The organism is Clostridium kluyveri (assembly GCF_001902295.1).
GTDB classification, from domain to species: domain Bacteria; phylum Bacillota; class Clostridia; order Clostridiales; family Clostridiaceae; genus Clostridium_B; species Clostridium_B kluyveri_B.
Map to the genome: position 1 here is coordinate 3,056,591 of NZ_CP018335.1, position 57,671 is coordinate 3,114,261.

At 35.8% G+C, this 57,671-nt stretch carries 65 protein-coding genes (2 of these 65 running past the window's edge); 9 read left to right on the top strand and 56 right to left on the bottom strand.

The window, feature by feature from the left end:
- The 8 genes from BS101_RS22875 to BS101_RS14745 form a co-directional block, all read right to left on the bottom strand.
- Positions 1–109, bottom strand: partial view of a hypothetical protein gene (locus BS101_RS22875; RefSeq protein WP_156876060.1) — the 5' portion only. It extends 59 nt beyond the left edge of the window; 109 of the gene's 168 nt are visible here — the first part of the coding sequence; it begins with the start codon at positions 107–109; its stop codon lies off the left edge, out of view.
- A gap of 18 nt (positions 110–127) precedes the next feature.
- Positions 128–397, bottom strand: a complete 270-nt coding sequence (locus tag BS101_RS14715; protein WP_073539503.1) for a hypothetical protein — start codon at positions 395–397, stop codon at positions 128–130.
- A gap of 505 nt (positions 398–902) precedes the next feature.
- Positions 903–1,319 carry a hypothetical protein gene (locus BS101_RS14720; protein WP_073539504.1) on the bottom strand — a complete coding sequence of 139 codons (417 nt, stop codon included), beginning with the start codon at positions 1,317–1,319 and terminating at the stop codon, positions 903–905.
- A gap of 4 nt (positions 1,320–1,323) precedes the next feature.
- On the bottom strand, positions 1,324–1,623 hold the full coding sequence (locus tag BS101_RS14725; RefSeq protein ID WP_073539505.1) for a VRR-NUC domain-containing protein: 300 nt from the start codon (positions 1,621–1,623) through the stop codon (positions 1,324–1,326).
- A 5-nt stretch (positions 1,624–1,628) separates the two neighbouring features.
- Positions 1,629–2,105, bottom strand: a complete 477-nt coding sequence (locus BS101_RS14730) for a hypothetical protein (RefSeq protein ID WP_073539506.1) — start codon at positions 2,103–2,105, stop codon at positions 1,629–1,631.
- A 282-nt stretch (positions 2,106–2,387) separates the two neighbouring features.
- Positions 2,388–4,877 carry a DUF927 domain-containing protein gene (locus BS101_RS14735; RefSeq protein ID WP_198039488.1) on the bottom strand — a complete coding sequence of 830 codons (2,490 nt, stop codon included), beginning with the start codon at positions 4,875–4,877 and terminating at the stop codon, positions 2,388–2,390.
- Positions 4,878–4,937: 60 nt separating this feature from the next.
- On the bottom strand, positions 4,938–5,681 hold the full coding sequence (locus BS101_RS14740) for a hypothetical protein (RefSeq protein WP_073539508.1): 744 nt from the start codon (positions 5,679–5,681) through the stop codon (positions 4,938–4,940).
- Positions 5,682–5,805: 124 nt separating this feature from the next.
- A complete protein-coding gene (locus BS101_RS14745; protein WP_242951298.1) occupies positions 5,806–6,216 on the bottom strand; it encodes a hypothetical protein in 411 nt (136 codons plus the stop codon).
- Positions 6,217–6,476: 260 nt separating this feature from the next.
- Between BS101_RS14745 and BS101_RS14750 the strand changes: the two genes are divergently transcribed.
- Positions 6,477–7,655 carry an IS110 family transposase gene (locus BS101_RS14750; protein ID WP_073539509.1) on the top strand — a complete coding sequence of 393 codons (1,179 nt, stop codon included), beginning with the start codon at positions 6,477–6,479 and terminating at the stop codon, positions 7,653–7,655.
- Between the two features lie 231 nt (positions 7,656–7,886).
- Here the strand turns inward: BS101_RS14750 and BS101_RS14755 are convergent, their stop codons facing one another.
- Positions 7,887–8,246, bottom strand: a complete 360-nt coding sequence (locus tag BS101_RS14755; RefSeq protein ID WP_431732552.1) for a helix-turn-helix domain-containing protein — start codon at positions 8,244–8,246, stop codon at positions 7,887–7,889.
- A 162-nt stretch (positions 8,247–8,408) separates the two neighbouring features.
- Here BS101_RS14755 and BS101_RS14760 point away from each other — a divergent pair, with 162 nt between their 5' ends.
- From BS101_RS14760 to BS101_RS14780, 5 genes are all read left to right on the top strand, one after another.
- Entirely contained in the window at positions 8,409–8,606 is a 198-nt protein-coding gene (locus BS101_RS14760; protein WP_073539511.1) for a DNA-binding protein, read from the top strand.
- Positions 8,596–9,210: a helix-turn-helix domain-containing protein gene (locus tag BS101_RS14765; RefSeq protein ID WP_073539512.1), complete on the top strand. Its 615-nt coding sequence runs from the start codon at positions 8,596–8,598 to the stop codon at positions 9,208–9,210. Before BS101_RS14760 ends, BS101_RS14765 begins: the two co-directional genes overlap by 11 nt.
- Before the next feature lie 156 nt (positions 9,211–9,366).
- Positions 9,367–10,284 (top strand): ABC transporter ATP-binding protein, encoded by a 918-nt coding sequence (locus BS101_RS14770; protein WP_073539513.1) that lies wholly within the window; start codon positions 9,367–9,369, stop codon positions 10,282–10,284.
- On the top strand, positions 10,268–11,026 hold the full coding sequence (locus BS101_RS14775) for an ABC transporter permease (protein WP_431732553.1): 759 nt from the start codon (positions 10,268–10,270) through the stop codon (positions 11,024–11,026). The genes BS101_RS14770 and BS101_RS14775 overlap by 17 nt, the downstream gene beginning before the upstream one ends.
- Positions 11,026–11,856, top strand: coding sequence for an undecaprenyl-diphosphate phosphatase (locus BS101_RS14780; protein WP_073539515.1), 831 nt, complete (start codon positions 11,026–11,028; stop codon positions 11,854–11,856). Before BS101_RS14775 ends, BS101_RS14780 begins: the two co-directional genes overlap by 1 nt.
- 197 nt (positions 11,857–12,053) lie before the next feature.
- Here BS101_RS14780 and BS101_RS22400 read toward each other — a convergent pair.
- A protein-coding gene (locus tag BS101_RS22400; RefSeq protein WP_156876061.1) for an IS3 family transposase occupies positions 12,054–13,303 on the bottom strand; the annotation gives its coding sequence in 2 pieces (ribosomal slippage) (positions 12,054–13,015 and positions 13,015–13,303; 1,251 coding nt in all).
- A 351-nt stretch (positions 13,304–13,654) separates the two neighbouring features.
- Here BS101_RS22400 and BS101_RS14795 point away from each other — a divergent pair.
- The 3 genes from BS101_RS14795 (at position 13,655) to BS101_RS14800 (ending at position 16,660) form a co-directional block, all read left to right on the top strand.
- Positions 13,655–14,077, top strand: a complete 423-nt coding sequence (locus tag BS101_RS14795) for a sigma-70 family RNA polymerase sigma factor (RefSeq protein ID WP_073539517.1) — start codon at positions 13,655–13,657, stop codon at positions 14,075–14,077.
- A gap of 590 nt (positions 14,078–14,667) precedes the next feature.
- Positions 14,668–14,829, top strand: a complete 162-nt coding sequence (locus tag BS101_RS23415) for a hypothetical protein (protein ID WP_198039489.1) — start codon at positions 14,668–14,670, stop codon at positions 14,827–14,829.
- Between the two features lie 55 nt (positions 14,830–14,884).
- Positions 14,885–16,660, top strand: a complete 1,776-nt coding sequence (locus BS101_RS14800; protein ID WP_198039490.1) for a recombinase family protein — start codon at positions 14,885–14,887, stop codon at positions 16,658–16,660.
- Between the two features lie 91 nt (positions 16,661–16,751).
- Here BS101_RS14800 and BS101_RS14805 read toward each other — a convergent pair whose 3' ends face one another.
- From BS101_RS14805 to BS101_RS15030, 46 genes are all read right to left on the bottom strand, one after another.
- Positions 16,752–17,522, bottom strand: coding sequence for an ATP-dependent helicase (locus BS101_RS14805; RefSeq protein WP_073539518.1), 771 nt, complete (start codon positions 17,520–17,522; stop codon positions 16,752–16,754).
- Positions 17,523–17,534: 12 nt separating this feature from the next.
- Positions 17,535–19,844, bottom strand: coding sequence for a hypothetical protein (locus tag BS101_RS14810; RefSeq protein ID WP_073539519.1), 2,310 nt, complete (start codon positions 19,842–19,844; stop codon positions 17,535–17,537).
- A 14-nt stretch (positions 19,845–19,858) separates the two neighbouring features.
- Positions 19,859–20,092, bottom strand: coding sequence for a hypothetical protein (locus tag BS101_RS14815; protein WP_073539520.1), 234 nt, complete (start codon positions 20,090–20,092; stop codon positions 19,859–19,861).
- Positions 20,093–20,459: 367 nt separating this feature from the next.
- Complete coding sequence (locus tag BS101_RS14820) at positions 20,460–22,028, bottom strand: recombinase family protein (RefSeq protein WP_073539521.1); 1,569 nt, start codon at positions 22,026–22,028, stop codon at positions 20,460–20,462.
- Between the two features lies 1 nt (position 22,029).
- The gene (locus tag BS101_RS14825; RefSeq protein ID WP_073539522.1) at positions 22,030–22,464 is read right to left on the bottom strand and encodes a hypothetical protein; all 435 of its coding nucleotides are present in this window, start codon (positions 22,462–22,464) and stop codon (positions 22,030–22,032) included.
- A complete protein-coding gene (locus tag BS101_RS14830) occupies positions 22,465–24,030 on the bottom strand; it encodes a recombinase family protein (protein ID WP_073539523.1) in 1,566 nt (521 codons plus the stop codon).
- A 60-nt stretch (positions 24,031–24,090) separates the two neighbouring features.
- Positions 24,091–24,324, bottom strand: coding sequence for an SHOCT domain-containing protein (locus BS101_RS14835; protein WP_083585742.1), 234 nt, complete (start codon positions 24,322–24,324; stop codon positions 24,091–24,093).
- Positions 24,325–24,390: 66 nt separating this feature from the next.
- Entirely contained in the window at positions 24,391–26,373 is a 1,983-nt protein-coding gene (locus tag BS101_RS14840; RefSeq protein WP_347472943.1) for a DNA polymerase, read from the bottom strand.
- A gap of 77 nt (positions 26,374–26,450) precedes the next feature.
- Positions 26,451–27,014, bottom strand: coding sequence for a DUF2815 family protein (locus tag BS101_RS14845; protein ID WP_073539526.1), 564 nt, complete (start codon positions 27,012–27,014; stop codon positions 26,451–26,453).
- A gap of 13 nt (positions 27,015–27,027) precedes the next feature.
- Positions 27,028–28,149, bottom strand: coding sequence for a DUF2800 domain-containing protein (locus BS101_RS14850; protein ID WP_073539527.1), 1,122 nt, complete (start codon positions 28,147–28,149; stop codon positions 27,028–27,030).
- Position 28,150: 1 nt separating this feature from the next.
- Positions 28,151–28,441, bottom strand: coding sequence for a DNA ligase (locus tag BS101_RS14855; protein WP_073539528.1), 291 nt, complete (start codon positions 28,439–28,441; stop codon positions 28,151–28,153).
- The gene (locus BS101_RS14860) at positions 28,434–28,634 is read right to left on the bottom strand and encodes a hypothetical protein (protein ID WP_073539529.1); all 201 of its coding nucleotides are present in this window, start codon (positions 28,632–28,634) and stop codon (positions 28,434–28,436) included. Before BS101_RS14860 ends, BS101_RS14855 begins: the two co-directional genes overlap by 8 nt.
- A 131-nt stretch (positions 28,635–28,765) precedes the next feature.
- On the bottom strand, positions 28,766–29,437 hold the full coding sequence (locus tag BS101_RS14865; protein WP_073539530.1) for an N-acetylmuramoyl-L-alanine amidase: 672 nt from the start codon (positions 29,435–29,437) through the stop codon (positions 28,766–28,768).
- The gene (locus tag BS101_RS14870) at positions 29,437–29,835 is read right to left on the bottom strand and encodes a phage holin family protein (protein ID WP_073539531.1); all 399 of its coding nucleotides are present in this window, start codon (positions 29,833–29,835) and stop codon (positions 29,437–29,439) included. The genes BS101_RS14865 and BS101_RS14870 overlap by 1 nt, the downstream gene beginning before the upstream one ends.
- A gap of 25 nt (positions 29,836–29,860) precedes the next feature.
- The gene (locus BS101_RS14875) at positions 29,861–31,225 is read right to left on the bottom strand and encodes a hypothetical protein (protein ID WP_073539532.1); all 1,365 of its coding nucleotides are present in this window, start codon (positions 31,223–31,225) and stop codon (positions 29,861–29,863) included.
- A gap of 253 nt (positions 31,226–31,478) precedes the next feature.
- Positions 31,479–32,510 (bottom strand): helix-turn-helix domain-containing protein, encoded by a 1,032-nt coding sequence (locus BS101_RS14880; protein WP_073539533.1) that lies wholly within the window; start codon positions 32,508–32,510, stop codon positions 31,479–31,481.
- A gap of 286 nt (positions 32,511–32,796) precedes the next feature.
- A complete protein-coding gene (locus BS101_RS14885) occupies positions 32,797–33,084 on the bottom strand; it encodes a hypothetical protein (RefSeq protein ID WP_073539534.1) in 288 nt (95 codons plus the stop codon).
- Positions 33,085–33,322: 238 nt separating this feature from the next.
- Entirely contained in the window at positions 33,323–34,087 is a 765-nt protein-coding gene (locus BS101_RS14890) for a CPBP family intramembrane glutamic endopeptidase (RefSeq protein ID WP_073539535.1), read from the bottom strand.
- 153 nt (positions 34,088–34,240) lie between these two features.
- Complete coding sequence (locus tag BS101_RS14895; protein WP_073539536.1) at positions 34,241–35,212, bottom strand: phosphotransferase; 972 nt, start codon at positions 35,210–35,212, stop codon at positions 34,241–34,243.
- A gap of 115 nt (positions 35,213–35,327) precedes the next feature.
- Entirely contained in the window at positions 35,328–36,011 is a 684-nt protein-coding gene (locus BS101_RS14900) for a lactate utilization protein (RefSeq protein ID WP_242951299.1), read from the bottom strand.
- Between the two features lie 189 nt (positions 36,012–36,200).
- Positions 36,201–37,328: a hypothetical protein gene (locus BS101_RS14905; RefSeq protein WP_073539537.1), complete on the bottom strand. Its 1,128-nt coding sequence runs from the start codon at positions 37,326–37,328 to the stop codon at positions 36,201–36,203.
- A 1-nt stretch (position 37,329) separates the two neighbouring features.
- Positions 37,330–39,195 carry a phage tail spike protein gene (locus tag BS101_RS14910; protein ID WP_242951489.1) on the bottom strand — a complete coding sequence of 622 codons (1,866 nt, stop codon included), beginning with the start codon at positions 39,193–39,195 and terminating at the stop codon, positions 37,330–37,332.
- Positions 39,186–39,893, bottom strand: a complete 708-nt coding sequence (locus BS101_RS14915) for a distal tail protein Dit (RefSeq protein WP_073539539.1) — start codon at positions 39,891–39,893, stop codon at positions 39,186–39,188. Before BS101_RS14915 ends, BS101_RS14910 begins: the two co-directional genes overlap by 10 nt.
- A 1-nt stretch (position 39,894) precedes the next feature.
- Entirely contained in the window at positions 39,895–42,336 is a 2,442-nt protein-coding gene (locus BS101_RS24270; protein WP_073539540.1) for a phage tail tape measure protein, read from the bottom strand.
- 202 nt (positions 42,337–42,538) lie between these two features.
- Entirely contained in the window at positions 42,539–42,823 is a 285-nt protein-coding gene (gene gpG / locus BS101_RS14925; protein WP_073539541.1) for a phage tail assembly chaperone G, read from the bottom strand.
- Positions 42,824–42,847: 24 nt separating this feature from the next.
- Positions 42,848–43,414 (bottom strand): major tail protein, encoded by a 567-nt coding sequence (locus BS101_RS14930; RefSeq protein ID WP_073539542.1) that lies wholly within the window; start codon positions 43,412–43,414, stop codon positions 42,848–42,850.
- Positions 43,415–43,419: 5 nt separating this feature from the next.
- The gene (locus BS101_RS14935) at positions 43,420–43,749 is read right to left on the bottom strand and encodes a hypothetical protein (protein ID WP_073539543.1); all 330 of its coding nucleotides are present in this window, start codon (positions 43,747–43,749) and stop codon (positions 43,420–43,422) included.
- Positions 43,746–44,126: an HK97-gp10 family putative phage morphogenesis protein gene (locus tag BS101_RS14940; RefSeq protein WP_073539544.1), complete on the bottom strand. Its 381-nt coding sequence runs from the start codon at positions 44,124–44,126 to the stop codon at positions 43,746–43,748. Before BS101_RS14940 ends, BS101_RS14935 begins: the two co-directional genes overlap by 4 nt.
- Positions 44,119–44,445: a phage head closure protein gene (locus BS101_RS14945; protein WP_073539545.1), complete on the bottom strand. Its 327-nt coding sequence runs from the start codon at positions 44,443–44,445 to the stop codon at positions 44,119–44,121. Before BS101_RS14945 ends, BS101_RS14940 begins: the two co-directional genes overlap by 8 nt.
- Positions 44,442–45,011: a head-tail connector protein gene (locus tag BS101_RS14950; protein ID WP_073539546.1), complete on the bottom strand. Its 570-nt coding sequence runs from the start codon at positions 45,009–45,011 to the stop codon at positions 44,442–44,444. Before BS101_RS14950 ends, BS101_RS14945 begins: the two co-directional genes overlap by 4 nt.
- Before the next feature lie 23 nt (positions 45,012–45,034).
- Positions 45,035–45,511 carry a hypothetical protein gene (locus BS101_RS14955; RefSeq protein WP_073539547.1) on the bottom strand — a complete coding sequence of 159 codons (477 nt, stop codon included), beginning with the start codon at positions 45,509–45,511 and terminating at the stop codon, positions 45,035–45,037.
- Between the two features lie 159 nt (positions 45,512–45,670).
- The gene (locus BS101_RS14960) at positions 45,671–46,480 is read right to left on the bottom strand and encodes an alpha/beta fold hydrolase (RefSeq protein ID WP_073539548.1); all 810 of its coding nucleotides are present in this window, start codon (positions 46,478–46,480) and stop codon (positions 45,671–45,673) included.
- A 179-nt stretch (positions 46,481–46,659) separates the two neighbouring features.
- Positions 46,660–47,946 carry a phage major capsid protein gene (locus BS101_RS14965; RefSeq protein ID WP_073539549.1) on the bottom strand — a complete coding sequence of 429 codons (1,287 nt, stop codon included), beginning with the start codon at positions 47,944–47,946 and terminating at the stop codon, positions 46,660–46,662.
- A gap of 39 nt (positions 47,947–47,985) precedes the next feature.
- Positions 47,986–48,744, bottom strand: a complete 759-nt coding sequence (locus BS101_RS14970; protein ID WP_431732542.1) for a head maturation protease, ClpP-related — start codon at positions 48,742–48,744, stop codon at positions 47,986–47,988.
- Entirely contained in the window at positions 48,741–50,000 is a 1,260-nt protein-coding gene (locus tag BS101_RS14975) for a phage portal protein (RefSeq protein ID WP_073539551.1), read from the bottom strand. The genes BS101_RS14970 and BS101_RS14975 overlap by 4 nt, the downstream gene beginning before the upstream one ends.
- Before the next feature lie 11 nt (positions 50,001–50,011).
- Complete coding sequence (locus BS101_RS14980) at positions 50,012–51,574, bottom strand: terminase large subunit (RefSeq protein WP_083585834.1); 1,563 nt, start codon at positions 51,572–51,574, stop codon at positions 50,012–50,014.
- Positions 51,575–51,627: 53 nt separating this feature from the next.
- The gene (locus BS101_RS14985) at positions 51,628–52,134 is read right to left on the bottom strand and encodes an HNH endonuclease (RefSeq protein WP_073539553.1); all 507 of its coding nucleotides are present in this window, start codon (positions 52,132–52,134) and stop codon (positions 51,628–51,630) included.
- Between the two features lie 2 nt (positions 52,135–52,136).
- Complete coding sequence (locus tag BS101_RS14990; protein ID WP_073539554.1) at positions 52,137–52,613, bottom strand: phage terminase small subunit P27 family; 477 nt, start codon at positions 52,611–52,613, stop codon at positions 52,137–52,139.
- A gap of 59 nt (positions 52,614–52,672) precedes the next feature.
- The gene (locus BS101_RS14995; RefSeq protein ID WP_073539555.1) at positions 52,673–52,888 is read right to left on the bottom strand and encodes a gamma-glutamylcyclotransferase; all 216 of its coding nucleotides are present in this window, start codon (positions 52,886–52,888) and stop codon (positions 52,673–52,675) included.
- Between the two features lie 49 nt (positions 52,889–52,937).
- Entirely contained in the window at positions 52,938–53,633 is a 696-nt protein-coding gene (locus tag BS101_RS15000) for a hypothetical protein (RefSeq protein ID WP_073539556.1), read from the bottom strand.
- A gap of 113 nt (positions 53,634–53,746) precedes the next feature.
- Positions 53,747–54,058 (bottom strand): DUF6329 domain-containing protein, encoded by a 312-nt coding sequence (locus BS101_RS15005; protein WP_073539557.1) that lies wholly within the window; start codon positions 54,056–54,058, stop codon positions 53,747–53,749.
- A 68-nt stretch (positions 54,059–54,126) separates the two neighbouring features.
- The gene (locus BS101_RS15010; protein ID WP_073539558.1) at positions 54,127–55,359 is read right to left on the bottom strand and encodes a site-specific DNA-methyltransferase; all 1,233 of its coding nucleotides are present in this window, start codon (positions 55,357–55,359) and stop codon (positions 54,127–54,129) included.
- A gap of 260 nt (positions 55,360–55,619) precedes the next feature.
- On the bottom strand, positions 55,620–56,012 hold the full coding sequence (locus BS101_RS15015; RefSeq protein ID WP_073539559.1) for an HNH endonuclease: 393 nt from the start codon (positions 56,010–56,012) through the stop codon (positions 55,620–55,622).
- Between the two features lie 113 nt (positions 56,013–56,125).
- Positions 56,126–56,554 (bottom strand): DUF1492 domain-containing protein, encoded by a 429-nt coding sequence (locus tag BS101_RS15020; RefSeq protein WP_073539560.1) that lies wholly within the window; start codon positions 56,552–56,554, stop codon positions 56,126–56,128.
- Positions 56,554–56,778 (bottom strand): hypothetical protein, encoded by a 225-nt coding sequence (locus BS101_RS15025; protein WP_073539561.1) that lies wholly within the window; start codon positions 56,776–56,778, stop codon positions 56,554–56,556. The genes BS101_RS15020 and BS101_RS15025 overlap by 1 nt, the downstream gene beginning before the upstream one ends.
- On the bottom strand, positions 56,771–57,671 hold the 3' portion of the coding sequence (locus BS101_RS15030; RefSeq protein ID WP_073539562.1) for an SNF2-related protein. It continues 461 nt past the right edge of the window; 901 of the gene's 1,362 nt are visible here — the last part of the coding sequence; its start codon lies beyond the right edge, outside the window — the gene reads right to left on this strand; its stop codon occupies positions 56,771–56,773. The genes BS101_RS15025 and BS101_RS15030 overlap by 8 nt, the downstream gene beginning before the upstream one ends.

The following is a 57,671-nucleotide window of genomic DNA, read 5'->3' on the forward strand; positions in this document are numbered from 1 at the left end:
AAGCTTCATCCATGCTGTAACCTTTAGTCATTAGTTTTTTAATTCCATCTTTTCTATGAACCTTTTCAAGACCATGGCAAAGCTTATTTAATTCTTCTTGATTTAACATATTTCTCATACTTCTTACTTATGAACACCATTCACTGACCCTCCCAAAACCTGCAACCTCATAGTTACTGTCATCAATTTTTAAAAGAAATATAGCTTTCTCGTTATCATAGTTAATAATTTCATCAGGTACTTTTTTTGCCTGGAGAAATTTTGTTATATAATACTTAAGTTCCATCTGGATTTCTTTTCTCTTCATTGCTCCGAATAATTCTCTATGATCCCTTGCAGCCTCAGCTGATATTTTTATTCTTATAGGCTCTCCATCCTTGGATTGTATAATTTTCATTTTCTTCCTCCAATCAAAAAACTCCAGATATTCCTAAGCTTATTATTTTAGGGTCTAAAAAAACTTACTGGGATCTCCAGCAGTGTCATGAAAGTGTCCATTTTGGCACCTTTTGTTCTTATAAACACACCTGCAAGTTCTCCAATTTCTATATACTCCTTACCAATATCTTTACTTTCACAGATTCTCTATCCTCTGATTGTATAATTCCAATTTCTTCCTCCAATCAAAAAAGCCCCTGATATTCCGAAGCCTGTTATTTTAGAGCATAAAAAAACCTCCCGAGATTTCCAGAGAGGTTTCATGTATACTTCCACACTTTATACTGTATCACATTTCATTCGTCATTTTCGTCAACTTCAATTTTTTTACTGATTTTTCTTGCTTTTTATCTTGGTTCTAGAGCATTCAGATTGGTTTTACTCTCCCATTCTTTAATATTCTTGTTTATTTAGAAACCCCTTAGATTTCTCCAAGAGGTTTATATATTCTTCCATATTCTATATCATATCACATTAAGTTCGTCATTTTTACTTTGTTTAAGAAATTTATTGTGTTTTCTCCGTGGATATTGTTCATCATGTTCATCTATACTAAAAGCTATCTGCTTCCAGCTGAGTCCATTTATATATCTAAGGCTTAGAATTAACCTCATCTGGCTGTCTTCAACACTATTTATATATCTGTTCAATCTATTGAGTTCATGGAAACACTTTCTAAGACTGATATCTAAAAGGCTCTTAAGGTCTGCTATTTCAGCTGTATATTTTCCAACTTTATCAGATATTCCAGGAGTTTTGGGCATTCCTGTTATACTACCTGTACATGATGCTGCCAGAGCTTCAAGTTCCTGCAGCCTACTCTGCATTCTCTCAATTTCCCTGTTTAAATGATAAAGCTGGGACAGTTCCTGTTTGGTCATAAGCTTATACCTCCAAATTTTCAAGTATATTTTTAACCTCTTCTAAACTTGTAACTTTGAAAGCTTTGCCCTTTGCCTCTTTGATTTTTTGTATTGTGATTTCCTGCAACTTTGTAAGTCTGCCTTTTTCGGTTTTTACCTCAAAGGCAATGAACCTGCCATTAAAGCAGCATATTATGTCTGGTATTCCTGCTGTTCCGTATCTTCCCCCATGCTCTTTAAAACAGAAGCAGTTATCCAGGGACTTTAGATACTTTAATATTTTATTTGTTATATTTTTTTCTTTTACCAGAGCATCTCCCATATATTTTAAAGCCACCCTATCTGCTCTAAATCTTTATCTACTTTTTTGCTTTCATCCGGTGTAAGTTCTCTAATTCCGAGAGTTTTAGTGTCTCCATAAGTTTTTTCAACAAATTTGAAAGCTTCTTTGTACTTTTCAATCTTTAACTTTAAAACAGTAAAGCTCCTTATCCTGAAGGCATAGTCAATATCACTGCAGGCTTCTAAAAGTTCATTAACCTCCGGGTTTTCCTCAAAATACTTTCCAATGCCATCTCCCCATCTCTCTTCTGAAAGTTCCCTTGAAATCTCTTTATTTGCCGATATTAAAAGTTTTACTCCTTCTTCATCTAAAAAATGTTTACCGGTACTTTTCTCAAGTTTTACCGAGAGTACCTCAAGTTCTTTAATTTTCTTTGACCACTTTTTCTGCTCTCTTATGGTCATTGAGTATGCTTTTTGGAGTCTTTTTTTTATTATTTCAAGTTCATTTTTCTCTTTCAAATCCATCACCACCACATAATAAAAAACTTAGTAGTAACAGGAGTAACACCCCGAAAGCGTTGATTTTACAAGCTTTTGAGCCTTATATTTTTTCTTACTCCTAAGGTAAAAAAACATACCCTATATATAGAGTTTAATTACTCTTATTATTTCTTTGGTAACTCCCCTATATAATATATATATATTAGGAGTAACAGTAGTAACAGGAGTAACACAGGTTTATATTACTAACTTTTTTGGTATTTTTTTGTTACTCCCAACGTTACTCCTGTTACACCTAAATCAGAATGGCTGGCTCTCCTCAAGTTCCTTAAATTTTATTTCTATGAACCTGGATATCCCGCCTCCAAACCTTTTGACAACAGAGTACTGGAGTTTTCCATTGTAATATGAGCTTCCAATAAGCCCTCTTTCCCCCAGTGCCCTTATAGTTTTTCTATAGGAATAATTCTTTTTACCTAAAGCTTCTTCCAGTATAGAAGGTAAAATATAAAAAGTCCTGCTTTCTATATATCCGTACCTCTGCTTCGCATCATTTTCAAACTGGTTTCTATTTGATATTGCCCATTCCCTGATAAATTCATAGGCTTTATCATTGACATCTTCCTGCTGCTCTCCAAGCTCCATTAGTATTTTATATCCCATATTTTTAGCTTCTTCTAATGCTTTTTCTCTTGAACTATTAAATACTATTTCTGACACTAAAACATCAGCTGCAGAAATTAGTGCGACATTTGCCATGTGGGTACCTATTTTTATTTCAGATTCATATTCTCTACAAAAAGTATCATATAACTCTCTAATATTCGTTAAGAATCTACCTTCATTTATCAAAGAACCTAGAAATTTTTCACCTGCAAATCCATAGTTTTCTGCTGTTACCTTATGCATTTTTCCGGCCCAATTTTCATTTTCAAAAGGTGCACCGTATATTTCTATTACCCTTGTATTTATGCCGCTTTGACTGTTAGATGCTATAATTGGTTCTTCACCTGTTGTCAGTATGATACTTCTCCATGATGAACTCTTTTGAAGTCCCCCGCTTTTTGTTCCCCGTACTTTGGATTTTCCAAGGGAGAGCATATATACAAGGGACTCAATAAAGTCCTGCCTGTTTCCAACAACCTGTTTTTCATCTATTCCAAGTGGCAGGTCATTGAAGAAACTTGCCATCTTCTCAAGTCCTACCCTTGTGGCATTAAAATTGCCCATCAGTCCTTCCGCTTCTCCCCACACTGATAAAGCGGCTTTTAGTGCTGCCGTTTTACCAAAACGGGTATTCCCCCAGTTGTGGATCATAAATATTCTATGGTTCATAACTTTAAGGAGGGGAGCTGCAAAGCTTGCCGCAAGTATAAATCTAAAAATATAATTCTCCCGGCATTTTCCTATATGCTTAGTCCACTCCTCATATTTACCCGATTTATGGTAGGCATTAACCCACCTGCTGCCGTTTGAGTCCACATCAACTACAATATCTCCTGACAGGTAAGGGAGAAACTTACGGCCGTGCCATCCCATTTGAGTTACTGATTTTGATATCTGGATCAAATCCATATTTTCATCAAGGAGTGCACCTAAAAACCTTACAAGAAATTTTGAGTTTTCAGAGGTTACATTTATTCCTATATCTGAAAGCTGTATTATGGTTCTATTTTGAAAAAGCGTTGACCTCTGCACTATCTGCCTGTGCCACTTTTTATCTTTTAGAAAAGCTATTTCTAACTTTTCTTCGTTGGTTTCAATACTTACAAGCCTCTTTGAGATAATTACAGGGGTACTGCAGAACCTTACATCTATGCCCCTCTTTTGGTCAAGTATAAATATTCCATCTTCTGTGAGCTTAAACCCTTGAGGAATTCTTAAAGATACTGGTGCCCCTTTAATTACCTCATCAGGTTTTACTGCAGCTTTTTCTATGTCAACCTTTACTGCACTTTCTATTACAGCATTCCACCTGTTTTGAAATTCATCTTGTGCATTTATGTGGAGTTCACTGGGGTCTTTGAAGTTTGGGATAGTAATTTCAAACACTTCATTTTTAAAGGCTGCTTTAAAAAGTTCCCCACAGATCTTCCTTAAAAAAGTTTTTCCTCCCTGGTCCGGTTCCTTATAGATATACACATTAAAATCCTTCAAATGCTCTGCCCATTCCTGCCTGAAGGTACTGGCTCCCGGAACTCCAAGGGCAGGGATATTATAAAGCCACAGAGTATGTGCATCACTTTCACCTTCAACTAAAACTATATAATCAAAAGCCCCAAAGTCTTTTATTTTCCACAGTCCATAAAGGTTAATTTTAGAACCCCTTGCCCAGCTGAACATTCTCTCTCCATATCTGTTTCTTTTACAGAGTACAGCCCCTTCCGCATCAAAATAGGGTATTACTATACCGTTTCTAGTATTTTTAATTTGGAGCTCAGATAAAAATTCCAGGGGCAGCTTTTTCATTTCCGAATAGTATCTCAGTGTAAATTTTTCTTTCTTTTCAGGTTCCCTGTATTCTCCTGCAATTTTTAAAAGTCTTTTATAGGCTTCTTTACTATCTATATTTTCTATCTTTTCAAGAAAGGTCTGACCATTTCCAGATTCCCCGCAGGCCTCACATTTAAAACACCCATTTACAGTATTAAACCAGAAGGAAGCCTTATGGTCGTTATGGAAAGGACATAGACCCTGCATTTTGCTTACTCCTGCCTTTTTGAGCCTTTTTACATACTTTTTATAAAAATCAGCCCAGTTTATCTTTGAATCCAGGTTATTCAGTTTCACCACCTCCAGTGAAAGGTCTGAATACAAGGGACAGCCACAGCCGCCCCCAAAGGTTAAATCTTATACTAAAGGTACAATTTCACCTGTTTCTTTATCCACTGTATAATTATCACAATTTTCAGCATCTATATCCAGTGCAATATTTTTAGACATTTCCCTCACATGATTAACCAGTGGCATTACAGCTTGAATTTCCTCCCCATTTAAATCTCTTAGAACCCTGAAAACTGCCTGTGAAAACTGAATTCCCCTGCTGCTTACAGCTTTTTTAAGGCTAATTTTTGTGACTAAAGTATGACACCTTTTTCCTTTAGTCACAAGTCTTCTTATAAATGCCGTAAACCCTTTAAGTGAGCCTGTAGGAAGGGTGAGAAGTATTGGAAATACTTCTCCTTCCCTTAAAATAAATATTCTCCTCTTGTTTTTGCACGCCTTTCCACTGCCATTTTCTCCCGTACCAAACTGGTTATAGGGACAGTTTATACATCTGCCACCCGGATTTCCCTCCCCTGCTTTTCCATCAAGGCTGCCACAGTCCGGCGGGTTACTTCCCCCGGTGTATTTATCTTTATAATAACTATTCAGTGCGTGGTGGTAGAGTATAACTCCTTCTATTTCTTTTGCTGCCTCGGACTCTCCATTATCTCCCGGTACTTCAAAGGTGAGTCCTCCCCCTGCAGGAATTTTTATTTTATCAAAGGTTGAGGTTAATCCGTCCAGTTCCTCTATAAGTCCATTATGGGCATTGAATTCAGCAACTGCTAAATATCCTCTTTCCTGCCCCATTAATTCCTTATTTTTCATTCCTTTCCCCCTTAAATTTTACTTGTTTATACCCTCATACTCTTTGTATCATTCATATTCTTTGTATTATTGAATCTATGTGAATTTTTAATAATTTTCATTGTTATCCATAACCCATCAGAGGTTACTTCGCTTTTCTAACTCCTACTATTGTCTTTTCAAAGACATTTACTCTGCCTTCAAGCCAGGCAGGTAAAATTTCATCATTTTCTGACATCTGCTCCCTTACAAAAGCTGACAAACTATTTGTGTTAACTGTTTCTGTAACCAATGAACCAAACCCATTAGTTTTAAGTGCTTCAAATAATTCCTGTTTTTGTCCGGCCACTGCCGATGCATAGGTTTTAGCATTTAGATAAAATAATGTGCCGCTTCTGTTAAAGCTCTGCGTTTCAGTATCAACCATCATGTCAGATAGTTTTATTTCCACATCCTGAATTTCTCCGTTAACTGTTTTAAGCTCTTCTTCCCGTGTTTTTTTAATTTCTCTAAGTTTTTTTAATCTGTCTGCAAGTTCAAACATTTCATTTTCCACGCAATTCACCTTGTATAATGAACATATAGTAAAAATTCATTATACTTTTCCTTTCTTAGAGATTTTTACTATAATTATCATAAGACGCTGTGGATTAGTTTTATCACCTATAGCTGGACTATTTTAATTGAGGATCTAACCACTGTCTTATGCTTATCTGTTAATTAGTTAGATAACGCATGACGTTTTATATATAGCAAGGATACATTTGCATGAGATTTGTGGAACATGGCGTATAATACTATAAAGGAGTTGTTCTTATGATTTATATTGGTATAGATATAGCAAAAAACAAACATGATTGCTGTATTATAGATTCAGATGGTGTTGTTTATAATGATTCTTTACGTATATCCAATTCCCGTCAAGGCTTTGAATTACTTTATTCTTCAATACTTTCCATTCTGCCTGACAAGGATATTTCCAACGTAAAAATAGGACTTGAATCAACAGGTCATTACAGCACCAATCTCCAAAACTTTTTGTATGCTAAAGGCTTCAAGCTCTCCATTCTCAACCCTTTAGCTACAAATCTCTTCCGTAAAGCCCAGTCTCTTAGAAAAACTAAGACTGATAAAACGGATGCATTGGTTATTGCTAAAATGCTCTTTTCTGATGATACAAAATCCTATTCTCCTGTATCATACCAGATTCAAGAGCTAAAGTCATTAACCAGGCATAGATATCGCCTAATTGGATATAGGTCTAAGTTGAAAACATCTGTCAATAGATTGGTAGATATTATGTTCCCCGAGCTGCCCGATCTTTTTTGGTCAATTCATCAATCTTCTTCCTATGCCCTTTTATCCATACTTCCAAGCCCAAAAGATATAGCTGCCTGCCACCTGACCAAGCTAACAAACATACTAAATACAGCTTCCAAGGGCAAGTATGGAAAAGATAAAGCTATTTCTCTAAAGGAGTCTGCTGCAAATTCTATTGGCACTAACTCAAGGTCTCTAAGTTTTGAACTCAAGCAAACCATTAGGTTAATACAGTCAGTACAACACGAGATTGATTCCTTAGAGCTTCTCATAAAAGAAATCGTTGTTGAGATCAATTCCCCACTTATTAGTATTCCAGGAATTTCATATACCCTGGCAGCTATAATATTGGCAGAAATCGGCGATATTAAAAGATTCACCACTCCCTGTAAACTCCTGGCCTTTGCCGGATTAGATCCCTCCACCTATCAATCTGGAAAGTACACTGCATCCCATACACCCATGGTCAAACGGGGTTCTGCCTACCTTAGATGGGCCATACTTATGGCTGGGAGAACTGTTTCAATGAGAGATGCTACTTTCTCTGCATATTTGTCAAAGAAACAATCTGAAGGCAAGCACTATTATGTTGCCATGAGCCATGTTGCTAAAAAATTGATACGTGTAATATTTCATCTTTTAAAGACCAATGCAACTTTTGCTCCACAAATATAAACTTATCCATAAAAATTAATATTTTTCAAAAAGCAATTTTCCATTGCTCTTTTTGTCATGCTTTCTTTTTTCAATTAAATAACTATAAAAATCTTTTGATTTTTAACTTGACTTCATATAGTTAGTCTCTACTATTTAATAACTTTTTTCCAGTTATCCACAATTGACTTTGCTATATCCTCATAGGTGTCGCACTTTTTCAGTTTGCTTGGCTTACCAAAACAGCGTTCATTATTCCGCTGTTTCTCTTACTTTTTTCAAGCCTTGAGCCGTAGCTTCGATTACAATAAGCTCCGTTTCTTTCATTGAGTTAAGCAATACATCAACTTGCTTGCGGCGATTACTTTTACCTTCTGCATTGCAGGGATAAAAGAATTGGTCTACTGAAATATTGAGCAGTGTAACAATCAGATAAAATTTATTAAGGCTTGGATGCTGCCCTCTGTTCTCTATGTACATAATAGAGCGTGGTGTGAGGTCTACCAGTTGGGCAAGATACTCCTGTGTCCACCCTTTCGCTTCACGAGCCTTTTTTATCGCCATACCTAAAGGCTTGAAATCAAGCTTTCTTTCGTCTTGGTACATTTTTATATCACCCCATATCATTTTACATTTCGGGTGACGACATTTGAACGAAGCACAACTTTACATTAAGTAGTATTTTATTTCGCTCTTCGATAGAAGTAAACTTGCTATTGTTCGCCATTCCGTATATAATAATTATATACTCTTAGGCGAAAGGAAGTTGATTATATGAATTATATTTCTGTGAAAGCTGCTTCTAAAAAATGGGGTATATCGGAACGGCGAATACAAAAATTATGCGAAGAAAGTCGCATTGATGGTACCGAGAAGTTTGGTCGGGCATGGCTGATACCCAAAGATGCGGAAAAGCCCATTGATGGACGTATGAAAATAAAAAACAAACAGGAGGACAAGCATGGAGTTTAACGAAAAACTGCAACAACTTAGAACTGGGAAGAACCTAACGCAGGAACAGCTTGCAGAGCAACTATATGTATCAAGGACAGCAATTTCAAAATGGGAAAGCGGAAAAGGCTACCCTAACATTGAGTCACTCAAGTGTATTTCTAAATTCTTTTCTGTAACCATAGATGAACTGCTGTCTGGTGAGGAACTGATTACCCTTGCCGAAACTGAAAACAACTCTAATGTTAAAAGAATTTATAACATTATCAGTGGAATAATAGATGTATTGGCAGTTGCACTTATTGTATTACCAATCTATGGAGAACCTCAAGGCAGCCAGTTTTACCATGTAAATCTTCTGTCAAATACTCATTTACCAGATTTAGATATTGGAATACATTGGGCTGTTTTTTTATTTATAATTGGGCTTGGAATTGCCAGAATTGCTTTCATTTGTTTCGAAAAAGAGTTATTGCATAACATTATCTCGAAAGTTTCTATCGCAACAGGCGCAGTAGCAATCTGTTTATTTGCTGCGGCAAGAGAACCATATGCAACAATACTGCTTTTCTTGTTTTTTGCAGTGAAAATATTTTTATTGCTACAGCAAAGCAGAACAAAATAAAAATTGCCATAAAACCCTTGAAAATAGGCTCTGACACGATAAGTGTCGGAGCTTTTTTTCTATTGTGACGGTAGGTTTCTTTGCTTTTACCACACTGGGACGGATAATAAATTTGTGGTCAGCAGAAACAGAAATCCACAGAAAGGAATAATGGTTATGGAATTTATTATCGAAACTAATAATCTTACCAAGCGATATGGAACCGCTACCGTTGTTGATAAGATAAATCTTCATGTGCCAAAAGGGAAGATTTATGGACTGCTTGGCAGAAACGGAGCCGGGAAAACCACCGCAATGAAAATGATGTTGAAACTTACTTTCCCAACAGATGGAGCTATCAGGCTGTTTGGAAAAGACTATAAGGGCAATGAAACTGCTATTTATAGCAAAATAGGTTCGATTATTGAAACACCAAGTTTCTACGGCAATTTAACAGGATATGAGAATTTGTATATTCTTGCTAAATTGCGAGGACAACTTTGCAAAAACAAAGTCTTAAACGCTCTTGAAATTGTGGGGCTGCATGAGGAAAAAAGAAAGGTCTTTGCCGACTATTCCCTTGGCATGAAACAGCGGCTTGGTATTGCCGCTGCCATTATGCACGAGCCAGAGCTGCTTATACTTGATGAACCAATTAACGGACTTGACCCAATTGGAATATCAGAAATTCGCTCATTTCTATCTAAACTTAGCCATGATAATGGCACCACAATTTTTATATCAAGCCATGTTTTAAATGAGGTTGAGCAAATTGCAGATATTATTGGTGTTATGCACGAGGGTCATTTAATAGAAGAGGTTGATATAGCAGAGCTACACAAAAGAAACCGAAAATACACTCAATTTGATTTGTCGGATGGGCAAGCAGCTGCAAAAATTTTAGAAAGCCGCTATCATATCACAGACTTTACGGTGCAGGGAAATACACTAAAAATTTATGATTTCAACCACAATATAGGGAACATCAATCGCGATTTTGCCTTAAATGGACTACTTGTCACAAAGGTAAATGCCAGTGAAGAAAACTTAGAGGAATACTTTTCTAAACTGATTGGAGGTGAGGGCATTGCTTAAGATTATTTCCTGTGAACTACTTAAATTAAAGCGGTCAAAAATAATACCAATTAGTATTGCAGGAGTGCTATCTACACCATTGTTAATGCTGTTAGAGGCTCTGCAAACTTATTTTGACAAACCAGAACTTGTCTTTACCTTGTCTGACGTTTACAACAGCAGTGTACTTTATACCATGTTACTAACAAATATGATGGTCTATATTGCAATTGCTGCATTTTTATTCAGTAGAGAATATACAGAAAATACACTTAAGACTATATTACCCATTCCTATCTCAAGAACAAAACTACTGCTTGGCAAGTTTTGCACCTTACTGCTTGAAATTGTTACTCTTAACATTGTGACATGGGCAGGTATTTTTATCGTTTGTGGAATATACCACGCTATCTTTACAATGGAAGGGTACAGCTTGCTTGTGGCAATCGAATGGTTTCCAAAGTTTTTACTTGGCGGTATCCTAATGTTTTTAACAACTTCTCCTTTTGTATTTGTCGCAGGGAAAACAAAGGGATTTGTTGCTCCTATGATTGGTTCTGCTGTTATCGTCATGGGCAGTGCGGCTCTCGCAAATCAAGAATGGGGTGCAATATATCCGTGGACAGCTACATTTTTTCTTGTGCAGGGTAAAATCGAGAATACCGGCTACCCCATTGCCCTATCTGTGGGTATTATCCTTTTGTTATCAGCAGTCGGTTTCTTTATGACCTATCACCATTTCGAAAAGGAGGATTTGAGATAATGGCACTTGATTTTATAGAAGTTTTGAAAGTTATTTTTCTTGGAATTGTTGAGGGAATTACCGAGTGGCTGCCCATCAGCAGCACAGGGCATATGCTTCTTGTGGACGAATTTATCACGCTTAATATGAGCGACGCATTTAAGGAAATGTTTTTTGTTGTCATTCAGCTTGGAGCTATCTTTGCGGTAGTTGTTATGTTTTGGGAAAAAATGTTTCCGTTCCAATTTAAGGACAAATCACAGCCTATTATCAAAAAGGATACATTTTCTCTTTGGTTCAAAGTCGTAGTTGCTTGTATTCCCGGGGCAGTTATAACTATCCTGTTTGACGATTATATTGAAGCTCATCTACACACTCCAATAGTAATTGCAGCAGCCCTTATTTTCTATGGTATTGCTTTTATTGTCATTGAAATTTGGAACAAAAAACGGTTTCCAACTACTTGCAAATTAGAAAATATTACTTATGGAACAGCCTTTTTAATTGGACTATTTCAGGTACTTTCCATTATTCCCGGTACTTCTCGTTCGGGTGCCACAATTATAGGGGCGCTGTTGATTGGTGTATCAAGAGTAGTAGCAGCGGAATTTACGTTTTTTCTTGCCGTTCCTGTTATGTTCGGTTTAAGTGCTATTAAAATATTGAAATTTGGTGTTTCCTTTACAAGCGTTGAATTGCTTATCTTAATAATAGGTATGGTGGTAGCATTTGCGGTATCGGTGTTAGTTATAAAATTCCTCATGGGATATATTAAAAAACATGATTTTAAGGCATTTGGTTGGTATCGAATTGTGGTTGGTATTCTTGTTGTACTGATAACAATAATCTAATAGAAAAACAATCTGCCGCACGACGGCAAAAGAAAAAAAGTCGTCGTACAGTAGATATATTTTCACGTCTATAAAACGGTGGCTTTGATTTTCAAAGCCGCCGTTCTTTGCGTTTTACACAAGTCTATGACGACTGATAAGCGGATTAACCCCCTCGTTTTGGACGGAATCTAATAAATTCTTCATTTCTTTTAAATTTAGACCCTTATTTGAATATTTGTTAGGTTTTCTCCAAAATAAAGGTTATAAAATTCATGTGGAGCCATAAATCTTAAACTTGAATGTAATCTCCTATTATTGTAGAATTCCATAAATTCATTTACTATTTTGTATGCTTCCGCATAGCTTTGAAATTCATTAATTTTTAAACACTCATCCTCAAGTATTCTGTGAAATGATTCCACATGTGCGTTTTTATTTGGCGTCTTCACTGGTATTCTCTCATGTTCAGTTTTAAGTCCTTCACAGCATTCATCAAATTTATGACTTATAAACTGAGGCCCGTTGTCTGTTCTTATTACTGGCTTTTTAGAGCCTTCCTCAAACAAGTTTCTTCTTATTAAGCACTTTCTCAGTAGTGCTGTAGCATCTTTAGCCTCACAGTGTAAACCCATGTGGTAATCTATAATGCTCCTATCAAAGATATCAATTAAATTTAGTAAGTAGAAGAACTTATCTTCACCTTCTATGTAGCCATATTTTATATCCATTTCCCATAGTTGATTTGAGCCTGTTATAGTTCTGTTAACTGCAATATTTCTCTTTATTTTAGCTTTAATTATTCTCTGGTCTTTAAGTATTCTGAGCTCTTTGCAAAGCCGATAAACCTTCTTGTGATTAATCACAAGATTATAATATTTTCTTAGATGGTAAGTTATTTTTCTATATCCATAGTTAATAGCATCCCCATCAATGGCCTCCAAAATAAATTCCTTAATCTGATCATCGCATACTTTCTCACCATCTACGTTTATACTGTATCCTTTTGGCTTTCCACCTTTAGGTCTAGCCTTTTCTTTGCCTTCTACGCTTAAATTATAGTAATATGTTGATCTTCCGAGTTTAACTACTTTAAGTACAAATACTGCATTGTATCCTTGATCTATATATTTTTTAGCTATTTCTACTTTTTCTTTAATTGAGGGTTTGATTTTTTTATTAAGTCTCTAAGAATTGCTACTTCTAAATCTTTTTCTCCTAACAATTTTTTTAGATGATCATTCTCTTTTGTTACTTCTGTTAACTCATTTTCAAGTTCTTTTTCTCCCTCAACCAAAGCTTTTCTACCAGGCTTAACTTTAATCTCATCCTTAGAATTCTTTATCCACGTAAATATAGTTGATTTTGAGATCCCATGCCTTCTTGATACCAGTGAAACATTTCCTACTTCTTTCGCTTCTCTTAATACCTCTTCTTTTAATTCTTTTGTATAACTTTTTCCTTTCATAGTTTGCCTCCAATCACTTTCTACATTATAATAAATATAGATATAATTGTCCAAGTTTATTTAGGGGCTTAAGAGTAAGTATATGGCGGTATCTTAGGAGGTATCGTCATGTTTTCTTTTGCTCAAAAGCTTGGTAACTTATCAAAAAAAGTCTTGTCTTGTTATGGGACGATTATGGGCAACAACCCGAAATTATAAACTACATAACACGAAACAAGCGCCATTATGCCCGATTGAGATTTCATAAATTTCAGTCGGGCATTTTTGCGTTTATAGACCCCTGTTGTCGTTCCCCTCCCACCGTCCTTTCAAGTTCAGTTTTTAACCCAAATTTGAAAGGATGGTAAGACCATGAAAAAAATAAATCTAAAAGATTACTATGCTCATATAAGCGTAGACATATATATTGATATTCCTGATGAAGTATTTAACATTTTTGAAGAATACCGCAAAGCAGAGCAAGCCTATCAAAGCAAAGTATATTACCACAAAGCATACTACTCTCTTGACCGTGGTGACGGCATTGAACACAGTGCCTTGTTTGTTTCCTGCTCGCCCGATGAAATTTACGAGCGTAAGCTCACAAGGGAACAGCTTCACGCTGCCATTGCCACCTTGCCCGATAAGCAGGCAAAACGTATTTATGCTCACTACTTTTTAGGAATGAGTAAAACGGCTATTGCTAAAGCCGAGGGAGTAAACAAAAGCCAAGTAACACGGTCAATTAACCAAGGATTATCGCATCTTGAAAAATATTTAAAAAATGTCTTGTGATAGACGCAACTAATCAGCTCTTTTTCTAAAGGTATATGAGAGGAAGTTTTCTCTCTGATATGTAGAATAACATAATTGCTCTTTGACAATTTCATATACGATATTTTGAGTACATTACTTATGTGAGCCGAAAGGCAAAGCGACTTAACAGACATCGCCATGATAACGGTATGGGGAGGTGAATTAAATACCTTTGGAGCGACAAAATGGAATGTTAGACCGAGCTTGGCAAACTCGTCCGCAATGACCCACATAAGGGATAATGATACTTCAATACGTTTCGCCCTCGATACGATTAAAACGGAGGGAGTCCCTGCGGTATGCGTGGCTTTTGAAAGGACAAGCTACGGTACTGTGGGGCTATGATAGCTGTGCCAACAGCAACTCAAAATATCCCCGCAATTTTAATGGCGTTTTGCCGGGGTGCGTGGCAAATACGGCAAACTTATAAAACTAACCGCACCGCACTTTTGTTTTATGCAAATTTGCGGTGTGCTTGGTTTTACTATAATTGTTACAGCGACAAACTTTTCATAAATGATATATACGCTTATACTTTATATAAGCAAGACACTTGGAGGTGATTGCGAATGGAAAATATCAAAAATGCAACTAATCCTACTGCTACTAATGTTTCACCACCTAAATCTTATGAGAAAACCAAGGCATATCAGGATTTTATCAATGTACTTTCTCAGATTATAGAAAAACATGGTGCAGAGGTCTTAGATGAAATCAATCGTGTTGTCTAAACGAGCAGTGCTTATGGATTGATGTTTTCCAATCATTGATTGGAGGTCAACTATTATGAATCGGAGTGGAAAAAAATGTGTACTTTACCCTCGTGTAAGTACCGAAATGCAGGTTGATGGGTTCAGCTTAGATGGGCAGAAAAACAGCTTAAGGCGTTTTGCAGACAGAGAAGAAATGGAGATCGTAGACATTTACGAAGATGCTGGTAAATCCGGCAAATCCATAGAAGGCAGACCCGCTTTTAAACAAATGCTATATGATATTGAAAATGGTTTGGAAATTGAATATATCTTAGTCTATAAGCTCTCCCGCTTTGGCAGGAATGCAGCCGATATTCTAAACTCTTTGGAACACGTTCAATCCTTTGGCGTAAACTTAATTTGCATTGAGGAAGGAATTGATTCTTCCCAAACAAACGGAAAGCTTTTGATTTCAGTGTTGTCTGCCGTTGCTGAAATAGAGCGTGAAAATATCATAGAGCAGACAATGAACGGAAGAAAAGAAAAAGCCCGTCAAGGTGGCTGGAACGGTGGGTTTGCTCCCTATGGTTACTACCTCAAAGATAAGCAGCTCTATATCCAAGAAAATGAAGCAGAAGCGATACGAATTATCTTTGACAAATATGTAAATGGCAATATGGGATTTTATAAAATTGCAAACTATCTAAATTTGCAGGGTATCCCAAAAATCAAACGTGCCAACGGTACTCTTTCACAATGGAGTACGCATTTCGTCAGAATGATAATCGACAATCCTGTGTACACTGGAAAAATTGCTTTTGGCAGGCGAAAAAGAGAAAAGGTCAAGGGCACTAAAAATGAATACCGCCAAGTACACCAAGATGAATACATTATTGCAGACGGTCAGCACGAGGCTATTATAGATGAGGAACTATGGAATGAAGCGCATGAAAAACGAGAATTAACAGGCATTAAATCTCCGTCCAAAATTGGTCGTGATAGGGCGCATTTATTAAGTGGTATTTTAAAATGCCCAAAATGCGGTGGCCCAATGTACACCAATAAACATGCTTGGACAAACAAAGACGGTACATATAAAGAAATCTACTATTATGTATGCAGCAAGGCTCGCACCGCCAGAGGAAAAAGCTGTGATTATAAAGCCATGCTCAAAAAAACTGATATTGAGCCGCTTGTCATTGAAGCAATCAGAGAGCTAATTAAAAATCAGGATTTTGCGGCAGAAATCAAATCAAGGATAGGCAAGGAAATTGATACTTCCACTTTAAATAGAGAACTCAAAAACTATGAAAATAAGCTTAGAGAAGTGGAACTCAATAAAACTCGTCTTGAAAATGAAATTGACAGTCTGCCGGAAGATACCCGTTTTAGAGAACGCAAGCTCCACGATATGACCCTCCGTCTTGATGGGCTGTATGACACCATTGTAGAGCTGGAAGAAAAGATTGAAGATGTAAAGCTGCGCCGCAAAGCCGTGGAGCAAGATGCTATCACACTGGAAAACATCTACACTTTACTGGAAAACTTTGATAAGGTATATGATAAAATCAGCGAGGAAGAGAAAAAATCTCTGATTTCTTCGTTAATCAAAGAAATAGAGATTTTTCCATGTGACGAGGCTGAATTGCCTTTAAAGTCTATTTTATTCAATTTTCCTGTTTATAAAGACGGTGGAGATGTTTGTGGGTTTTTGTGGGATAAAAGTACGCACGTCTCCACATGGCTCGAGAGGACTTATATAATGTCAACTCAATCGATTTCTCTTGAGGTAACATTCGGTAATAGTCCACCGCCTATTTTCGCCTTATTTTCAATAGAAATAGCAAAAGTTATCAAGGCATACCATTGACAGATTATACGTTGTGGCGATAGACAAAATATCAACTTTAGGCGCTGTTATATTGCTAATTACTTGAATCTCCACTTTTTAAATGGATTTACTATTTCATAGCAATGTCGAAAGCTTCAGCAAAAATCACATCATCAAGTGGCTTTCGCTTTTCTTTCTTTATTTGAAAGCAAGCACTCTGATATTTTTTGGAGCGTCTTGTTTTACTCTTAATTTTTGCACTATTAGGAAAGTCTTTAGAAAACCGCGCAAAGGCAATACGCCAATAGATACTCATGGCAAACAAAGTATTGTATATTTCAAACAATTCATCATCTGAAAAGACCGATGTGTCTTTACTCTTTAAATACAAATGTAATGCTTTCTCAAACTCACGCCAATCGTCTTCACGAATTTTTTCGCTTATATTTCTTAACCACTCAAAGATTCGCTCATCTTCACGATTCGATACTCTGTCTAATAAGTCTTGCCACTGTCTCCAAGAAAGTTTTTGTACAACTTCAATATTATACTGCGATAATACATAGCATTGTTCATAAAAACTACGTCTTTTTGATACTGATCCGTCGTCTCGCTTTCTTACCTCTTGTGTTGCAAAATCCTTTATTTCATCCCAAAATTTTCTTCGTTCTGAATCATTGATTTTATACTTTTCTAAAAAATCAGAAAGACATTTTCCTAGAAAATATTTATACAATACAGATTTGCCATATTCCTTTTTTAACCCTTCCTCGATTTTAGGTATGTCATTTTCTAAATCCAATAACAGATTATCATATACAGCTTTCTCTCTTGATGTCAGAAACGAGTCGCATACATATATTAATCTACCTTCTGAATCTCGCTCTACTAAGTATCCCATTGTTCACCACCTCTATTTAAAACTAGCCGCTAAAACAGACTCAAATTTTCTATTAACTGCTTCATTAGACTCTAGTATGTCCATTTCCTCCAGTTTCTTTCCATCAACATTGAACATACTATATTTTTGTTCATGCAAATACAAAAATACATATTGTTTCAACATTTGTTCTTTAATATAAGCTCTTTGCATATCAGGTAAATCAGCAACAAACATATATGCAACATGGGCAGTGTTTAAACAAATTATTTTACCAATACCATTCGTTTCATACCATGAACGTCTTACATCATCTGGTGCATCTATATTTCTAGTTTGAAAAGCATCTGATTTACCATTCTTTTCATCGCAATTGAAAAACAATTTATAAATGTATTTTGTTATTCTATCTCCCTTTTCATATTCGCCACTATCTTCTGCAGCAATTATACGTGCTCTTAGTTCAAGTTCTCCTTTATTCAGGAACTTCTCGTATACTTCTTCCCAAAAAGTGATATCAGGAATATCAATAACAGTTTCTTCATAAGGACCAACTATACCAGTATAAGAGCCAATATCAATTAGTTTAGGACAAGATGCCTCACGTGCATCGTGAATGCTAACATTCATTTGAAACTCCAAATCATCTGGTCTTTTGTTTTCTACTCTATATGCAATCTCTTTTAAAGTTTCATCAAAATTTATCCGGCGGTTTCCTGTACGAGGAAATGTACAGCTATTAAGAGTTAGAATAACTTCTTTCCTAGAATTGTCAGGTTTTGAAATATCAAAAAAGAATGGCAACTCTTTTGTTTTTACTTTTCCACTACCTTGAGCAGAAACTTTTAATATCACACGATTCTCAGCAAATCTTCTAGCATTTTTTTCAGTTACATCAAGTGTAAATGTATTTGTAAAAACGCAATTGGGTTCAACATTTATTGTCTCAGCACAGATATTTGAAACAACCGTTTTATCAGTATTATCAACCACAATCAAAGAATATTCAAACTTTTTATTTGCTATATAGTCACTCTTAATTCTGATATCAAATGAAATCTTGTCATTAAGCTTAACTTCTACAGAACCTTTTGTAGGATATGCAATATTCTGCCATCTAACATCAAAATCAGGCTTTTTGGGTCCTTTACCCAAATCTTCAAAACCAAGTGAATCAAAAAGATTCTGAATTTCTTCGGCTATCGCCTGAATTTCTTCTTGCAATTTTCGATCTTCATTTTCCTTATCTTTAATATAATTCCATTCAACCATTAACTTGCGAAATTTTTCTGCTGAGTATTTTTTTAAATATTGATACGCATTTTTTAGTTTTTTACCTTTACTAACTCCAAAATGCACCTTATCTTCAATCTCTGCAAGTTCATTTTCCCAGTCTTCATCTACTTCAACAAATCCCCAGAATTTCCCTTTAATTTTATCTGGAATATCACTAATTTCTACATCACCAATCTTCATACCTTTTCTGTAATAAGAAACACCTGACCATATATTTTCTTTATTAGAAAATACATAAAGCCCGAAATGCTTTACACGATATCCATCACGATATATTTCAGAAGTAGGAAGGTCATATCTTTGCACACACTCTGGCTGGTTTACCATATGAACCTTTTCACCATTTACAGCAATTGCAGAAGACTTGTCCTCAAGTCGTTCAATAATTCTCCACCAAGTCTCCTGGATATACTTAACCATTGTCCCATCATTAATAGCGCCAACTAATTCATCCTTTGGATTTACTATGATAACTCTTGTGCCAACTGTCGTTTTTGGCTCAAATCCAGTATTGTCCTTTATAAATTTTTCTGCTTCCTTACCCTCATATGCCTTTTCAAAAATATTACCATTATCTAGCATGTTAGCAACATACTTTTCTTCAACTGTAAGAGAATCAAAATAATAAGAATAATTCTTTGATCCAACGGCATAAATAATTTTGCCAACCCCATACGTACCTGCTCCAGTTGCATTTCCACCAGAATTATGCATTGAGGAAAATCTGGCCAACCTATAGTCACTATCGAAATATTCATTAGCATCCATGCGATGTTTTATTTCTGTTGCAGAAATATTAGGTCCTGTTAAGCCTTGCGTGCCAGAATCTTCAACAACGAGAAAAAGACCCTTTTCGGTTTCTTTTAAATATATATTGCAATTCCAATCCTTCCATGAATTTACTTTACGAGCACCAGCGCAATTTTGAATGCAGTCTTTTTGAAATCCATTTGCCAAATCTACTCCGGCATCTTCATATGCGCCAAACACCCATTCAACTTCTTTAGAAAAATTATGTGGGATTTGAGTTTTTTCAATCGTTGTCATAATAACCCTCCTTATTATCGATTCAATTTGAACTTTGTTAATTTATCATCTGTCGTATTAAATTTTTGCCTTGCTAGTTTTAGCTCTTTATCAATTGCATTAAAAATATCTGAAACATCTTTTTCTGTATAATCGTATGAAGATTGATTTGAACAGTTTCCAAGCAGTTGAATCATCGAAATAATCTTGTTTGTTCTAGCCTCAGCAATTCTAATAAATTTGTCTCTTTTGCTTTCTACATTTTCCATATCAATACTCCTTTTAGTATTATTATAAAAATAATATACATTTACCAGTTATATTTGTCAATAGTTTTAAAAATATTTTTATATATTTTGTTTTTATGTTTATAATATCAATAAAATATATGCAAATTATTTTTAAAATAATTTGCATATATTTTAAGCATTTTGTTTCAATTTTAACAATTACATTCACCAATAACAGCTACATTAATTCACCAACCTGTTGTATTGTGAATTTTTAGTGCATTAAACTCAAGTTTATCTAAAAAGGATTTATTAATTAAATATAATCACTATTTACTGTTATGCAGAACAAACACCTTACATCTTTATAAAGTGCTAAAGCTCTGTAAGGATTTGTTTTTCTATATTAAATCTCCATATCAACTATCAAACCAGATTTAAATGTCACTGTAATTTTCTCATCATAAATTGTTATACCCTTAATCAACTTTCTGACAAGTTGCTCATCATAATATTCCACTATGCATTTCTGTAGCTTCAAGAATTTGGTCATATCAACCATTCGTTGCTTCTGACTTGCATATCCGGCATTCTTAGTCATCGCTGCTTCTTTTTCATCTCGGAGTCGGTAAATCTCGTCTACAAGGATAGAATAATCCTCTTTGTTGTTGGCAAGTCGAAAGAGTTCCTTTTGTAGCTGCTCCAATTTCTTATCAATTTCAGGAATGGCATTCTTATCCACCTGGTTCATGACTAACGCTATGTTCTTTTCCAAAATATTTATAAATTCTGTCTTTGCCCCAAAAACCTTATTGACTGCCTTTATTACTGCATCATGCAACTCCGTTTCCCTAATCGTCCTAGCCATGCAGTCCACCGACGTCTTATCAAGCCTGCTTACACACCTCCACACGATGGATTTGCAACCGTGATTATTCCAATGGATTCTTCGAAAAATATCCCCACAGTGTCCGCAAATAACAATAGTTGATAAAGCGTATTTACTGCTATAAATGCGTTTCTTACCACTATTACCACTTTTGATGTTACTTCTGCGTTCCATCTCTTCCTGAACCTGCATATATAAATCCCGCGGTATAATTGCATCATGATTGTTTTCCACATAATACTGAGGAACAATACCATCATTCTTTACTCTCTTTTTGGTAAGGAAGTCTACTGTGTAAGTTTTCTGTAAAAGAGCATCGCCAATATATTTTTCATTCTTAAGTATCTTTTTAATAGTTTCCTGTCTCCATTTTTCTTTCCCCGCAGAGGTTAAAATATTATCTGCCATCAGTCCTCTTGCTATCTCTATCAGACTTGCCCCTTCCAAATACTCACGGTAAATTCTTTTTACAACTTCCGCTCCATTTGGCTCAATAACCAAATGTCCTTCCTCATCTTTGGTGTATCCGAGGAAACGGTTATGGTTAATCTGGACAATTCCTTGCTGATAACGGTACTGCAATCCAAGTTTTACATTCTGGCTCAATGACTGACTTTCCTGTTGGGCAAGTGATGCCATAATGGTAAGCAGCACTTCACCCTTGGCATCCATTGTATTGATGGATTCCTTCTCGAAATATACTGGAATATTTTTTTCTTTCAGTTTACGGATATATTTTAGGCAATCCAGTGTGTTTCGAGCAAATCTGCTTATGGATTTAGTTACAATCATATCAATGTTTCCAGCCATGCACTCATCAATCATGCGATTAAATTCTTCACGCTTTTTAGTGTTTGTTCCGCTGATTCCATCGTCTGCAAATATCCCAGCAAATTCCCACTCAGTATTCTTTTTTATAAAATCTGTGTAATGTTCCACCTGTGCCTCGTAGCTGGTAGCCTGCTCATCGCTGTCAGTAGAAACACGGCAGTAGGCGGCTACCCTTAATTTTGGTATCTGTACTGCTGATGCAGTATTTCCAATCCTTGATTTGGCTGGAATAACTGTTATGTTTCTTGTTCCCATTTTAACTCATCTCTCTTTCTATAAGGCTGTAAGCAAATTCAGCCTGCTTGTAAGGGTCTTGGAATTTAATCACCAACGGTCTCATCCAAAATTCTAGTGGTGCAGGAGTGCTATCTAATGCAGTTGGTTCATTCAATTTTTCATCATAAACCCTCCCCAAAGCAACTGCCCTTCTATGTCGCTCCTCTTGCACCATATCAAATAAATCGCGGTCAATAATGGTAGGATAATACTTGGTTCCAAGATACTTTTTATTTGCAAGCATTCTTGATGCTGTACCATACCATGTATTTATACCTGCCTTGGCTGCTGCATTTTGAAGACTGTCACCAGATAGATAATTTTCATATAACTGCCTAATCTGTTTTGCACTAACTTCATCAATAACAGCCTTACCATCTTCTATTACATAACCATAGGGTGTATGTGTAGCCATTTAATTCACCATCCTTTCTCTCAGCGTAATACCGCATTTCATACAGAATCCAATTTCATCTCTGGAATATACAACAATGTTCTCTATGAACCGCTCAAAGATTGCATCTTCGAATTTTACAATTTCTGGCTTGTTGGAAATATAATGAATAAGTGCATCCAACTCAGACAGTTGCTGATGATTGCCTGTAGCCGAACTTTCAAGACGTTTCTTCTCCTGTTTAAGCATTTCAGCCTCTGCTGCAATATCAGATAACTCTTTAGTAAAAAGTGCTGCATCCAGAAATCCCTTTCCCATAAGTTCTGCTATAACACGTTTACGGTCTGCGTTTTTTTCTATGCGTTCATTTAAATCAGCAAGTACTGTAATACGGCTTTCGCCACTCATTGCTTTCAATCCATTTTTTAAAGGTTTTAGCACTGATTTATAGCCGAATTTAAGCTTATTCATCATTAGTACAAAGGCTCTATTTATTCCATCTTCACTGATGTATTTTATAGTGCACTCTTCTTTATGCTCAATGTGAGTTTGGCAAGTCCAAGCAATATAAGATTTCTTTGCTGTATAGTGTGTTCTTCTCTTAAAATGTCTACCGCAGTTTCCGCAGATGATTTTTCCAGACAACACATATCTATTCAGATATTTTGAACTACCCTTATCAATGTTTTTCTCACTTCCACGCTGTCTGATAACCGCCTGCACCGCATCAAAATCTTTATGACAAATGATGGCCTCATGATGGTTTGGCACAAAATACTGCTCCTCTTCACCACGGTTTGCATGACGGTTGAACTGACTGTCAGTGTATGTCTTTTGGAAAAGAACATCTCCTGTATATTTTTCATTGGAAAGAATATCTCTTACAGAAGTTCCTGTCCATTTCCCACCTTTTTTTGTAAGAGCATTTCTTTCATTTAATTCTCTGGCTATCGTATAGCTACCTTTTCCAGCAAGGGCACATTTAAAAATATCTCGTACTATTTCTGCCTCGTCTGGAATAATTTCCATTTTTCCATCAGTGTTGGCATAACCATATGGAGGATATGAAATCTTGTAGGTACCATTTTTAAATCGTGTTTTGACCCCCCACTTATTATTCTCAGAAATTGATGAAGATTCATCTTGCGCCATACTGCTTAATATGGAAAGGATCATTTCACTCTGCATAGACTGAGTATTGATGTTTTCCTTCTCGAAATATAGAAAAACTCCAAGTTCTATCAACTTTCGAACCATTTCCAGACAATCAAGTGTATTCCTTGCGAATCGGCTGATGGATTTGGTAATAATAAAATCAATCTGCTTTAACTCACATGCTGTAATCATTGCCCGCAGACCTTTTCGCTTTTCCTTTTTAGTTCCAGTGATGCCCTCATCATAATACAGTCCAGCGAACTCCCATTCTGGATTTTCTTTTATATATTTTTCGTAATGTTCTTTTTGTGCAGTCAAACTTTCCATCTGCTCTTCACTGGCAGTGGATACACGGCAGTATGCTGCTACACGAAGTTTCTTTTTACGCAGTCCAGTCACCACTGCCGTTTCTATTTTGGTTACTTTTTTCACGATTTTCACCTCCTTGTCAGTGTCACATATTACCTCTAAAACCAAGTTATATCAACGATTTCAAGGCATAATCTCGACCAAATTTGGAGAGAAAGATTGCCGATTTAATTTCATTATTCTGTTGAATTCATCATTAGTAATTAGTCCTTTATCAAGCATTGACTTTATTATTTTTTGTGCAAGGTAATAGTAATAATCCTTACGCATTTGCTCTTCTGTCATTTGATATTTTAATGGAACAGGAAACAGGTTCTGTTCCGTAATTTTTGTTACTGTTCTATTTTCATCTTTCATAAGAAAAAACACCTCCTGCCTAATAGCCATGGCAGGAGGTAAAATTGGACATTTTCCGATATTTCTTTAGTCTTTCTTGTAAAACGTGGTTTCATAGCCATCGGCTCTTAGTAACAAATCTTCAATCCAAGGAGGTGTTCTTCCCATCTGCTCACAAATAGCATCTACGGATACATCTTTGCTACATTCGATAATAACCTCATCGTGAACATGACCACAGATAAAGCAATGACTCAAAATCCTGATGGCATACATCAAAATATCACGGCTAATTGCCTGAACGATGTTTTCCACAAATTTAGATCCGTAACTTTCAATTCTCTCCCATTTCTTCGTAGTACCTACACCCTCATAGGTAACAGACTCTCCTCCAAATTTATTTTCTCCTATGCGTGGTTTCACATAGGAAAGGCATCTGCTGGAGGGTAGTTTTATAAACAGCATTCCACTTTTACAAATAAAATGAATGCCATGTGTTTCCGTAGATATTTTCTGCTTTACTGCACTTTTTACAGCGCGGTCAACATCCCACCAAAATTGAACAATCATAGGATTAGCACTACGCCACGCATCCACAAGTGGCTGCAGTTCTTCCTCAGCAAGTCCCATTTCAAAGGCTCCCATTGATTTTAATGCTCCAATTGAGCCACCGTAGCCGAGAGCCAGTTCCGCAATCTTTCCTTTCTGCCTTAGATGTCTATTTACACCGTGCTTTTCCACAGGAACACAAAACATTGCAGAGGCTGATGCACAATAAATATCCCCATTATCCTTAAAAACCTTATTTCTCCATGTTTCTTTTGCAAGAAAACTAAGCACCCTTGCTTCAATTGCACTAAAGTCCGCTACCACAAATTTCATATCATTTCTTGGCACAAAGGCTGTACGGATAAGCTGCGACAGGGTATCTGGAATATCATCATATAAAAATTCCAATGCATCGTACTCGTTTTCTTTTATAAGAGAACGTGCCTGTTCTAAATCCGGCATATGGTTCTGAGGAAGATTTTGTAGCTGAATCAATCTACCTGCCCATCTACCTGACCTATTTGCACCATAAAATTGGAACATTCCTCTTGCTCGGCCATCTTCACAGACTGCGTTTTCCATTGCCTGATACTTCTTTACTGAAGACTTGGCAAGCTGCTGCCTTAAAATAAGCACAGAGCGAAGTGGTTCGGTTGCTGTTTTCAAAAGGTCTGCAATAACTTTTTTATCAAGTGAATCCGTTTCCAAGCCATTATCGGATAACCACTTTTTCATCTGCTGTACCGAGTTTGGGTTTTCAAGACTTGTCAGTTTCTGCATATCCTGTGACAACTGATTCTTGGAACGCTCATCAATTGATATGGCATTTGCCACTACATCCATATCAAGTTGAATTCCTCTGTCATTTATTTTTTGGTCGAGATGATATTCTTCCCATATAAAATTTGGCACGGGGAATTTCTCAAGTTTTACTTGAATAGACATTTCTACTTCCACATCTCGTTTGTTATAAGATATAAAGGAGCTCCACTTTGCCATATCATGGTGAGGAAGATTTCGTATCCTTCCACCGTTGGTTTTGGTTGGCTTACATGGTACACAAAAATATCGTATAAGTTCTTTACCTTCTTTTAACTTTTGTTCTTCAAGTCCAAGCACTGCACCTACACCTGCAAGGGAAAGGGGAAGTCCCATATATGCAGACCATATCATGGAACACCTCCATGATCTAGGGTCAAGATAATCTCCCACAGTATCTTCCGGAATACTGTAACTGTAAAAGTACTGTGGATAGTATTTTTTCAAATATGCCGATAAGCATATTCTTTCAAACTGAGCATTAAACGCCCATTTGATGATGGTTCCATCTGTTAATGCCATGATGATATCTACCGGGATTGTTTCTCCCTGTGCCAGATCTACAATAATAACGTCCGAGCCGTTTATGGAATATCCAAACAGTAATATCTTAAACATAGAGGATTGCACATATTTATAAACTCCACTTTTTTGCAAATTTACATCAGAAAATGTTTCTATATCAATCGAGATTGTCTTAATTTTGCTCATAATTCGCCTCCATCACTATGATAAAGGCGGCAAAGATGAACTCTGCCGCCCCGTTTATTTGCTAATTGTTAAGACAAGAACCCATCATCTTCCTCTATAGCAAAATCATCCTCTGCACGAGATTTACCGCCAAGAGGCTCTCCATCCTTAATCTTCTGAAGATTATTAAGACCGCAGGCAATGCCCTTGTTACCGTTGGAATTGAAAGCATAAAAGCTAATGCTGGCACGGCCGTAAACACCACTATACACTTCACTTCTCTCGATAATCGGCTGACGGTCTGCATCTACAATACCCGGTGCAGCCGCACTGTTGGCATTGATAAAATAGCTGTCTGCATATGCAGGGTCATCCGGTCTTTCCATATCACCATCACGAAGAGGTTTTTTAAGTACAGAAAGTGCAGGAACTGTTTTACCATTGCCCTTAAGTTTACCCTGACCTTCCTCGTATGCAGCCTGAATAGCCGTCTGAATTTTCTCCACTGTATTTGTATCGGACTTAGGAATAATGAGACTGACACTGTACTTCGGTGCGCCTCCGTTGATTGACTTAGGGTCCCATACATTTGCATAAGACCATCTTGTTTCTGGACCTGTGATTACCTTCATTGGATTATTAATAATTGACATAATAGTTTCCTCCTTAATTTTCACTAAAATCTTCTATTGCTGTATTCATTGCCGGACGCTTGTCACTCTCCGGCACAAGTGTTGGTTTGCCCTGAGGTTTATACACAAAACCACCAAGTATCTCTTCAAATTTCTTTTTACCGAGAATTTTTTGCATTGCCGTAATTCCTGCCACCTTCTTTTCATATGGGTCAAAGCCTTCACTGGATACGGCTTTTGCAACCTCATCTTCATCGATATATTTTCGATTAGAACGACCTTCAACAACCTTAAATCCATTATATTTTGCGCCAATTAATGCCTGCTGCAATGCGTACTCTTTCACATCTTCTGCCCAAGATGATAATTCATCTACTTTTGAAAGAATGACTGCAATTTCCTCATCACTTAATGTGGCAGGCATTTTAAAATCATACCTAGCAAGTTCCATGTTGTACTCCATACGCTTGCGACATTTGGCTTTCACTTTACAGAACTGACAATGCTCTCCAGCTTTGAAATCTCCTTCTCCTGCGAAGGCAAGTTTTGCCGTAGGAACAAGGATTTCTTCTGCCCACTTTATAAGTTCTGCCTTGGAAATAGAGTAGGTACTGATGTTTTCTCTTCGTGGCTGGTAAATAGTCATATTGACAGTATCAATATCATAAATGCCGTCAAATAACTCCAATGCACCCAAAGCGTAACACATCATCTGAGGATTATGTTCTGATGATACAAGCACTCCAAGACCGTGCTTATAGTCAATTACCGATACAGTACCATCAGCAACAATCACGCAGTCTCCAGTACCAAAGCCTTCCTCTACATACTTAGAAAAATCTAATTTCTGTTCAATTAACAGGATGGGGTCTGTGCATTTTTCCTTTGCTTTGGTAAGCTGTTCTGCCACATAACCTGCGTAACCATCGGCACATTCTTCCATTTTCTCATCATAAAATGAAAGGTTTTTTATGGGGTTCTCACATTTCATTCCCAGCAGTTTCTTCAACTTATACTCACAAAGCGTATGTGCATTTGTACCTTGTAAGGCATATTCACTGCCTTTATCTTCATATTCTGCACACAACCTTGCCGATGGTGGGCAAGAAAGCCATCTGTGGCTACTTGATGCAGAAAGCAGTGCGTGTTTTCCCATATCAAAGCACCTCTACTTCAGCAAGTAATGCTGCATATTTCGATGGGTCAATTTCAGACAACTTGTCTGCTCCATATTTAATAAGAAGTTTTTTGACCTGTGCCGTATGACCGTTACGGGATTTTTCCGCCAATACCTTACGAACATCTGTAAGCGTAAGTGCTTTTTCCTGCTTGTCCTGTGAATCATCAGAACTGAACATCTGAGTCAGCGTTTCGGATATCCCTATAAGGATTTCTCCACAATGCTTTAATTCTGCAAGTTTTGCTGTAAGTTCATTCATTTTACTCATGAATTTGTCCTCCTTCCTTGATTTCTGTAATTGCCAATTCCGAAACAGTGTCACCCGGTACGATGATGGTCAGTTTGTGCTTGTCACCGAGAAGAAAACGCAAGAGGCGTTCTCGCACGGTAACATTGCGGCAACTGACAACACCTTCCTTCTTTGGCTTTTTGGATACACTGATTGTCAAGTTGTGTCCCATATCCGTCACCTCTTTCCGAGGGTCTTTTTTGTTACCCTCTACTTATTAGCCACGGGAGGAGGACATATTGGACAACTTTCAAAAAAAAGCCTGCAAGAGTGATTAAACTCCTACAGACAATTCCTTATTCATTATTCAGATTTAATATAAGCATCTTTAAACCCAGCTGATTTTGCTTTGGCAAGTTGTGCATCAGCATTTTCTTTTGCTGAATAAGCCCCAACAATCACTCTATAAAGAGTTTGACCCTTAACTTCTGGCTGTGGTTCAATATAGTTAATTCCTAATTCAGCTAAGATTGCTTTTGCAATTGCTTTTATAATCTCATTTTTTTTTGCATCAAATAAAGTATTGTCTCCTGTATTATCAATAAAGCCCATCTCAACAAGCACTGCTGAAGCCTTGGTTTCTCTTAATACATGATAGTTAGCCTCTTTAACCCCTCTATCTACAAATCCCAAATTCACAAGAGATGTTTGTATAGTTTGAACCAAACTTTTAGATTTTGCTCCTGGATTTAAATAAGTATAGGCTTCTACTCCTTTCGCTTGCTCTGGCTGAAAGGCATTTCTGTGGAAGGATATGAAATAATCATAAGTATTTCTATTTTCAAAATTACTTCTATCATTAAGGCTTACTGTGACATCTGAGGTTCTTGTTTCATCTACAACTACACCATATTTTCTAACTTCTGCTGCTACAGATTTACCTAGGTCTAATACATCATTACTTTCTTTTCTTCCATTGTAACAAGCACCGCTGTCCTCTCCACCATGTCCATAATCAAAACATAGCCTTGTCATTATTTATCTCCCCCTTTATTTATTTGACCTAAAATATCCTTTAACTTTTCAGGTATTGGAAGCCCTACCTTGGCTGAGTTTTCTATTATGCTGATTCCTTCGTTAGAAATATAGAAAAAAATAACAGCACTACGAACTGCACTGCCGTTTTTGAGCAATTGAACATCTATTATATTTCCTATACCTACAAACACAAATATTAAAACCTTTTTAAATATTCCCCTGAACCCAATCTCACTGGACAGCTTTTTCTCAAGCACTGCTATCATAAGTCCTGTAATATAGTCAATAACCACAAAAGCAACCAGTGCATACATAAGACCATCACAGCCTCCTAAAAACCAGCCGATGTAACCGCCAGCAGCTGTAAATACAGCCTGAAAAATATTAACTTTCATTCCTCTCTCCCCCATCTTAGAACTTTTAATGTGCCGGCATATCCAGTGGATATATATAATCACAGGTAAACTCATATTGTATTTTCATGGTATTTGTAGGTGTCTTTGTCACTGTCTCTGGAATCAATGTATGAGCTGAAGCGGGTACAACATACTGCTGTTTCAATTGTCCATAGCTGCTGTCAGTGTAGGTAAATATAGTAGATGTATCACTGTCCCAGGAAATACTGTCATAGTTAGTAGAAGTAAAGTTTGAAGTGCCATACACTGTTAAATCCTCATTTAACTGGAGGCATGTGCCGTATTCTATTATTGCCCACAATTTATTATTGGTTATTTTAGTTAAAGTAATTAAGCCAATACTCCCTGTGTATATTTCAGTTTTACTGGCAAAAGTGCCGTCTTTATTATACTTTGCTATACAGCTTTTATATTTGGAACTTGACCCAGAAGTATCTGTGCAGCCATTGTAAGTTATATACACATAAGCAGCATTTACTGCTATATCATAATACTGCACACTAGAAACAAGATCATCAGGTACTGCTGCACTTTTAGGGTAAGATAAGATTACCGTAAAATTTTTATCAAGTTTTTTAAAAGATCCATCACTTATAAGAATCCAGAAGTTTGTGCCATCATAAGCTATTGCTTTAACTTGAACTGACAGGGTTATATTATCTTTCTTAACACCTGTTGTTTTATCATATACCACTAAGGTTGTGGTATTTCTAATTAAGGCATAAAGGTTTGTTTCATCAGTACACAGATTATAGTAAGGCAGGGAACTCCCGCTGCTCCCTGTTTCTAATGCAGTTTTAGGATACAGACTATTAATTTTAGGGCTCTGTGCAATATCCTGGGTACTAGCTCCACCTGTCCAGTATATACTTTTAAAAGTACCATTAGCAGCACTGGTTGGAAAATCTATGACATAATGCCTTGTACCTGATGCATCAGTATTACTTCTTGTAGTTTCACTTTTATTTACAGTTCCCCTCAGCACATCACTTCCGCTGTAAGTATACCATGCATCCGCATAACCTATAATGCTTCCCCAGGTAAAGTAGTCATAAAGGTCTTCTGCAATATCTCCTGTAGTTAGTGCCATTACCCTAAATGGATAAGTTGTGTATATATCACTTAGTATATTCTCTTGCATATTATCTAACATAGGATAATAAAATCCGTCAAGGTAAGCCATATTACCAAATACAGCTGATATTCTATTTTCACTTTTAGCTTCATAGGTCTGTTTTCCTGTTAGAGCATCATAAAGCTTTACTGTAGCTGTGCCTGTAAAGGGTAATATTAACTTTTTCTTTGGAATTTCTATTTCAGTTTCTTTTATTAAGTTTTTGCTGTAGGATAAACTTTGTTTATAGGGCATGAGTTTCCTCCTCTCTAAAATTTTGCATATAAAAAAGCCTATACCCGCTCTAGGTAAAGACTTTTGTCATCTAAAAAGAACAATGTGAACTAGCAAAAAATAGTAGCCCCGACCCGTAATTAGAAGCTACTATTTTTATATCATAAAATATCCATTACCAATCATTTTCAAGTGATATAGTCTTTTCATTAAAAAAGGATATAGTCTTTTCATTAAAAAAGGATACACTCAACTCTTTTTGCCAACTTTAGTGTTATTCCAACAGAAATTTTATTCTAGAATCATTTTTCACAAAATCAAGGGTTTTATCTTTTTTAAATGCCCCTTTTACTGCTCTTTCATATTTATCTTTGTCCCAAGTGTTTGTCACATTAAATTTAATATGCTTATAAAGCTTTGACTTCATAGAATTATCCATGCTACTTGCTTCATTTACCATATTTATAATCATTTCAATAGCTTTTTCTTTATCCTGTTTTTCTCTTGCTAAAGATAAATCTAATTGATATTTATTGTATGCTCCTAAATCAAATACATCAGAAACCTTTTTAGCACGCTCTATGTATTCTTCTGCTTCACCAAATTTCTTTTCTTTGTATAACAGTGCTATTATAAAAGATAAAGCAGCAAATGTTTTATGAGCATTTCCCCTTAATATGCCTTCATAAATGCCATAAGCCTCATCAATTTCCCCGCTACTTTCAAATAATAATGCCTGTTGAATTTTTTTGTCTACATCTACTTCTGGAATTTTATCTAATGATTCTTGAGCTTTTTTATACTCTTTTTTCATCCTATACATTGCTGATAATTCTAATTTTGCCATAGAAGCTGTCTTTTCTTTATTACTTCCTGCTACAAGTTCAAGCCAAGTAATAATTTTTCTTTCATATTTATCTTTTTCCTCAATTTGAGACCCCAATAAATATATTCTTAATACTACTGATATCCAATATGTCAACTCATCACAACTTGGATATTGTTTAATTAATTCACTGGCCTTTTCAAAAGCCTTTTGGAATCCCTCCTTTGATGCCATTTCACCTACCTCTCTTGTAATCTTTTTTACTTCTACATCTGTTAATTCCTCATTAAATGCTAATAAAGTATTAACATCAATTTTTAAAACACGTGCAAGAGGTGCTAACAGTGCTATATCTGGACATGATATTCCGCTTTCCCATTTATTTACTGCTGGTGCACTTATATTCAAATAATTAGCAACTTGCTCTTGAGTAAGATCTTCCTTTTTTCTATAATTTCTAATAACCTCACTTATTCTCATAAAAATAACTCCTCCATTTATTTGTATATCTAATTAACCTAGGACTTCGTTAATTAAATGATATCAAAGCTATATAATTTAAACAATTGAAGCATTTTCATCTTTTATTCATAAAAATTAACTACTAGTTAATTTAATTCTTCTAATAAAAATATTTAGAGTCTTAATTGTGATACGATTCAGCGTTCCTAATCATAATACTTTTATGCTGTTAAGTCGTCATTATTTACATCTGCGTTTCTTGTCAAAACAATTATATTACCAAACATATCTAGCAACACTTTACCTATTTTTTCATCTCCTCAATAATTCCAATAGACTTCAAAGCATCTTTAAAAGCACATATATAAATTTCCCTGTATATAATAGCCATCTGTGCATTTATAATGTCTCCATATTCTACAAATAGCCCCTGTAATTCTTCATCAGCTTTACTTATTAACTTATTCTGTACCTCCAATAATGCAATTTCCAACTTCTTATAATTTCTATCTTTTTTACCTAAGCCAAGTGAAATATCATTAAGCCTTTTATCAATAAAAAAATCAATAAACTCTTGAAATTCTTCCAGCATATCCATACCTCCAAATCTTATGTTTGTGGTATGTTAACTCTTAATTGATATGCTTTCAAGTTATATTTCTCAATCTAAGAAGAAACTTATAGAAATTAATTTTTGTGAGATTTATTATGATACAGCATATTTACAGAACTCAGGAATTTTGAAACTTAGCAATGTTATAATGATAATCTTTTAAGTTTCATGTTACTCATAATTAAGAAAGAAGCGTCTTAAGATAAATTTGTATTCTTTAATTATTCAAAAAACATTTTTCAGTTTTTTTATACAAAATATCCTTTCGGAATAAAAATATTAATGATAGAGCTATAATGGATAATATAATTAATTCTATAAATTCGGTATAAAACAAACCTCCCAGTAAACTTGATGATAAAACATTAGAATTCTTAAAACAAATAAGTCTGGTAGATTTATATGGGTTATCTACAAATAATATTTGTTCAGTAACATTATAAAATAGATGAGTTCCAATAACAAACATAAGAGATTTTGTCTTTATAACAATAACTCCAAATATTAATCCTATTAGCATAGCATCAATAATTTTTACCCATGTATGAGGTTGTACTGAATAATGAGGATAATGTATTAATCCAAATATTAATGCTTGTAAAACTATTGCCAAAAATATAGGAAGTTTTTTAAACAACACCTGCATGAGGTATCCCCTATATAATCCTTCTTCAAATAATGCTACTCCTAAAAATCCAAAACTACTTGCTAAGATGAAAATTATAAATTTTGTCATACCTGATTGATCTACAGTTACTACCATTGTTCCACTAATAACTCCTATAGACCCTACTGATATTTTATAAAATAGTGATATGATAATTCCCCACAAAAGTAATTTAATGTCATGCTTTTTTATACTTATCCAATATGAAGGTGTATACTTCTTATTATGGTTAGACTCAATTCCTTTCACGAAAAACACAACAAAAATAAACAGTGTTATATTAATAGAGGCATTTGCTAATGTATCAACAATCAAATTTTTACCCCCAATCTATCCCGAATGGACTATAATTTTTATAAAACTGTTATAACACGTTATAAGAATAGTACGAGCCAGCTCTTAACATAATCATTTTATCATTACACTTATTTTAATTAGTACATAAAAAAGTAAGAAATAATAACAACACTAATTAGTAGAAATGATATTCAAAGAATCTTTAAAACGTCTACTATTAATATTAAATAAAAATTGATTCATGTGTACTAATGCATATTGCAGCTTATTTTCATCATTAGACAAATCAATTTTACCTTCCCACATGCATTTATGAAAATCTTTAAAGTTCATTTTTACATTATCTATCCTAATAGGTAAACTTTTAGAAGCATAGAGAATAAAAATACACATGTACTGTATATGAAGTAACTGCTGCATAAGAAAAAAACGGGCTCGTATATATTGATCAGGAGATTCACCGAAGTAATTTTTAAGATATTTAAACTCATCTTCATCATTATTAACAACGAAATTTGCTACTACAGCTAAATCTAAATAACGATCATTTAAAAAAGCTGATTCCCAGTCAATAAGCCAGGCATGTTCTCCATCAAATACATAATTTTCTGGTTTTAGGTCATTATGACTTGAAACTAAATCTTCGGAACGGAATTGGTAAATATCTTTAATATGAGTATAATTTTTTAATATTTGACCATTTAAATTATCTGGAATAAATCTTGCTGTTAGAACTTTTTGCACAATTTTATCCATTGCATTATTAGCTATTTTATGAAATGGAGCAAGCTTATGTAATTTACTTATAAGCTTTGGCATTATTTCCTTTGCTTTATCCATCGGAAACGGCTTAGCTTCTATAAAATCAGTTATGGAAATTTTGTCCTGCGTACTTAAATACCAAACATGAGGTGCTATTCCTGCATCTGAACCTGCTTTCATATATGAATAATAATTTGCAGGGTCACTTAGTTGATCAGTACGTCCAATTTTCATTAAATAAGGTTTATTTCTTACAATAATACGAAAGGTTAGTGCATTTGAAAGACCTGTAGTAATCGCTTTAATATCGTCATAAGTATTTACTCCAAAAGCCGTTTGCAATGCATCTTTTACAGCGAACTGCTTATTCTCTGGAATCATATTGCCCTCCCAAAATAAAAATTTTTATTAGTATACCTTCTTTATTGAAAGTCGCTACTATTCACATATCCTAACCTTATAACAAATATAATTCGCAAGGAATCATTTTAATATGTTAAATTCCTAAATTCTCTCCCACAAGTATTACTTTAATGCGACCTTTAAACATCGACTTACTGGTAATGACAAGCTGACTGCACCCGTTTTCAGCGGCCTTAGAAAGTTCTTCAAACGAAGAATAGTCCTGTTTATATACCGACACGACCATTTTTGCCGCATAGTCTTTTACTCGAAGTATAGCCGTATCTAAATTTGGTACTACTTTATTTAACCCTGCGACTATTATTACATTTTTCGGTCCAAAGATTAGTGCCGATACCCTGTTACCGATTCCATCGATATTTACTAGTTCACCTGTAGCAGCTATTGCATTAGAACTCATTAAAAAGTAATCTGCTAACAGCGCCTGACGTGCTACATTTTCTTTTTCTTTACCTCCCTGGGGTTCAGCAGGATCTAAAAAATTGTACCCTCCATTTTTTAAAGCGGTCTTTAGGCCAATTTCATGAAGAGTTAAAGAACCTCCGCAGGAAACCAAATTATCTTTAGGTATAATTTTGAGAACCTTTTTCAACGCTTCTTCTTTTGTTTTATAGTAAAATCCCTCTATATTGCGTTTTTCAAATTCTTCGATTAATTTCTTTGCTAATAAGTCATTATAACATTCTCTGGTTTTTATAGTGTCCATGTTAACTCCTCCTAACTTAATTGATATAACCAATAGTTCTATTTTAACCATAGGGTACAAAAATTAACAGTCTATATTTACTATTTTCTATATGTTATAATTAAATTAGGGGGAGAAAACTTTCGTTCTGGATTCATTCACATTACTACAATACCGTCATAACTAATTCCAGTATATCATGAAATTTAATAAGGTTAAATATTTAAACCTTTCAGGGTATAAACTATAATTATTGATTCTCTATATTACATTATAATTAATCCTCAATTCTTTTAATTTCAAAATATCCGTACTTGAACTAACTTCCATATACCATGCAAATCTTATCTTTTTATCTAAAAGCCCCAAGGATGTCCATTGTGCTTCAGTAATTCCCTGAAGATCTGCAGTAGACATTCCCTTTATTTTCACATCGTGCATATTTTCTATATCCACCAGTATCCATGAACTTCCATTCCACGCTTTCCATGAAGTTCCGCTATCTGTGCTTACTATAAAAACTATAATTCCACTGCCTGTATTATCTAAGCTTATCACTGCGTTAATTATGTCTATTATATATGCTTCTGTGAATAAAATATCTTCTTTCATACTTACAATTACAGGTTTTGGTTTAATTGTTTGAGTTACCACAGGTGCCGGCATTTCAGTTAGTGGTGACCATATTTTTAATATTGGAGAAGTAGATATAAGTCCTGTCCTTTCTTTATGATAATTGTCATCACTATAGCTTTGAAATTTATCTGCAGTTAATGGGAGTTCTGAAACTTTAACATAACTTGAAGATAAAGCATCCCAGTGTTTAATGTCGTTTCCATCTACCATAAGATATTTAATATTAGGCTGGATGTAAGAACCTTCCTGAACAGTATATGCCTTTCCTTGCTCCTGACTCGGTATAAAAGCATAGGACTTATTATTCTCAAGGGTTAAAGTAGTAGTTCCTGAAGTTGGATTTACAAAAGAATTTGTACCTGTATTAGGTATCTGCTCAATAACAAGCACCATGGCACTATCATTAAAGAGTATTAACTCCCATACTAAATCAAGAGTTCCCCAGGCATTATACACTCCATGGCCTTCCCATCTAATTCTAAAAGTAGATTTACCATTTACAGTTTCCTGGCAATAATAGATATTGTCTGCCCCTGCATCTCTTCTATTTATTTTTAGCTGTTCAGTTGCCCCGGTAAAACCTACCCATGAGTTACCATTTGTTTTAACAGTGGTTCTGCAGTTCACTCCATTGTAGTAAAAGTCAAATCCTATATCCGAAAAACTAACTGTAGTATCATCATTATGGGAACTTATTAAAGTCATACCACTACTTCCTTTTGGTGCAATTATAGTGCTGCTGTATACTCCCATTCTACTTCACCTCCAGTTTTTCAATAGCTTGAAAATTACTGCTGTCTAAAAGTTCAAAGCTGTACAGTTTTCCTGAATCTATGGTTTCATTAACTGCCATGCCTTCATAGACTGTTCTAAAGTAAAGTCCGTCATTATCTATTATTAAAATATTTTCATCTATCAGATATTTATCCTTATCCTGATAAGTTAAATATAAAATCTCACCATACTTTTTAATTGAAAGGGCATAATTTGTGCTCATCTGCCTTCCACTTATTATTGCTTCTACATCTGTTGTTTGATGGGTGCTTAATATTGAAGTTATAGGATTCTGCATTTCTGCTTTTACATAATTACTTTTTACTTTACTTAAATACAATCCATTCATATTTACAAAACTCTGCTTCTCAAAACATTCTGCATGTGGTGGGTCTGAGTTTAGGCCACCCTGAAGGTTTCTCCCGTCAATCATACACTGCAGGTTAAACATTGGTATGCTTAATGTTCCCGTATCCACCTTTAAAAACACAGCAATATAATGTGCCCCTTGAGATACTTGGGGGATTCCAAGGGGTATTCCAATTGTATTATCTCCCTGCTGGAGCTTTTGTTTCGGGGTAAATGGAATATCCTTATTATCAAGCTGAATCTGCATGGTTAAAGTACATACAGTACTTGCAGTACAGTACATAGAAAAGTTCATGGCTAGATTTGTAGATGCCACTGCAGTAACCCCTAAATATATTGGCTCTATTGCTGCTGTTCCCACAGTTAGTGCAACAGAATTTGCATAATACAGCATGGAGCTAAAAGATTCTGCTACTTTATTGCCAAGTTCATCTAATGTAGTTTTAATAGATGCTGTATCCAATTGATTTAATATGCTGTCCTTTGGCTGGCCAAGTTCAACTTTAACATTTACACCGGTTAAAATATCTTTCTTTATCTTAACTACCGGGACTTTTACATCTATTTCAAAGTCCTTGTGTCTTACTATAACCAAATCTCCTATATTAACTGTGTGGAGATGTTTATAATTTTCATATTCTTTAGTCTTACTAAGTTCAACGAAGTCCACGTCAATACTAACTTTGCTTAAACCTATTACACTGGCAGCTTCCTGGGCAAGCAGTCTTAAAGTAACTTCATCCTCTGCATCTTTGAACTCCACTTTTTTTATTATAGGAAAGGGTGGATACTGGTCATCATCCCAATTAGGTATACTTATATACTTTTCAGTGAGTTTTATGCCATCTTTTCCTACTGGATAAAGCTTTGTTACAACACTTGTGGTATCTATATTGAACTTCAATCCTGATATATTTTTACCCTGGGCAATTAAAACTCCTGCATCTTTACCAATACTATTTAATATTTTTATATCAAAGTTATCCCTTTTAAACTGGCCGCATTCCCATATATTAATTATAGAAAATATAGCTTCCACCGGATTTTTCTCTTCAAGGCTGATTGAATTAGCTGTTATAATATCGCTGTCTACTGTATATATGGTAAGTAAATCTCCTATTAAAGATTTTTCCAGGGCTGTCTTTACACTGCAGTTTTGGGCCTCCATGCTTTCTATAAAATAATAAGCTAAGTCATAAAATATATGCTTTGCCCACACCTTAATAATATTTTTATCATCACTATCTTTTTCTACCATGTATATTCTAAAAAGCTGTCCATCTGCTTTTATTATGTTCCACTCTATCAGGTACTTTGATTTTTGGGAAATTGCAGGATACTCAAGTTCCAGTGAAAAATCACCGTTTAGTTCTTCAGTAACATAGCAGTTTATGGCTTCACTTAAAATTCCAAGACCATTATTATCAAAGTTTCCTTTTGTAGTTTTTTTATCATAGATGCAGATCATCACAGCCACCGCCAATTTGGTAAAAGCTCTACTTTAGTAACACTGCCACTCCACTCTATAGTATTTTCACCGGACTTCAATTTTAAAAATTCACCTGTCATGTTACCATTTAAATTATTTCCCCCATCATCATAACAGTCCTGTATAACTGAATTTACTATGATCTTTTCGGTTATATCTTGAAGATTTATCTGCCCTTCATTTATTTTAAAGACTATATCACCGGAGCCGTAAATACTTATTACAGGTTCACTTTCCAAGCTTCCCGGATTAGTTAAAGTTGTACCTGAAGTATCTATGGTTACCATATTATTTTCCACTGCATATTTAAATGGTCTGCAGTTAAACATTATGGGAAATTGGCCAAAATACCTATAAACCTGCTTAAAATCAATGGCATTTACCACCTGTGCAATATATTTTTTATCAGATTGAAAGCTGAATATTAAATCACTTTCACCTGTTCCAAAAAGCCAGGCTTTAATATCATCGAGCTTACTTCCAAGGTTTTGTGTATCTTTTACAGAACATTCAACGCCTAATGTTATATCCTCATAGGTTTTTTCATCGAATCTTAAATTAGAATCCCTTCCCGGGATATTTATGGTACTTACCCTTCGTTTAGGAGAAGGAAGGTCTGGCCTTTTAGCTATTAAAATTCCAAAATCATCATAACTGTTTTTACCGCCAAAATTAAAACTGAGCATTCTAAATTCCTCCCCTTCCCATAGAAATTTTCCTTCTGTAAAACTCCAGTTCATAGGCCAGCTGCTCTATATCTTTATTTGTGTTATTATTAAAATTTTCTATGTGTAATATAAATCCATTTCTATCATCTGTATTTTTACTATCTTTTAAATTACTGCCAGATGGTACTTCTACAGATGTCCTAGTATTTACTTTCATATCCAATGACAGTCCCCTTACAGCTTCTATTACTGCAGACTTACTTTTATTTATACCTTCAGCAAGGCCACTCATAAAATCCGGCATCCAGCTTTCATAGTCAGTAAGTGGCCCTTCATCCGGCACTGAAAAATGAAGATAGCTCCTTATTTTAGCTGCCAGTGCACTTACTACATCTTCTACTTTTCCTGCAGCTGACCTTATTCCATTTACAATTCCATTAACAAAGTCTGCACCATATTTCCATGCCCTAGATGGAAGACTTGCTAAATAGCTTAAAGCACTCTTTATACCACTTTCTATAGAACTTTTCACGCTTCCTATGGTACTTACTACTCCATCTCTCATTTTTGTAAACATATCTGAACCATAACTGTAAAGTCTACCTGGCAGTTCAGAAAACCAATTTAAAAGGCTATTCCATACATTTATAGCTCCATCTTTTATACTTCCACAGAGGTTTATTACAGTTTCCTTTAATTTAGTCCAGGCACCTGAAGCGACTCCTTTTATAGCTTCCCATATATTTGTCAGGGCTGTCTTTATATTATTCCATATGTTCTCTATATCAGATTTTAACTTTGTAAAGTTTCCTGTGACTATATCAAGTACTATAAGTACAGCACCAAGTACAATATTTTTTATAATATCCCAGGTATTTTGAAATATAGTCTTATAAAAATTTAGAGCTGGCTCTAGAAAACTTTTTATACTGTTAAGTCCGTTACTTACTGTATTTTTTAAGTTTTCCCAGGCAGTTAGTGTGAATGTCTTTACACTTTCCCAGGCATTTGTTATAGAGGTTTTTATATTCTGAAAAATAGTGGTAATATTATTCCAGAGGTTAGAAGCTCCCTGCTTGATGACATCCCAGTGCTTGTAAATTTCATACCCTGCAACTATGGCAAGACCTATGCCAATTACCCAGGGGTTAAATACCATTCCAAGTATTTTAGACATACCACCTAAATTTCCTGCAACAGCCGATACCTTGGAAATGGCCGAGGATATTTCACCCACAGCTTTTACTACACTGCCAATTGCAACAAGAACTGGACCAACTACAGTAATTAATGCCCCTATGACGAGTATTATCCTCTGAGAACCCTGGTCCAGTTTTCCAAACGCCTGTATCCATTCATTTAATGTAGTAATTATGGAGGTTATTATAGGGAGTATATTCTGTCCCATGGTGGCACCCAGTTCTTTTAAACTCTCCTGAAATACCCTCATCTGGTTGGCAGTACCTGCACCTGTACGTTCAAAATCGCCATGGGCATTTTTAGTTTTTTCTAAGACATAGTTATACCTGAGCTGTACTTTTTCAGCTTCTGTCATATCTTGCGTTCTCTTCTGTATGCCTTTAGAATAAGCATACTGCTGCAGGTTTGCATCTGTCATAACTACCCCAAGCATTTTTAAGCTTTCCGTTTCCCCCGTAAATATGCCGTTTAAAGCTTCTTCAGCCTGTTTTATATCAATGTTTTTAAAACTTGATAGATCTCCAGCAAGTCCAACAAGGGACATAGATATTTTTGCAGCTTCTTCCTGACTTAACCCCATACTTGTTGCCATATCCCCATAAAGTGCCGACATATCAAGTGCAGTTCCCTTTGCTATACCGTAGCTTTTCAAAGTGGTATTTGACCAATCTTTTACCTTTTGGTTAACACTTCCAAATGCAACCTCCACTTTATTCATGCTTTCAGCTGTGTCTGAGGCAAGCTTTACACTTGCAACTCCTGCAGCAACAAGAGGTGCAGTTACTGCAAGTGAAAGTTTACTTCCCACATTTGAAAACCCTTCACCTATAGTTTTCATTTTACTTCCTATACCATCTAAACTCTTACTTAAAGAAGTCCACCTGCTGCTCTGGGTCTCTATCTCTTTATTTGTCTTAGAAAGTTCATTTTCCATTTGTGAGAGGGTCTGTTTTGCCTTATTTAGTTTTATCTCAAGGTCTTGGGTGGCTTTACTGTCTTTACCCTTAGTTTCAGCACTTTTGGTATAGGCCTGATCCAGGGCACTTACCTTTTGCTTTTGGAGTTCTAATTGTTTGGAAAGACTTTCTGATTTTAATTTAAGTCCATCAATACCTTTTCCATTTTCTCCAAGGGCTGCAGTATTTGCTTTAAACTCACTGTCAAGCACCCTAAGGCTCCTGTTAATACTGCTTATACCATTTTGAAATCCACTTGAATCCAGTCCTATTTTTACCGCCAGACTTCCAAGTTCTTCTGCCAACTCTCCCACCACCTCTACAATATATTTAAAACGGCATTTAAATTTTTCCTATACTCTTTATTAGCTTTGTAGATTAAAATATCGAAGTAATAGAAAATATCCATTCCATCAATATCATTTAATGTCCATCCCTGCCCTAAAAGCTCCAGATAAATCTCTTTTATAAAGTCAGGCGGAGACAGCTTTTCACTGCTGCCTCCGCTTACCTGTTTGGGAACTCATTTAATTTACTCCCTAGGTTTCCAACTATTCCATTTATGCTGTTATTAAGGGTCTCTATAAGTTTATCTGCATCAAGTCCATCGTAAAAATCATCCCTTGTAAATTTGTTACCATAAAGCTCTACTACAAAATCCACTAACCCGTCTAAATCCTTTGTCTTTAGATTATTAAAATCTATATTTTCATTTATTTCAATGGCCTTTCTAAGTATACGAGTTTTTACCCTTGGCATAACATAGGTTTTATCGTTCAATACTATTTGCACAGTTCATCCCTCCAATTTTTAATATTAAGCTGCTGGAGCGTACACACTGGTAAACCAAGAAGCCCCACCCGTGAAGCCGCTGTCTTCATCAGCTGTATATTTCCATCTGCCGTCTGCCCTTGCAAGGAATGTACCTTTAAGTTTTGGTGTCTGGAATTTTGTTTTATCTTCCTGTGTTGAATGCTCTTCTTCCGGTTCACTGAACTTGCCTTTTAACAGCCATACATATCTGTACTTTCCATTTCCTTTTTTCACCTTAAATCCTACCGCCACATAAGGGGCATTGTCATCAGCCTCATAGCTCATTACCTTAGTTTCTGCATCTAATGTATGACCTAAAAGTACTGCCTGCACTTCTAACGGCAGGTCTTGAGTTTCAAGTTCTACCTCCACTTCTCCCAGAGTAGATACTGTTTCTACCGCCTTATTATCGGCATAAAGTGTATCTGAATTGCTCTTTGGACTTATCTTTACATTTATTGCAGGTGAAATTAATGCAGGTGTGCCGTAGGTTACTGTGGTTTCATCTGTTAAAACTGCATATACTAAATTTTCTACCCCTATAGGGGCACTGTTTACTATTCCTGACATAAATATTACCTCCTTTCAATATGGATAAAGAATCTCAATGCCTTGTGATATATTTTTGTGTCTTCCTCAAATAGATCAGCCGCAGAGGTTCTCCTGAACCCTGCGGCCTTCATGGCATCTGTTACATTTTCTACAAGTTCTGTATAATCATTTTTACTCCACACATCTATTTGAATATAATAGCCTGTTTCTTTTTCCTCGTTATCTGCATAATGTTCACCCTGTTCTAAATAGTTAAAAAAGGTTACATATGTGTTTTCCTTTCCCCTGTATTTTTGAAATGAAACAGGAACTTTAAGAGGTTCTAAAGCTTGAATAATTAAACTATTTATCACTTTAGTCCCTCCTTCAAGGTGTTGGCTATAGTTTTTTGTATATTATCCTTATTTTTCTCATAGGCCGGCTGCAGAAATGGCCTTGCAGACATTTTGGAAGTTCCAAATTCAATAAACTTACCATAAAAAATCTCTGAATTATCTCCTCTATCCACACCTACAAGAATATACTTTACCCCTTCTTCCTTTTTAACATTGGTTATCTTAAGACCTTTTTTAAGTTTCCCGGTTCTTACTGGGACATTTGCCTTTGCATCTTCAAGTACAGGTTCCGCGGCATTTTTTAATGCCTTGTTTTCAAGTCTACTAATGTTTGTACCCATCTGCTGAAGCTTATTTAATATTTCATCAACGCCTGTAAGTTCTATATCAGCCACTGCTTTCCACCTCCAAAGCCTTTATTTCCATATATTTATTCCTGTATTTTATATTATCAATAGAAGTTATATTATACTGTTTATCTCTAAATAATATCATCATACTTTCATTAATGTCTTTAATAAATCTTATAGTAAATTTAACAGTTTCCTCTGCCTGCACAGCTGCCGCCTCAAAATATTCTCTTCCGTAGAGATTTGATACTGCTGCCCAAACAGTCAGGTAATCCTCCCATACTTCCTCCTCAAAGCCATTTTCATTTGTGGAAGTTGTAAGTTTTTGAAGTGTTATTTTATGCCTTAATTCCTCTGTTCTCATATTGGTACCACCCTGTTCATGCTAAGTAACGAATTTCTTGCTTCTTCGATTTTTCGCCTTTCATCAGGTTTGTAATCATCATAAAGAAGCCTCATGTGAAGTATCATTGCCCATTTAACTGCCTCAGGAACACTTTCTCCAGTATCCCCAAAACCTGCAGTAAATCTTATTCTCACCCCACTGGCAGGCTGCAGCTGCACTGTTGGCCATAACCTGCAGTAACCAAGCACTATTCTATTAACAAAGCTGTCCCTGTCAACAATATAGTTACTTGGGTCAAATATAAACTCCTGACCACCTGTATCATAGTACTTGATACTTTCCACACTTTGAATCGGTGAGGAGTTCTTAAATGAAATGTAATTATCTTCTGGAAAAGAATCCAGTACCAACTCTAAAGTTTGGGTAATATATTTTTTATTTTGAAAATCCTCACAAAACTCCCTGGCCTGCTTAATCATACTGCGTAAAATAATATCATCACTGCCTGATACCCTTAAATGCTGTTTTGCTTCTTCTAAAGTTATAGGTTCAACTGCAGGTGGAGTTATAATTTTTAAAGCCATGAAATCACCTCAAAAACCCAGGTTTAATCAACTACTGCAGATGGTGGGTCTTCCTGAGGGTACTTATTCTCTAATATAAATTCACCACCGGCAAAGTTTGTAGCCTGGGAACTTGCTCCAACTCTTACATTCAAGCAGCAAAAGCCATTATTTATATCCAGTTTAGCTGGGTCAACATGAAATATTACCTGTTTATTTTTTGCCGTATTAGATACAGTAAAGCTTACTCCATCCTGCTGTCTCACGAGTTTGTCACTTGTTGAAACATCCTCATTTGCAAGTATTGGAACATTATTCACTAAAGGCTTTGCACCTGTTCCTTCCACATCCTGTGCCTGATACAAAGAAATTTGTGTTTCATGTCCTACTGTCTGGGCTAAGTTTACAATAACAGTTGCCGTAATAGCATTTTTAAGAGTTACATAGTCACTTGTTATTGCAGCATTTGTAGTTTTAGGCTCAAAAGCCTGTATTACTTTATATTTTTCAATTATTGCCATAATTTATTTTCCCTCCTTTAAATTAAAACCAGCATACGTGCTAGTTTCATAGGAATTTACTTTTTATTTTTTTATTAATATAAAAAAGAACCTACAATTAAGTAAGTTCTCAATGAATTATTTAATTACGATATTGATTTGCTTCAAATTACGATGGGTTTATGAATCAATGACTGTTCCAATTGAACGCACGAAATATCCGACCACAGCCGCAAAGCGCTCTGGCTGGTCTAAGTGGACACTGTGGCCAGCTTCCCGGATTTGTTCTGCCTGAAGTCTTGGATTAAGACGTTGCAGTTCTTCGACAACAGCAGACGAAACCACGCCTTTATCACCAAATACGATAAGGCTTGGAACATCAATTGCACTCACTAACATCTTATAGTCAGGGTTCGGTGGCGTGAGAACGTCAAATGCAGCCATGCTTGTTTGAAGTCGTGCCTGAGCGAACAGCTCAAGGATGTGCTCTGACCGATTAGGGTGTCTATTTCGCGCGTCTGCCACCACCTCATCCAATGACATATTGAGCATTCGCCGATGCTGATCAGCTACATCACTATCGCAAACTTCGCGCTGAACCTTTGGACTCAAGAACGTTGGATCAGCTAAGACCAAGCCACGGAGTAGATTTGGTTTACGACTTGCCACCACAGCTGCAGTCATCCCCCCCATGGAATGCCCGAGCAGGATTGGAGGAGGAAGTCTTAGGGCATTTATTAGACCGACAACATCGTTTGCATGGTCTTCGTATCGGTATCCAAAGTCAGGTACACTCGAATTGCCATGTCCCCTGGCATCCGGCATGATTACGTCATATTCTTTCTCCAGAACATGTGCCAAACCTGTCCAACACAACCCATTAGTCATTAATCCATGCAGCAAAATTAAAGGCGGTTTGTTTCCCCCGGTTCTTGTGTAGTGTATGTTAATTCCGTTTGTTTCGCAGACTGCTGTGTCCCAGTAGCTCATATGTTATTTCCTCCAAGCGTAAAATTCAGGGTAAAGTTTATAGTTTAGAACTTTTATATAAAATAGTCAAATCTAACTGTACCGCCACTAGATAATAAATATATTACTTATAAAGAGTATACCAGAAATCACTATGAATTTACAGCTATAAATGATTTCTGGTATAACTTCCTCACACTTTATCTATCAGCCAAAGTCACAAATGGACTTAAAGAATTTGCGCCTTTATAAGGTGTAATTGGCTTATTTCTATATGGAGCACCATTGAATTTATAAATAAATCTAAACACCTGTTCATCATAGAGAAACCTTACATGTATTGATACATCTGATGTTGGTGCTTTTTTATCTATTCCAATATACTGGGTCGGGTCTGCAAGTATGATGTCTCCTTTTTTACCCAGCACAGAGCACTGCTCTATTGGAATTATTGGTCTGTTTAAAAGGGTGCTGTATTGTGAAGCTGAAGCTCCGCCGGAAGGTAAAAATACAGGTGCCCCACCAGTTCCAATATTTAGAGCCATGGTGTAAAGCTGGGGTTCAATTTCCTGATTAATATACCATACCGCATTTGCCCTGAGTCTTGCAGGCATACTGCTCCACATTTTAAGTATGTTTTCATATTTTATAGTACCTGCAGACTGACCGGATTCTTTTGCAACCGAAACAAGTGCACCTGAATTTAATATTCCAAGGGGCATTCCAACACCAGTTCCATTTATTATGGCATCATCTATTTTAAAAGACATCTCATCTGCATAGGCCTGCTTTACTATTGCCTCAAGAGCTGTAGCATCTTGAAGCAGGTCATCTGTAACATAACAAAGTGCCAGCAGTTTCTGCAGTGCCATATCAATTTCTCTAAACTTTGGTTTGGACTGTGTAACAGTTTCAGCCTCGGCTATCCAGTAAGCCTGGACTCCGCCCCACCTGCTTCCGTTAGCCCTACTGGTTTCATCAATGCCAAGTGCCCTTAGTCTGTTTGTATTTGCACCTATAGGAATCATCCTTATCCTATTTGCCACCTGACTTTCTGCCATCATTGCATCAAATAACCCCTGTATAAAATCATTATCCAGCATAAAGCCACCTTCAGAAGTTACACTTTCATTTAAACCTGTGGCTGAATTCTGGTATACAAGTCTGTTATCCATTCTTCCACCGGGTGAAGATGCAGTTGCCACAGCCTGAAGAAATTCTCCCATACCTCCCTTCCATTTTTTCTCACTAGGGTCTTTAGGCTTTGCATATATTGGCTCATTTACAGGTATTTGTGACTGCTTTTGTCTTTCTTCTTCCAATGTATCAATTTCTTTTTGTGCTTCAATCTTAGCTTTATGTGCTTTAATTTCAGAAAGCTTCGTAGTGATTTCCTCAGCTGTTGCATCCTGTTTATTTATGAGGTTCTTAGATTCTGTTTCTAAATTTGTTAGCTGTGCTAATAATTCTTTCATTTTCTCTGACATACTCATTACCTGCCTTTCAAATTTTACATAATAAAAACCTTAAAGTTCACACTCTAAGGCGAGTCTTGCTTTTAGTAATTTAATTTTATTGGCTTCTCCATCTTGTTTTAATTCCTTAAATCTTTTATTATACTGCTCTATAAATTTTCTAGTGCTGTCATTTACACTATTTTGTACCCTAAGCCTACTGAACATAAAAGAATTTTGTGCAGTTTCCCCTTCACTTTCAGAATAAAGAATTCCATCTACAAAACCTTCACTAACTGCTTTTTTAGCACTCATCCAGGTTTCCTCATCCATCATCTGTGATATTTTTGCCCTTGATTTTCCTGTTTTAAGCTGGTAGGCATTAATTATAGTTTCCTTTACTTCATCAAGTACATCTGCACCATGCCTTAAATCCTTAGCTTCACCTTGAAAGTTTCCCCAAGGGTTGTGAACCATGCAGATTGAAGTAGGTGACATTAAAATTTCATCCCCTGCCATAGCAATTACGGAAGCCGCTGATATTGCAACACCATCTATTTTTACCTTTACTTTTTCTTTATGTTCTTTAAGAGCCGTATAAATTCTGGAAGCTGCATACACATCGCCGCCATAAGAATTAATCCACACATTTATGTCCTTGCCCTTATACTTGCTGAGTTCTGCCATAAAACCTTTTGGTGTTACATTCTCTATTCCAAATAACATGGACCAGAAATCATCATCCATGGCAATATCTCCATCAATTCTAAGTTCTATTTCCTCCTCGTTTTCTTCACTGTTTTTAAAATTCCAAAATGACAATATAATCACTTCCCTTCACTAACCATTTTAAATATTCCTTCTTTTAAGGCCTTAAGCTGTTCTTGCTGTTTTCCTGCTTCCCCCATATTCAGAGGTTCTAAATATCGGTCACCATTCTCTATAGGGTTCATATTTTCAAGCCTTCTGATATCATTAACTGAAAGCCATCCCCACTGCCTGCCTTGAGCATAGGCTTCATATCTGGATTTAATATCTCCCCGGAGAAGACCACTTATGTTTATCTCAAAATATCTATTTCTCCTTTTTGAGTCATTTGATAAAAGCTGTAAATTTAAATTTTCTTCCCATCTTTTAAACCAGGGCAGCATAGTGTACACAATGAATTCAAGGCTCTGATGCTCTATGTTATTGTTAGTAGACCTTGTCAGATCCTGTACTAGGTGGAGGGGCACTCTAAATATCCTGCACACATCCTCTATCCTGAATCTTTTGGATTCTAAAAACTGTGCATCTGTAAGCTTCATGGTTATTTCCTTAAATTGACCGCCGCCTTCCAGTATCATTGGAACTCCTGCATTGGAAAGTCCCGTATAGTTTTTCTTGATATCTTTTTTAAGTCTTTGAAAAGCTTCCTCTCCAAGTTCATTTGGATACTGAAATATTCCACTGGTTGATGCCCTATTATGGTAAAAGTTTCTTTCAAATTTATCCTGGGATAAACCTATATCAACAGTTAAAGCTGCATAACTAAGAGGTGTTATTCCAATGTAACCATCTAAAGTAAGTCCCGGAATGTGAAGTATTTCATCTCTTGTTTTAGGTTCAGTTTTTCCATCAATAAAATAAAGGAGCCTTCCTGTGCTTTTATCTATATCAATTCTTACCCTTTCCCATGATATAGGTCTTAGTTCTAAAAGTTCTCCATGAAGATTAAAAACTTTCTGTGCTGTAAAATTTCCACCAAGGTTAATATTTGTCATACCAAACTCTTTAAATTGCCCCGGTGTCATTTCAGCATTTGGTGCATAATGGAGAACTCCATATTCAGGGGTATCGGTTACCTGATGTCTGTTACCTTTATCATCTTTTTCATAAAGAAGTATGGGACAACTGGCAAGTGTTTCTGAAAGAACCCTGTTACAAGCAAACACAGCTGAAAATCCCATGGCAGTATCTACATCTATTCTCCAATTGTCTACTGGCACGTCCTCTCCGGCTAAAAAGTCCTGGGAATATTTCTGCAGGACTTCAAATAATGCATTTTGTGGGGTAAAAAACAACTTACATCTATCTATAAATTTCAAAACATCACTTCCTAATCAAGTAAGCTTCTCATTCCTCTTTTTTCATAAATATTTTCTTTCATTTCTCTCCTTATTGCCCTATCCAGTGCCATAACAAGTGCTACGACTCCATCTATTTTTTCAGTAGATTTTGATTTATCAGGTTTTATATTTCCCGCAGGGTCAGTTCTAACATAAACATTATCCATCATCCAGCTTAAAACTGGATGTGCCCCATGGGCTATTTTCTGCTCCAGAGTTATTTTCATAAGCTCCTTGGTAGGTGGACTCATGTCCTTGTATCCCTGTCCAAAAGGAACTACTGTAAAACCCAAACCTTCCAAATTTTGTACCATCTGCACGGCTCCCCAGCGGTCAAAAGCTATTTCCTTTATATTAAATTGTGTTCCAAGTTCATCTATGAAATTTTCAATAAAACCATAGTGAATAACATTTCCTTCTGTAGTTTCTAGAAAGCCCTGCTTCTCCCAGATATCGTAAGGTACATGGTCTCTTCTAACCCTTAATTTTAAGTTATCCTCTGGTATCCAAAAGAAAGGAAGAACATAATATTTATCATCTGTTGGTGTTGGAGGAAAGATTAGTACAAAAGCTGTAATATCATTGGTGCTTGATAGGTCAAGTCCACCATAACATTCTCTTCCCTTTAACTTTTCAGGATTAACTTCAAAAGAACATTTCTCCCATAAATGCATTGGCATCCATCTTACAGATTGCTTAACCCAAATACAAAGCCTCAATTGCTTAAACAAATTTTCATCTGCTGGATTCTGCCTTGCATTTTCACAAGCTAATCGCATCTTTTCCTCTGAAACTGTAATACCAAGAGAAGGATTTGCTTTTACCCATACTTCTGGTAAAGTCCAGTCGTCATTTTCCGAAGCAGCATAAATTATTGAATAAAAAGTCTGGTCTACTTTTTTACCCTCCAAAATATCTACAGCTTTCTGATGTAATTCATAACCTATACTCTGAAAATCATTGCCTGCTGTTGTAATTAAAAAATTCAAAGGCTGCCTTCTAGCATCGCTTGCACCATGTAACATTACATTCATCATTTCCCTGTTTGCTACATGAGTTTCATCAAATAAAACAGCTTGAGGGTTAATCCCGTGTTTTGAGTATGCCTCACTTGATAATACTTGGTAAAAAGAATTCATTGCAGGATATACTATTCTTTTTTGAGAAGCTATTATTTTAAGCCTTTTCTTAAGTGCAGGACATAATGCAACCATATCTACTGCAACATTGTAAATCAGACTAGCCTGTGCTCTATCTGCGGCACAACTGTAAATTTCTGCACCTCTTTCACCATCCGCTGTAAGCATATAAAGTGCAAGTGCGGCTCCCATTTCCGTTTTACCTTGCTTTTTTGCTATTTCCACATAGGCTGTTGTAAACTGCCTATATCCATCTTCTTTAACAACACCAAATATATTCTTAATAATTTCCACTTGCCAAGGAAGAAGTATAAAAGGTTTGTTGAACCATTCTCCCTTGGTATGTTTTAAATTTTGAATGAAGTCCACAACAAACTGTGCCCTATCCTCATTATAGTGAGAGGTAGGCAGCATAAATTTTGTGGGAGTAAACAGCTTTTTTTTCTTTCCTTCCACTATGCCACCTCCTACACATTAACCTCATTTAATGGGAAGTTTAAATTGGCATACTCACCAAATAACTTAATTGCTCCTTTATCTCTAGCAATTGCCGCATCAACGGCATTACTATATAGACCCATATGATATTTTTTACCACTAAAATGAACATAGGCTTCATATTGATTTATTTTTTTCATTAAGCTAACACCTATAAATCCAGATGTATTATTCCTTCTAATTCTTTGATTAAACATATTCTGTTGATGTGTGCATATTCTAAGATTACTCCTACAATTATTCAATTTATTTCCTGAAATATGATCCACATCATAGCCTTTTGTATCACCCAATAGTATTTTATGCATAGGTGTTTCCTTTCTTTTTATTTTAGTAACGACATATCCTCTCTTTGAAATACTCCAGTTATACTTTTTTAACAGACTGTAGTCAGAAGAATCAAATAAAAAAGCCTCACCTTTTTTGGTGTGGCCAATAACATATACTCCATCATCAGAAATTTGAAATTTATTCATTTCTATTTCATCTCCCCCATCAGCATCATTTCCATAGGGTCTAAACAATCATTGGAATCTTTATCTACATTTATCCTCGTCCTTGAAGCAGGTGTAAGTCCAAACTCGGAGCAAAAATCTTTCATAATCTTAAGGTAAGTCTGGGCAATGGAAACCTGCGGCACCTGCTGGATATACCCGGATGGAGTTTTAAAAATAGTGCCGTGTTTTGTTAAAAATTCTTCTGCTTCCTTCCACCTTGCATAAGACTGACAGTATCCTGCAAAGGATGCCGCATCTACTTTTGTTAAGATACCTATAGCTTCAAGTGACCTGCTCATCCTTCTCCATTCTTTTTTAGCCTCCGGTTCAAGCCATGTGGGACATTTAGGTGCCTTCTTTTCAGGCTTTGGTTCATTTACATTTAAGGGTCTTTTTCCAGGATTTCCTTCAAGAACTTTTAGAGCTGTTGGCTTTGGTTTTCTTCCCCTCTGTGCCATAGGTATCACCTCCTCCTTTTGCTAACTAAAAGAGAGTCTACAATCGTAGACCCTTAAACTCATTTTGCTTTTCCTTTTACACCCTTGTAGTTGTAATTCCCTTTTTTAACTTCTTCATATTCAGCTTCTACAGCTTCTTTATAATCACTGCGTTTCCTTTCCTTTTCCTTGCAGCTTAAGCAAATACAATCCTCATTATACATTGACATTATTCTTCCGTCCTTTAAACTTCCTCCACATCGATCACAGGTTTTCTGAGTAAAAAATTTATCCATTTGTCTTAGCACTTCCTTCCTGCGGTAATTTTCTAAAAGCACCGCTGCCTTAAAGATTTGAAAGAAGTGTCTTCCTTATATCCTTATAACAACTTCCATTCATACCAAGGCGAATGAGCCAGGTTCTGAATGCATATTTAGGATTATCTTCCTGAGCCTGCTTAAAAGAGGTATGTCTTAGCTTTTGGGCATTTTCATTTATTAAAGATGCGAGTTCTATAAATGCAGACATCTTTTCATTACTTAGGTTTTCACCTAATAGCTTAAAGGTAAAGGTTCGTTTTTCAAAATCAAATCTCATGCCTTTGTGACCATCCGCCCCAGCTTCAGTAATAGCTTCTTGGAATTCTTCTAAAGTTTCTGTTTTCTTTAAATTCAAATTTTCTATAAAGGCTCCTTCAATAAAAGATTCTTTTAGTTCGAGGGCTTTAAAAATTAGCTGCTGTTTACTGTAAAGCATATTTAAAATATTCATTAATGTTCTTCCTGTATGTTCTCCTAATGGAATTTCTAAATTAAAACTATCAATAGCTGTAGCCTCTATTTTCTCTTCAGGATGCTCTCCATTTAAGATTTCATTAAGTGTAATAACCTTGCCTTGTGAAGTTGTAATACTCCCCTGCCTATCTATGGTGTATATTTCTTTTTCCGTTTTAACTTCATAGGAAAAGCTTGGTGTTCCAAGATACTTTGCTGTAACACCTAAAGCTTCACTCAAAGTTTTAACTATTTCTTTTCTATACATCTTTATTCCTCCCTGTGCTTTGGTAATTACATATATCACTCTAAACACAGTTAATAGCAAGTACTTTGTATAAATATTTAAAGAAGAAAACAGGCCTTAAAACCTGCTTCTGTCTAATTTTCAATCGCTGTATACCTTGGGTAGGTGTAACCTTCTGAATCTACTAAAATGCTTTTCTTTGTTTTTGTATTCTTAACCCTTATGCATCTTAGTTCTCCCTTTTCATTGCAGCCGCCATCTTCTTTTGTTATCCAAGGCTGGTCTTTGCAAAAATCCATTTCAAATTCTCTAAACTCTCCATCATTAAGTTCAATTTTTTTTGTAACCTCATAGGCTGTTCCTTTTGCTCCATCATTCTTAGCTTCTTTTGTTAGTTCTTTAAGTTCCTCTAAATTTGCAACCTTTCTTCCAAATAATGCTTTCATATTCTTACCTCCAAGTGTATTTTTTGTCATACCATATATCACTCTAAAAACACATAATAGCAAGGGTTTTATTCACTTTTTTTGATATCTTTATAGGATAACTTTTTACCATTTCTAATAAGAAACACTTCATCATCTGTACCTACTTGCTCTATATATCTTTTTGCTATAACATCAGCAAATCTTTCAGCAACCTCTATAGTAAAGCAAATCCTATTAGTCTGCTCACAAGCTATTAACGTACTTCCTGAACCTCCAAAAGGATCAAGCACAATACAATTTGATAGGCTTGAATTTTGTATTGGGTAGGCTATCAAATTTAAAGGCTTCATAGTTGGGTGCAGCTCTGACTTTGTAGGCCTATCAAAATTCCAAGTGGTTCTTTGCTTTCTGTCTCCATAGAATTTATGACCTGCTGTATGCTTCCAACCATAAAGTATGGGTTCGTGATTATACTGATAATCACACCTGCCAAGTACCGGAGAATTTTTCACCCAAACACAGGTTTCATGACAAAAGAAGCCAGCATCCTTAAAAGCTGTTCTAAAATTAACAGTTTCTCTATCTGCATGAAAAACATAAATAGGAGCTCCATCTGTCATAACTTCAAAAGTACATTTATAAAACTTCAGTAAAAACTCATAAAAATTCTTATCAGCCATATTATCATTTTGAATTTTACCAGCTGTTCCTTCATAGGCAACATTATACGGAGGATCTGTCACCACAAGATTAGCTTTCTTTCCCTCCATTAAAATCTCATAGGTTTTAGATTCGGTACTATCACCACATATAAGCCTATGCCTCCCAAGAAGCCACACATCTCCTTGATTTGAAACAGTTGGCTCTTTTAGGGCCTCTTCAACATCAAAGTCATCTTCCTTAATTTCCTTATCATGAACCTTAGAAAATAAATCCTCTATCTCCGCAGCATCAAAGCCTGTAAGTGAGACATCAAACATACCATTGTCTAATTCACCAATTAAATCAGCAAGCTTTGGTAAGTCCCAATCACCTGATACTTTATTTAGAGCAATATTTAAAGCCTTTTCTTCTGATTCATCCATATCCACAACAACACATTCAATATCCTTTTCACCCCGCTCTTTTAAGATTTTAAATCTTTGATGTCCTCCAACAATACTCCCTGTTCTTTTATTCCAGATAACAGGTTCTACATATCCAAAAGTCTCAATGGACTTTTTCAATTTTTCATATTCAGGGTCGCCGGGTTTTAAATCTTTACGAGGATTATATTTAGACGGATTCAATTTCTCAACAGCTATTTTTTGAATATCCAATACTTTCACCATCCTTTATAAAAAGCAATAAAAACACACCCTGAAAAGCAACGAGGCCACTGAAAAGCTTATGTTTAACATAACTTTTTTAAGGTGTAATGCTTCTTAGCCTTTTGAAAATCCAAGGTTCTTTATATTCAAGGTGGCTCTTATACCCGCCCCTAGAATTATGCGATTTTTCACACGAAGGGGGACGCCCGGCCCTTTTGGCATAACTCTAGAGGAAATATGCCCCTTACCCTTTCACATTAGATTTTCATTCACTCCTTCTTCCATGGATAAGAATAAACTTCATTCTTGTTTCCAAATCTACCCTCTTCCTTTGCAGTCTTTATATCATGATGATGCTTACATAGAGATTGCCAATTGCTTTCATCCCAAAAGAGTTGTTCATTGCCTTTGTGAGATATAACGTGGTCAACTACTTCTGCAGCAGTAACTACTCCTTCTCTTTTACATTCTTCACAAAGAGGATGCTTTAAAAGAAACTGCTTTCTTAACTTATACCACCTGCTGTTGTAGAGTTTCTTAAAAGGTCTGCTTGTCTTGTTGTACTTACTTTCTATTTCTTTTTGATGTTTGGTACAATACCTTTCATTAGTAAGTTCAGGACAACCCGGGTAACTACAAGGTTTAGCTGGTTTTCTTGGCAAATGGTTCACCTCATTTTTATCAATATAAAAAGCCACCACAATTTGTTGCGATGACTTTTGGGATTTTCTTTCTACGTTTCTATTATAACTATATCATTTTGCTAGGGTGTCTTTCAGTGTCTTTTAGTGTCCTCTTTTAAATTTACCCCACAATTTTCTAATGCCTTTCCATGAAGTTTATGAATATAACGTAAGTCATATCCCATCTCTACTGCTATCTGATCCCACGTCTTAAAACAAAGATATCTAAGTTCTAGCAATGTTTGGTATTCCGGGTTGCTAATCTTTTTTATAATAAATACAAATTCCCTTTTCAAATCAACTAATGCATCTATATCCACATATATTTCATTCTCTAAATCCACCATTTTTGCTATTGTGTCCTCCATAGAATGCACATTACGAGTGCCACTTGGAGGTGTATCACTTAATGTGGATGTAGCTTTTGTAGCTAATGCCCTTAAGGAAACTATCTGCTCAAGTTTACTATTAATTCTCTGGTCTATACGATAGGCCTGTGCTAAGTATTCTTTAGCAGTCATTATTTATCACCGCCTTTCAGCCAGGGCACTTTGCCATTGTAATAAGTATCAGCAATGCTTTTTTGAATTGCCTTATCTAGTGAAGCAATACGAGCATATGCTTTATTAAGGCTTTCTTCTTGCTCCTCTTCAGTCTTGAAGAATGAACAACTATTATTAACACACTGTGTACTTTTAAGAATTTTACACCTGCTGTTTTTATATGCAAAGCAGTTTTCATTCATAATTTTTATCCCCCTTTAGCTTAGCCTTTACTGCATCTATTAAATCTGACTGCACTTTTCCTTTTCGCTTTAAAGCTTTCATCACATCTTCATCAATTGTTCCTTTAGTAATAATGTGATGAATAACTACTGTTTCATTTTGACCTTGTCTCCACAATCTTGCATTGGTTTGTTGGTATAATTCCAAACTCCAAGTAAGCCCAAACCATATCAAAGTTGAACCACCAGCTTGCAAATTAAGTCCATGTCCTGCTGATGCTGGATGAATTACTGCTACTTCTATTTCTCCATTGTTCCAATCCGTTATATCTGCTGAAGTTTTTATTTCACGAACTTTAAATCTCTTTTCAATTCTTTCTAAATCATGTTTAAACCAGTAAGCCACAAGCACAGGTTTTCCATTTGCTGATTCTATTAAATCTTCTAATGCATCTAGCTTTTTATCATGTATTTCAAATACTCGCTTGTCCTCACTGTACACAGCACCATTTGCCATTTGACAAAGTTTATTTGATAAGGCTGCAGCATTCACTGCATCTATTCCTTCACCTTTAAGCGATAGCACTAAATCTTGCTTTAAGCTGTTATAGGCTTTTTGTTCTTTTTCTGAAAGTGTTACACCAACCTCATTTATAACACATTCCGGCATTTTTAAATAATCTGTGCTTTTCATAGAAATGGTAATATCCGAAATAAGGCGATAAATTGCATCTTCTACACCAACTTTGGGTTTATAGCTAAACACAATATGTTGATTTCTCTTATCTGGGTCAAAGAAATTGCTTCGATAGTGGGTTATAAATCTACCCAGCCTTTTTCCCATATCAAGAAGTCTAAACTCTGCCCATAAGTCCATTAAGCCGTTACTGCTTGGAGTTCCTGTCAGTCCAACA

What these genes read in the sequence shown, in the direction of transcription:
- BS101_RS15025 (WP_073539561.1), bottom strand. Translation starts at nt 56,778, where the DNA reads ATGAATGAAAACTGCTTTGCATATAAAAACAGCAGGTGTAAAATTCTT.
- BS101_RS14750 (WP_073539509.1), top strand. Translation starts at nt 6,477, where the DNA reads ATGATTTATATTGGTATAGATATAGCAAAAAACAAACATGATTGCTGT.
- BS101_RS14980 (WP_083585834.1), bottom strand. Translation starts at nt 51,574, where the DNA reads ATGCTGCCTACCTCTCACTATAATGAGGATAGGGCACAGTTTGTTGTG.
- BS101_RS14835 (WP_083585742.1), bottom strand. Translation starts at nt 24,324, where the DNA reads ATGAAAGATGAAAATAGAACAGTAACAAAAATTACGGAACAGAACCTG.
- BS101_RS14795 (WP_073539517.1), top strand. Translation starts at nt 13,655, where the DNA reads ATGAAAAAAATAAATCTAAAAGATTACTATGCTCATATAAGCGTAGAC.
- BS101_RS14945 (WP_073539545.1), bottom strand. Translation starts at nt 44,445, where the DNA reads ATGAGAACAGAGGAATTAAGGCATAAAATAACACTTCAAAAACTTACA.
- BS101_RS14885 (WP_073539534.1), bottom strand. Translation starts at nt 33,084, where the DNA reads ATGCTGGAAGAATTTCAAGAGTTTATTGATTTTTTTATTGATAAAAGG.
- BS101_RS14765 (WP_073539512.1), top strand. Translation starts at nt 8,596, where the DNA reads ATGGAGTTTAACGAAAAACTGCAACAACTTAGAACTGGGAAGAACCTA.
- BS101_RS14845 (WP_073539526.1), bottom strand. Translation starts at nt 27,014, where the DNA reads ATGTCAATTATTAATAATCCAATGAAGGTAATCACAGGTCCAGAAACA.
- BS101_RS14870 (WP_073539531.1), bottom strand. Translation starts at nt 29,835, where the DNA reads ATGAAAGTTAATATTTTTCAGGCTGTATTTACAGCTGCTGGCGGTTAC.
- BS101_RS14895 (WP_073539536.1), bottom strand. Translation starts at nt 35,212, where the DNA reads ATGATTCCAGAGAATAAGCAGTTCGCTGTAAAAGATGCATTGCAAACG.
- BS101_RS14875 (WP_073539532.1), bottom strand. Translation starts at nt 31,225, where the DNA reads ATGCCCTATAAACAAAGTTTATCCTACAGCAAAAACTTAATAAAAGAA.
- BS101_RS14760 (WP_073539511.1), top strand. Translation starts at nt 8,409, where the DNA reads ATGAATTATATTTCTGTGAAAGCTGCTTCTAAAAAATGGGGTATATCG.
- BS101_RS15005 (WP_073539557.1), bottom strand. Translation starts at nt 54,058, where the DNA reads ATGAAAGCATTATTTGGAAGAAAGGTTGCAAATTTAGAGGAACTTAAA.
- BS101_RS14955 (WP_073539547.1), bottom strand. Translation starts at nt 45,511, where the DNA reads ATGGCAATAATTGAAAAATATAAAGTAATACAGGCTTTTGAGCCTAAA.
- BS101_RS14950 (WP_073539546.1), bottom strand. Translation starts at nt 45,011, where the DNA reads ATGGCTTTAAAAATTATAACTCCACCTGCAGTTGAACCTATAACTTTA.
- BS101_RS14985 (WP_073539553.1), bottom strand. Translation starts at nt 52,134, where the DNA reads ATGAATAAATTTCAAATTTCTGATGATGGAGTATATGTTATTGGCCAC.
- BS101_RS14810 (WP_073539519.1), bottom strand. Translation starts at nt 19,844, where the DNA reads ATGACAACGATTGAAAAAACTCAAATCCCACATAATTTTTCTAAAGAA.
- BS101_RS14725 (WP_073539505.1), bottom strand. Translation starts at nt 1,623, where the DNA reads ATGGGAGATGCTCTGGTAAAAGAAAAAAATATAACAAATAAAATATTA.
- BS101_RS23415 (WP_198039489.1), top strand. Translation starts at nt 14,668, where the DNA reads ATGGAAAATATCAAAAATGCAACTAATCCTACTGCTACTAATGTTTCA.
- BS101_RS14800 (WP_198039490.1), top strand. Translation starts at nt 14,885, where the DNA reads ATGAATCGGAGTGGAAAAAAATGTGTACTTTACCCTCGTGTAAGTACC.
- BS101_RS14880 (WP_073539533.1), bottom strand. Translation starts at nt 32,510, where the DNA reads ATGAGAATAAGTGAGGTTATTAGAAATTATAGAAAAAAGGAAGATCTT.
- BS101_RS14820 (WP_073539521.1), bottom strand. Translation starts at nt 22,028, where the DNA reads ATGGGAACAAGAAACATAACAGTTATTCCAGCCAAATCAAGGATTGGA.
- BS101_RS14915 (WP_073539539.1), bottom strand. Translation starts at nt 39,893, where the DNA reads ATGCTCAGTTTTAATTTTGGCGGTAAAAACAGTTATGATGATTTTGGA.
- BS101_RS14995 (WP_073539555.1), bottom strand. Translation starts at nt 52,888, where the DNA reads ATGGATAAATTTTTTACTCAGAAAACCTGTGATCGATGTGGAGGAAGT.
- BS101_RS14805 (WP_073539518.1), bottom strand. Translation starts at nt 17,522, where the DNA reads ATGGGATACTTAGTAGAGCGAGATTCAGAAGGTAGATTAATATATGTA.
- BS101_RS14715 (WP_073539503.1), bottom strand. Translation starts at nt 397, where the DNA reads ATGAAAATTATACAATCCAAGGATGGAGAGCCTATAAGAATAAAAATA.
- BS101_RS14855 (WP_073539528.1), bottom strand. Translation starts at nt 28,441, where the DNA reads ATGAGTAAAATGAATGAACTTACAGCAAAACTTGCAGAATTAAAGCAT.
- BS101_RS15020 (WP_073539560.1), bottom strand. Translation starts at nt 56,554, where the DNA reads ATGACTGCTAAAGAATACTTAGCACAGGCCTATCGTATAGACCAGAGA.
- BS101_RS14990 (WP_073539554.1), bottom strand. Translation starts at nt 52,613, where the DNA reads ATGGCACAGAGGGGAAGAAAACCAAAGCCAACAGCTCTAAAAGTTCTT.
- BS101_RS14815 (WP_073539520.1), bottom strand. Translation starts at nt 20,092, where the DNA reads ATGGAAAATGTAGAAAGCAAAAGAGACAAATTTATTAGAATTGCTGAG.
- BS101_RS14860 (WP_073539529.1), bottom strand. Translation starts at nt 28,634, where the DNA reads ATGGGACACAACTTGACAATCAGTGTATCCAAAAAGCCAAAGAAGGAA.
- BS101_RS14905 (WP_073539537.1), bottom strand. Translation starts at nt 37,328, where the DNA reads ATGGGAGTATACAGCAGCACTATAATTGCACCAAAAGGAAGTAGTGGT.
- BS101_RS14930 (WP_073539542.1), bottom strand. Translation starts at nt 43,414, where the DNA reads ATGTCAGGAATAGTAAACAGTGCCCCTATAGGGGTAGAAAATTTAGTA.
- BS101_RS14740 (WP_073539508.1), bottom strand. Translation starts at nt 5,681, where the DNA reads ATGAAAAATAAGGAATTAATGGGGCAGGAAAGAGGATATTTAGCAGTT.
- BS101_RS14720 (WP_073539504.1), bottom strand. Translation starts at nt 1,319, where the DNA reads ATGACCAAACAGGAACTGTCCCAGCTTTATCATTTAAACAGGGAAATT.
- BS101_RS14850 (WP_073539527.1), bottom strand. Translation starts at nt 28,149, where the DNA reads ATGGGAAAACACGCACTGCTTTCTGCATCAAGTAGCCACAGATGGCTT.
- BS101_RS14770 (WP_073539513.1), top strand. Translation starts at nt 9,367, where the DNA reads ATGGAATTTATTATCGAAACTAATAATCTTACCAAGCGATATGGAACC.
- BS101_RS14780 (WP_073539515.1), top strand. Translation starts at nt 11,026, where the DNA reads ATGGCACTTGATTTTATAGAAGTTTTGAAAGTTATTTTTCTTGGAATT.
- BS101_RS14960 (WP_073539548.1), bottom strand. Translation starts at nt 46,480, where the DNA reads ATGAGCTACTGGGACACAGCAGTCTGCGAAACAAACGGAATTAACATA.
- BS101_RS14865 (WP_073539530.1), bottom strand. Translation starts at nt 29,437, where the DNA reads ATGACAAGGCTATGTTTTGATTATGGACATGGTGGAGAGGACAGCGGT.
- BS101_RS14900 (WP_242951299.1), bottom strand. Translation starts at nt 36,011, where the DNA reads ATGGTTAAAATAGAACTATTGGTTATATCAATTAAGTTAGGAGGAGTT.
- BS101_RS14825 (WP_073539522.1), bottom strand. Translation starts at nt 22,464, where the DNA reads ATGGCTACACATACACCCTATGGTTATGTAATAGAAGATGGTAAGGCT.
- BS101_RS14965 (WP_073539549.1), bottom strand. Translation starts at nt 47,946, where the DNA reads ATGTCAGAGAAAATGAAAGAATTATTAGCACAGCTAACAAATTTAGAA.
- BS101_RS15000 (WP_073539556.1), bottom strand. Translation starts at nt 53,633, where the DNA reads ATGTATAGAAAAGAAATAGTTAAAACTTTGAGTGAAGCTTTAGGTGTT.